Here is a 57671-nt window from a genome sequence, read left to right as displayed (position 1 = left end):
CGGCGGATTGGAACGTGGATGTGTCCACATTGCGTACCGAGGCCGGAGTGGTTCTCGGCGCTGATGGCCGCAAGCTGGGTTATGGCGAACTGGCCGATGCTGCGATGGGACAGCCCGTGCCCTCGCAAGTGAAACTGAAGGATCCGAAGGACTTTCGCATCATCGGCCGCCCCACCGGGCGGCTCGACGCACGCGCCAAGAGCAGCGGACAACAGGACTTCGGGATCGATTTTCGGTTGCCCGGACAACTGACCGCCGTGGTCGTCCGTCCACCGGTCTTCGGCGCTCGCATCGCCTCTTTGGACGACAGCGCTGCGCGCATCGTCAAGGGTGTGAAGGCCGTCCTGCGCGTTCCGCTGGATCGTGGCGCAGAGGGCGTGGCCGTGGTCGCCGACGGCTATTGGCAGGCCACTCAGGGCCGCGATGCCCTTAAGATGGAGTGGGACACATCGACTGTCGAAAAGGTCGACAGCGAACAGCAACTCGCGCAATACCGCGAAATGGCCGCTCGCCCCGGTCCGCGCCAGTTCGATTCCGACATTGCGCCATTGGAAATGGCGCCCCTGAAACTAGAAGCTGAGTTCGTGTTCCCGTATCTCGCCCACGCGGCGATGGAACCGCTGAACTGCACTGTTGCGCTCGCCGAGGGAGGGGCCGAATTGTGGGTTGGCAGCCAGAGCGCAGGATTGGATGCCGGAGCCGCGGCTGGCGTGTTGGGTCTGAAACCCGAGCAGGTTGTCCTGCACGTGCAGATGGCGGGAGGAGGTTTTGGCAGACGCCTCTCAAGCACGAGCGATACCGTGATCGAGGCCTGCGAAATCGCCAAGGCCGCTCGGGCCGTCGGGTTGAATGCGCCGGTGCGCACGCTCTGGAGCCGCGAGGACGATATGAGGGGCGGCTATTACCGTCCTATGTACCTGCACCGCGCTCGCATCGGTTTTGACGAAGAAGGCAATGTGCTGGCTTGGGATCACAGCATCGTCGGCCAGTCCGTACTTGCCGGCTCAGTGTTCGAGCAGCTCCAGGCGAAAAACGGCATCGATCCCACCGTCACCGAGGGCATGCGGGAACCCTATCCGCTCCCAATGCGCCTGGCGGTCCATCACCCCAAGATCAACGTGCCCGTGCTTTGGTGGCGTAGCGTGGGCTCCACTCATACCGCTTTCGTCATGGAGACCTTACTTGACGAGATTGCCCGTAGGACCAACCAAGATCCTATAGCTTACCGCATGCGGCTCTTTGGAGACGACCACCTCCGCCACCGTGATGCATTGCAACTGGCTGTGGACAAGAGCGGCTACGGAAAGACGCAATTGCCTGAGGGACGAGCCTGGGGTGTAGCTGCGCACGAGTCCTTCGGTTCAGTGGTGGCCTATGTGGTCGAAGCCTCCGTCACCGACGGCCGGCCGGTGCTGCACCGGGTCACCGCCGGCGTGCACTGCAATCTCGCGGTGAATCCTCGAACCGTTGAAGCCCAGGTGCAGGGCGCGGCAGTGATGGGCCTGTCAATGTGCCTGTTAGGCTCTGCAATAACGCTCAAGGACGGCGTCGTCGAGCAGAGCAACTTTAGCGACTATACCGTGGCGCGCTTGACGGAGGTGCCGGAGTTCGACATCCACATCGTGCCTAGCGGCGAACCGCCAACAGGCATGGGTGAGCCCGGCCTGCCACCATTGGCGCCGGCATTTGCCAATGCCATCGTGCGGCTCACCGGCAAGCCGCTGCGCCACTTGCCCTTCAATCTGACGTAGTCCTTTTTGCGCCAAATCGCTTGTGCTCGCTGCTGTCGCTTTCCGTTTAATTTGGTTCAGCCTCACTTTGTGTGGCGAGATATCCTGTGAGTGTCGACGAAGAGATCCAGATCTCCAACTTGGAGATGAAGGTCCGGTATCACCTCGACATGATCGCGGAATTCCAGCGTCGCACGATCAACGACGATCTCGCGCTCGTCGGCTATCAGGACTTCATAACCGCCATGCGCGGCGAGTTGGCGGGGAATGGTGAGCCGCAACTCGGATTGGATGATCTCCTTGCAAAGAAGATGAAGCGCAGTCTCCGGGCCGCCGCCGCAGGCGGGGCCGCGGTGAGCGAAGTGCGCCGCCTTCAGGTCATCCTTTAAATTTGCGACTAGCGCCGCGTTGCAGTGCGGGCAGATCAGAGCGCAGGCAAGTCCGCGACGCGCCGTTGAGATGTGGAAGAGCTTCCCGTTTTTGCGATCCCGACCATAGACGAGTCGCGCACTGTCGCTGCCGAACTGGCGCCGAGTTCTCGGAACTATGATGACCCAAATTGATCGACATCGACGGACAATAGCCGTCGCGATATGATGTAGGCTAGTCCTGCCGCGACGACCCCGGCCACCTTGGTTCCCGGTGTCGATCATTGGCTCGGCTGACGCGACCCACTTGAACACCGCCGATCTCGTATGAGCCGAGGGGCAGCGGCGAGCTCCGTGACTACCAGCGGATCACGACGACCTTCTCGGTCCCGTTGGCGAATTCGACAGCTTCGATGCCCATCTGGCTTACGGCTTTGGATTGTGGCACCGTCGATCGCTTCAACGTCGGCAACGTTGACTCCGAAGGCCTTATCGATTTCGGCGGAACAGACCAACGTGTCCGGTGGCAGGTCCTTAACTCAGTCCAGCAGTTCGCGAAGGTTCATGGCTAACCTCCTTGGCCACTCGGAACGATCTTCTTTGAGAAAGGTCCCCCGATGACAACGGTGCAAGTCCCTCAATCCTATTGCCAATGGTCCGCTGGCTAGCACAGACATTTGGCACCGATGAACCAAGATGGCATCACCGCCGGTCGATACGGCGGTGCCGGGACGTGAGCCAATCTGCTCAAGTCACCCCAATTTCGGCGAAATCATCATCACCCTCCCCGCTCGTCAGCCCGGCCGGAATATCGCCCGCCAGCAGCTTGTCCTTCGACAGCAGGCCTGCATCCTCAAGCGCCTCGATGTCGGGGAGATCGCGCAGTGATGTCGAACCCGAACTCGAGCAGGAATTCTTTTGTCGTGACATACGTATATGGCGCGCCCGGCGTCGGGCTGCGCGGACCGGAGGCGATCAGGCCGGCGCCGCGCAGATGGCCGATCAGGTCGCGGCTGATCTCCTTGCCGAAGAACGACGACAGCTCTCCACGCGTGATCGGCTGGAAGTAGGCGATGCACATCAGCACCAGCACGTCCGACTGCGTCAGATCGGCCGCCCGTTCGTTGCCGCCGACGGCCGTGCCAAAGGCACTGCGGATGGCGTCGGCATAGGCCGGCCGGGTCAGATGCCGAAAACCGCCGGCCACCGCGACCAGGTCATAGGGGCGGCCACGCAGTTTCTCGCGGAGGTCGTCAATCAAGAGGTCGATGCTGCAGCCTTTGCCGACGACGCGCGCCAACGTCTCGCGTGTCACCGGTTCGCTGGCGGCAAAAATGGTCGCCTCGACCCGATGCATCCATTCCCGCCAACGCACCTCCGGCGGCAGATGATCCAGCTCGCGGTCGAACAAATGGTCATTTGATCGACCATCGTCTGACCGGCTCCCCCCTCGCTGCGCACTGCCTCGACCATTTTCGTCAGAGCCCGTAGCTGCGGAAGGTCGGGCGGCCGGACAATTCGCGCACGGCGCCGAGCTCGACCAGCCGTTCGAACAGGCGGCGCAGGCCGCGATCGCTCATGCCTGCAATCTTTTCCGAGGCAACGATCGCATCGTCGGACAGGAGCTTTTCGACAACAGTGTCCGCTGCCTTGGCCCTGAGTTTCGGGGCCACGGCAAGCAGCCGGTCCGCGCGGCGGCCGAGGTCGGCCGAGAGCTCGATGGCGTAACGCGGCCCGCGCCTGGGCGGCGAGCAGACTCTTCGCACGGTCGGATTCATCCTCGATGCTGGCTGCCGATAGACGCGGGCGAGCGCTTGTGCTCATGGCCGCTTCGGCGCCCAGCAGCGGCATAGCGTATGCCCAACCCAGCCGTTGCGCCAGCAGGGCGTCGGCGAGCCAGGCTTCAAGGGCGCGCCCCAAGCCATGGCGTTCGGCGGCCATGAACGCACCTATCGCCATGCCGACCATTCCGACGCCGGCGGAAAGCTGACGAAGCTCGTCCGCCAGATCGCTGACCGCCAAGTCGACGCGGGCGTGACCGAGTTCCTCGAGTACCGCGAAAAGGCTTTTATCTGTCAGCTGCTCCTCCGCGGGCCGAGATGCCAACCGGCGCCAGGCGAGGAGCAAAAGACCGGCGGGCCCGACATTGTCGCCCGGTCGTGTGAGCGGCACGGCGTCGCGCAGGCCGCTTCATCCTCGACGCGGCCGGCCTGCTTTGCCGTTGCCGCGGCCGCCGAAAGCGCCAAACGCCGGCGCCAGGCGCCGGCCCACCGCTCGTGTCGGCGGACCACCGCATCGAGCGCGGCGATGGCGGCGCCGGCGGCGAGCGCGACGTCCTCAAACGTCTTTTCTCGCGAGGCTTTGCGCGTCCGGGACTGCCCGGCGCACCCAGGTCGGCACCGTTGCCATCGGCGCGGTCGAAAGGGTACCGGCAAGCGTGGGGTAGTGGCGCGGAGAGGGTTTGGGACGCAGAATCATCCTTGATAGCGTGAATCACGACGCGTTTTAAGCAACAAAAAAAGCGGAAAACCGCCGCGCCTGTCGCCACCGTTTTATGTCCGGTAAGCTTGCCTTATCGCACGTGGAATACAACAGTCCGACCCCATAGCAGCAATCGCCATATCGCTCATGAAAAGCTCATCGGCGGCCGTGCCGGCCTGAGCCATTACCCCCAGAAGTCCCGGCGCGGGGCGACCCAAAGACGGGGAGCACGTCAGCTCTGACTTTGTCACGGCACTCAAGGCAGCAGCAGCGATATGGCTCGCATTTGATCGCGTTGGAGCAAATCTGGGGATTCATTTGTAACCTCATCAAGGTCTGGCGGCTCGGATCCAACTTCCTTGCAACTGTCGAAACGCTCAGCTCTTTGACCAGCTCGGCTAACGCAGCCAGACCGCCAGATCAGAAAGAGCACGCTTGCGAAATACGCCAGCTGAAGGAGCAGCGAACAAGCCAGCGTCGTGACTACTAGTGTGCCGATGGAATGAGAAGCGAAGTAGACGGTCAGAGCGGTGCTGCAAAGGACCATTCCCAGGACGCGACAGAAGATTCTAAAGGGCAATGCCGTTCTCCTGGATTGTCCACCAGATCACGCAGCGACATTGTCGGCCGCAATATGGGTCTGGCAGTTCTTCGGGCAGACGCGGGCGCAGGCTCCGCAGCCAATGCAGCGGCCGGGATGGTTGACGACCATGATCATGCGATTGAGCTCGCCATCGAAATCGTCGTCTTCGCCGTCGCAGGCGCCGAGGATTTCACCCGCGTCATCGACGCCATAAAGATGCATAACCTCGCGCGAGCAGACTTTGAAACAGCGGCCGCAGCCGATGCAGGTCGCGCCGTTTATAGCGGTGAGATATTCCGGCACCCATCCGGAGCCGTCACGGGTGGTGAATGTGCTCGTCATCGTAACTTCTTCATTGAAGCTAGCTCTCTCCTGGCACCATCCAACTCGGCAAAAACGGCCGACGTTTCTTCGGCAACTTCCTCTATCTCCGTCCATTTTCCCGGGAGATCCTCTGCAAGGTCGCGCAATTTCATCTTGGCAAGTGCCGCGCGCAGCTGAAGCTTTCGGACTTTCGTTCCCATCTCATCCAGCTTTGACATAGATCGTTCCTCGAAATCGGTGTCTTCACGCCCGCGCCACGTCGCGATAGGCTTCAATGGCTGCGGGCGCATCGTCGACCAGTTTCGTACCGACCTCCGGGAGTTTCCTGAACGTCTCGAAGCCGAACCGGTGGATGTCACGACAGAGAGACCAACCGCTCGCCGTGAAACAATCGTCCGAGGCCCCCATGGGTTTCATCTCCATCATTGGCGATGTCATCAGGCCGGAGCGCTCCTCGATCCTAAGCCCGACGGCCGTGTAGAACATATCGAGCCTCCACGGCACGTCCGGATCGGGGTATCCCATGCCACGGATCGCCTGGCGCTTTTTTCTGGTGGGAAGTCGGCCAGCAGCGTGGCGTTCGATTTGCCTTCCCATAATCAGTAGGACTCCTGAGCACGGAGAACCGCACCAGGCATTTGACGAACGGGGTGGCAAGGGCCGCCTCGTCCTCGTTGACAGCCGGGCTGACCGCGGCATCAGACATTTCGCCTTCTCCTCATTTCAGTCCTCTTCCTCGAAGGACGATATCTGTTTTCTGGGACGCCTACTTCGGGCACACTTGATCAGCCGACGCCTAGCTCGGCGCCGCTGATTCCACGCAATTGATGTCCCTCGGGCCGACCTTGAACACGTCCTCGACTGCGAAGTCTTCCACGCGAATTCGCATCGAACATCGCTTCCGCCGCAATGCGGGAGGCCATGAAGATTCGAGCCTCGATCCTGCTGCAAACGATCGACCAAGTGCTGCATGGACCTCCTTGCTGCGCTCACGCCAACCACGCGTCCAACTTGGTCCGGGCCTCGACGGCCGTTGGAGCGTCTTCATCAGCCGCGATCCCGACGACCTCAAGTCCGCTGTCCTTGTATTTCTCCTGTAGCGGCATCAGCTCGAGCATCTCCGCCGCACATAGTTCGCACCAAGTTGCCCAAAAATTCGACGATATAGGCTTTGCCGGGCTGGAAGTCCGCAAGGGGCTCGCCACGCAGCCAGTCCTCCAGTTTGATCGAGGGAGCCGGTGACCCCATCCGCAACATCGTCTTGCCCTCCACAGCTGTAGCCAAAGGTTGCGTGACCTCATGCGCAAGCTTGTTCCCCCTTGAGACGGGGACGAGGTTCAAGGAAGGGAGAGCGTCGCTCGTCTTGCGCATCTGCGTCCAGTCAGCCTTCACTCAGTGTTTGCTGAATCTCAATTTCGCAAAGGCCGTGCCAACGCGTTCAGCGTGCGGTAAACGCGTGATTATACTTCAAAAAACTTCCGTGGTGCCCAAGATCGCCGGTTGTATTGGACGCGACATGTTTTCTGCCACTGTCAGGTCTTGGACACGCATCACCCGCTTCCCGTCGGCACAGGGCGTGGCCACGGACGTCTCGACATATAGGGACGAACAGATGCATGACCGCGTTGGGCTACCTCCAGCCTCGTCATCATCGTCCCGCCGCAAGCCTTGCTTCAGCTTCTTGCCGTCTCGGTCGCTCAGGCGGTAGCGCAACCCATTGCGACTGCAGGCGCCGCTCCATCCGAACATCGCCTCTGCCCCACCTCTTCCGCTTTGCGCTTGAATTCCTGGTGGCGACGCAAGAGTTCTTCACGACGAAGCCGGTCATGTCCGGCTGCGGGTCGCGAGTACCGTCATCGCCAGATCATGATCGTGGCGAAGAGGGCCAGGATGAGTGCCGGCCTGTGCCGGGCCGGTGAACTCTCCCGGATTCCTACTTTTGTTGTTCTGTGTCCCTGTGCACAGGCCCTACAGGGACCACCTGGTGCGAATGTGAGCGTTGCCGGAATTGACCGGCCTCAAGCCCGCTCGGTCGCCACGCGGTGGGCTGGGCAGACTGAAAACGCCGAAGCTGCGGCCGCCCTCGCCGCTGACCCGGCTACCATCCCAGGCGATGACACGTGATTGATGCCACCGTTCGCCCCGAGGGCCGGCGAGAGCCCGACCGTCGGACCCGAAGGTCGGTGCCTTGGCCGCTGCACGGTCGTTGCCGTGTTCAGTTCCCGGCCAGTGGTGAGGGAAATCGTGATAACGCCAATACGATGAGGCTACGGTCCGAACGCGGCCTGCCGCGCTGAAACGACTCTCTTTCTCGACCTGACGCCGGCTCGAGTATTGGTGTTTTGAGCGCATTGAGGACGCCTGGGCTTCTGCCCGGCCGTTTGTCTGCGCGTTACGGATTGTCTCGGCTAGCAAACACCGAGCGCGTTAGAGGCGTCCGGGGAATGTTCTTCGCGACGGCGCTTACAAGTTGCTCATAAGCTTCGCGACACCTGCTCGTTTGCGGCGACCTTTCTCCGACTTCGCATCAGGGTAGGTGACCAGGGGAGTAGATCTTGGAACAGCATCGGTGCTACTTCAGAACCCGTCAGCGGGCCAAAAACAGCGGCAATGGCGGCTTGCCAACTATCCATCTTGTCACGCCACCGAAGAGCCGCTCGCGCAGCCGGCGGCTGCCATAAACGCCCATGACGATCAGGTCGGCAGACGTGTCGATTGCCTGCTGCGCTAGCACCATGGCCACCGGTTTGCCGCGGCTCGCCAGTCGGTCGACCGACACCCGAGCACCGTGCCGAGTGAGATAGGCAGCGATGTCGGCTCCCGGCTCGGCGCCGTTTCCGGTGCAGGTCGCCTCCGGATCGACGAGTGCGACACGAACTTCCTCGGCACCGGATAGCAGATCCAGCGCTTCCCGAACCGAACGGGACGCCTCGACTCGCGAATCCCAGCCGACCAGAACGCGCCGTGGAGACAGAGTCGCCTCAGCGCCCTCTGGCACGACAAGAACCGGCTTTCCGGTGTCGAACAGGCTGCCGTTGAAAACAAGCGGACCGAGGTTAACGTCGTTGAGAAATGGGGGGCCGACGATTGTCAGGTCGTTGCAGAGCGCCCTCTGTCGCACCGCGTCACCGATGCTGGCCTGATCGCAGTTGGCAATATCGACATCATAGCACCGCCACGTGGCTCTCAGCAGTTTGTGAATTTCCCTGGATGTTTTTTCCCAACTGGCCGTGTCCTGTGAAAATCTCTCGATTTGGCTGTACCGTTTTGCCAGTGCGGCGTGTGCGCGTTTTCCAGGCCACTCGGGGATACCATCGCCGAGCGGCGGAGGCGACATAACGAGCGGCGGAGGCGACATAATCAGGACGGATAAATATGCGCCGACCTCGGCGCACAACCTCGCAGCTGTTCTGACGTCCCGATCGGAGTGGTCAGCTCCCGCTACACTGAGTAGGCTTTTGAAGGCCATTTGAATGCTTCCCCCCGAGTATGTCGCGCCGGTAGCGCGTTTCGAAGCCGCAAGACTTGCCTTCCAACGAAGATGGAGAGTGGCACACCATCGGTTCGCTATTCAGTCGTCCTGCGTCTCGAGCGAGTAGCCGGCAGACCTGACAGTACGAATGACGCTACCTGGCGAGGCCGCCTTCAGCGCTTTTCTGATCCGGCTGATATGGACGTCGACAGTGCGTTCACCGATATGGATATTGTCCGGCCAGGCCGCATCGATCAGCTCGTCTCGGCTGAAGACCTTGCCGGGAGCCTCAAGAAATTGCCGCAGCAGGTTGAATTCGAGAGGTCCGAGATGGATGTCGTGGCCATTACCTCGAACCCGGTGAGCATCGAGCTTCATCTCAAGGCTGCCGCAACAGAGCCAGCTGCCGTTTTTTATCCCGTTTGAGCCCGGCTGTGGCAACGCCAGCTTCGTGCGGAGACAGTCAAGCAGCTTGGCCGGCGCGAAGGGCCGCACAAAGCTCTCGTCAATACCCGCCTTCAAGAGATCGAGGTGCTGGTTCTCGGCGCCGGGCGCGATCAACGCAATGACGGGCAGGAGGCCAGTCCGGGGCTCCTCCTTGAACCGGGCGCAGATTGTGGAGCCTGTCGCGCTTGCTGGCCCGCAATCCAGGACTACCGCCTGGAGCTCCCGTTGATCGGCAAATGCAAGTGCTTCCTTCACGCCGCCTGCCGGCTCACTCGTGAAGCCGTCCACCCCCAGAATGTGGCTGAGGAACAGATACAACTCCGCATCTTGCGAACAGATCAAGACCAGTGGCTTCATCAGCGCTACCCCAAGAACCACATCGGCCTCGACCGCCTCGATTGAGAGGGCTGGCCATCGCATGTCCTCAAGGCCTGACATGATCCCCTTGCTCGAAAATCGATACCATCAAGCCCGTGCCACCTCGGGATAGGCTTCAATGGCTGCGGTCGCATCGCCGGCCAGTTTCGTGCCCGCCGCGGCGAGTTTCCAGAACGTCTCGAAGCCGAACCGGTGGACGTCGCGCAGGGTCTTTGACAGAACGACCAACCGCCCGGCGGTGAAGAGCACGCGCCCGAAGCCCTCGTGGCTCATCTCCATCATCGGCGATGCCATCAGGCCCGTGCGCTCCTCAATCGCAAGCCCGACGGCGGTGTAGAACTTATCGAGCCTCCACAGCACGTCCGGATCGGGATCGCCGATGATTGGAATTGCACGGCGCTGTTCCCTGGTGATGATGAAGTCGCCCAGCAGCTCGGCGTCCGATTTGCCTTCCCATGACCCGTGGGAATCATTGGCACGGATCAGCCGCACGAGGCATTTGACGAACGAGGTGGCAAGGGCCGCCTCGTCCTCGGTGGCGGCAGGGCTAACCTCGGCATCAGACATTTCGCTCACTCTTCATTTCAGCCCTCGTCCTCGAAGGAGGGTTTCTGTTCAGCGACACCTGCCTGCGCCAGCACCTTGCGCAGCCAAGGGGGAGGACACGTCCTGAGCATCATCTGCGTGCGCAACAGCACCTCTTGGATGGTCTGGGGCTGCGGCACTTTGATCGGATGGATCTTTGCGGAAACAAGTTTGGCTGCCGAAGGTCCGCCGATCGCCAGACAAAATAGCAGATGACAGCCCTTCAGCGCCTCCACCTTCGGGGTGATGCGGTCGTCGCCCTCAGTTCGGTGCTTCCCGCTCTCGTCGGAAACGTCATCGAAGGCCACGGCTTCGACGAGCTTCCACTCCTCGCGCATCACGTCGTAGACAGCAAAGCGCCTGGCCGAGCCGAAATGGGCGTTGATGTTCTTCATGTCGTGCGTGGCGATTCCCACGCGCAATGCGCCGGCTTGGCGTTCCGGCGTCGGTGCGTGAACCTCGTCAGTGACGAGCGAGAGGCGACGGACGGAGCTCATCTGGCATTTCTCGCGTAAGGAGTGGATCAAACGCCTCAGGCGTCGGCGCGCGCCGGTTGGCTTCGAAAATGTCTGCGACCTCGAAGATCAGGTCGCGGGTCCCCTGGTAGAGGATTGTGAGCTTGTGCTGGGCCCCGAGCCGGTCGAAGATCGGGAAGCCGACCCGCATGAGCGGAATGCCGAGGCGCTGCGCCGCCTGGCGGCCGTGGGAATGGGTGACGAGAAGATCAGCGCCGGCGCCAAGAGCTTCCAGATCGCCGAGATCGCCGATTTGAACCGACTGCGCCGGCACTTCCTCCAGAATTTTCGACATGTCGGTCGTGGTGACCGCCGCCGCGATTTCGGAGCCCATTCCGATGAAGAAGCTCGCGAGTTGGTAGAGTTGGTCTGGTTCAGCAGCGATCGCAATTTTCTTGCCTCCAAAGTGGAAATGTCCGTCGAGCAACGCGTCCTGCAACTGCGCCCGGCGACGGCGCACGCCAGCCGGCGCCGCCGCGCCCGAAACCGCGGATAACAGCGAGACGAACCGGTCGGCGTCCTTCAATCCAGTCAGCGACCGGAACTGCACGTAAGGCACGCCGGTCAACCTCTGCAGCAGCTCGGCCGGGCGGCGCATATGCTCCCCGATCGCGACGCATTGCACAGCCGTGCCAAGCTCGCGGATATCCTCGACGCTGGTGCCGCCATAGGTGGTCGTGACCCACCGGTCGGGCACCGTACCGTCGAGCGAGCCGGAGACGTCCGGCAGAATCACCGGCTTCAGTCCAAAGCTTTCAACCATCTCACGCAAATGCTCGATATCAGCCACAGTGAGGTTCCAGCCAGGCAGGATCACGATCTTCTTCGACTGCCGCGCCTGCTCGCCGGGCCGCGTAATCCTTTCGATCATCGCGGTGACAGCCTTGGCCCAGCCCTCTTCGATCGCGCCATCGAAATCCGGTGTGTTGGCTAGCACCACCTCCGTACCCGCGAGTTCTTCCCTGCGCTTCAGCCTGATATTGGCGATATCGCCTGCGCAGTCTTCGCCCCGGGTTTCCACCAGCGCCGTCGTGCAGACCCCGATCAGTGTTGGCCTTGTGCGGGCCTTGAGGTTGAGGATCGCCTCTTCCAGATGGTCTGCCCCGCCGAGGATCGTCGCCACCTCGTCCATCGCCGTTGTCTGCAGGGGGATGGCTTCCTTGAAATGCCGCACGAAGAGCACGAGCGCGAAACTGGTGCAGCCCTGGCTGCCGTGGAACAACGGCATCGCGCCGTCGACGCCAAGAAAGGCCAAGGCGGCACCCAAGGGCTGCGATGACTTCAGCGGATTGACCGCCGCCGCTTTGGTCTGGGGAAGGATGCGGACCATCGGCTCTCCTCAACACTCGCCGAAATCACCGGCCGTCGTGCCGGCGAATTCCCGGACAACATGCAAGGTCGCGGTCTCGCTTTTCGTGCGCGGCAGTTCCTGCCTCACCGCAGGCTGGCAATCCCATGGTGCCGGTTCCCGCACCTGGCGCCAAATCGGGTTATGAATAGCGAGGTCGATCTGGCGTACGAGTTCCACCATGCCGTGATAGCCGGCGTAAGGATGTTGGCGCTCCTGGTTGATATCGAGCCAGGGTGTCTTGGCCTTCAGGGCGATGAACTGCGTGCGCCCGCCCGACAGCATGATATCGGCCTTGTGTTCCGAGAGCATGGCGTGAAGCTCGCGCGGCGCCATCTGCTCGAACATGTGGTTGTCGTTCTTAAGGATCTGCTTGATGCGCTCCTTGTCTTCGACTGTGGATTTCTTAACGGAGGTGCCGACGATCTCGATGCCGATCTCCATCAGTGCATGGACGACCGACCAGGACTTCACACCGCCGGTGTTTAGCAGCACGCGCTTGCCTTCGAGCCTCGGCCGGTAGGCGGCGAGCTTCTTCCAGGCGATCGCCTCTTCCTCTGCAATCAATACCTCGGTGCGGCCGAGGATCTCCGGATCGGCACCCTTCTTCACGAGCAGCTGAGAGATCTGTCGGAGCGCTTCAGAGGTGTCGGTGATGCCGTAGAAGGAGCCCTCGAAAAACGGGATGCCCCAGCGCTTCTCCATCTTGCGGGCGAGATTGATGAGCGCGGTCGAGCACACCATCATAGCCGCCTGGGCGCGGTGCGCGCCGGCAATGTCGACGTAACGTGCGTCACCCGGAATGCAGGCGCGCACCCGGATCCCGAGCCGATCCAGCAGCGGCTTCACCAGCCAGAATTCGCCGGAGAGGTTGAATTCGCCAAGGATGTTGATGTCGTAAGGGCCGGCATCGTCGGGCTCGGCCGTGCCGATGACATGCTCGAGCAACGCCTCGCCGGCAAGCTTGTTGCCAAGATTCTTGGAGCCGACGAAGCCCGGCGCATTGACCGGCACAACGGCCAAGCCGAACTTTTCCGCCGCGCGCTTGCAGACGGCCTCGATGTCGTCGCCGATCAGCGCCGTCACGCAGGTCGGATAGACGAAGATCGCCGGCGGCCCATACGCTTCCTTGATCTCGCGGATCGCTTTGAAAAGCTTCCGCTCGCCCTGCCCCATCACAACATCGAGTTCGGTGAGATCGGTCGTGAAGCTTGTGCGCCACAGGGTTGGCCCGGACGAAGCCGCACCGCGGTTGTCCCAGGAATTGCCCTCGCAGGCGAGCGGCGCATGGACCAAATGCGCAACGTCGGTGATCGGCTGCAGCACGATCTTGGCGCCATCGAAGGCACAGCCGCCGGCCGCCGCCCCGGGGGTCAGTGGCTTCGAACAGCCCTTTTTGCGCGCCTTGGCATTCTTGCCGCGGTTCTTTTCGCAGGCAGGCTCGTTGAAGACATCCTGGATCTTGGCTCTGAGCAAGGACACTGCGTCGGTCTCCAAAGTCCCTCGGAAAGACGACCGGCCAAAGCCGACCGTCACGCTTAGCGGGTGAGGTCATACGAATAGTCCGTCACGCCCGCCTCGCTTGTCTCGCGATCGAGCTTGTCGAAAATCTTGTCGAGGATCGTCGTCAGGACGCGCAACCCGCCTTGGTAGCCCATCAGCGCAAACCGATGGTGATGGTGGCGGTCGAAAATCGGAAACGTCAGCCGGATCAGCGGCGTGCCGGTGTCGCGCTCCAGATACTTTCCATAGGAGTTGCCGATCAGCAGGTCCACCGGCTCGGTGAAGAGCAGCGAGCGCATCGCCCAGAGGTCCTTGCCCGCCCACACTTGAGCATCCTTGCCGAAGGGCGATGATGCAAGCAGTTCCTTCAACTCGGCTTCCCATGCCGAGGTGCCGTTGGTGGCGAGGCAATGGGTCGGCTCGCCGCCCGTTTCCATGATGAAGCGGGCCATGCCGTAGACAAAGTCCGGATCGCCGTAGATGGCGTATTTCTTGCCGTGCAGCCAGGATTGGCTGTCCGCCATGGCGTCAACAAGTCGGCCGCGCTCCAGGCGGATTTCCTCGGGGATTTGCTTGCCTGAGATCGCGGAGACCTCCACCAGGAAGTCGTCGGTCGCCTGGACGCCGAGGGGGTAATGGAACGAGGCCGTCGCCTGCCCCACTCCCTCGCAATACTCCAATGTTTTGCGGGTGTTGTAATGCTGCAGCGACAGCGTCGCCTCGGCGTTGAGTGCCTCCCTCACGTCTTCGATCTTCGTGCCGCCATCATACATGCGGTATTCGCCGTCCGACGGCGTGTCGAACTGGTCAGAGGCGTCTTGGATGAAGGTATAGGACACGCCTATCAGATCAAGCAGGCGCTTGAGTTCCCGGTTGTTTCCAACACAGAAGCCGTCGAAACCTGGAATGACGTTGATGGTCCCCTCGTCTTCCGTTCGCTCCTCGCCTTTCCAGAAATGCTCCAAAATGCCCTTGACCGTAACGTCGTAGCCGTCGACATGGCTGCCGACGAAGGCTGGCGTGTGGGCGAAAGGCACGTCGAAGTCGCGCGGGACCGAGCCTGCGTCCTTGGCATTCTCGATGAAGCTGTGCAGGTCGTCGCCAATGACCTCCGCCATACAAGTGGTCGAGACGGCGATCATCTTCGGGTCGTAGAGTTGGTACGTGTTGGCGAGCCCATCGACCATGTTCTTCAGGCCGCCGAACACTGCCGCGTCCTCGGTCATCGAGGAGGAAACCGCCGAAGCAGGCTCCTTGAAATGGCGCGACAGGTGCGAGCGGTAATAGGCCACGCAGCCCTGGCTGCCGTGGACGAAGGACATCGTTCGCTCGAAGCCCGCGGCCGCGAACACCGCGCCGAGCGGCTGGCAGGCCTTGGCGGGGTTCACGACAAGCGCCTCGCGAGCGAGGTTCTTTTCGCGGTATTCCCACGTCTTGGTGAATTCGCGTTGGTCCGTAACGACCTGGTCCGGATCCGGACATTCGAAATTGAGCCTCTTCTGGGCGAGCATCTGCCTGTATTCCGGCTCGCGGAACAGGCGCGCGTGGTCGAGAACTTTGTCAGCCGACTGCGGCATGGGTGGTTACCTCTTTTCCACCTGGCCCGCCAAACGGCGGTACAGGGACGTCGAAACGTTTCAGGTCTCCCGCGGACGAAGCGCCACAGGCGTTAAACGGCCTCCCGGCTTCCGGGAGGCCGGTTTTCATTCGGCTGCGATCGCCGCCGAGGGCTCGGCTTTTTTCTTCCAGGGGGCGTCGTAGAGGTTCCAGACCGGGTTGTTGATGGCCAGATCCATGTCGCGGGCGAAGATGGCGAAGCCGTCGTAGCCGTGATACGGCCCGGAATAATCCCAGGAATGCATTTGACGGAACGGTATGCCCATCTTCTGGACCGGGTACTTTTCTTTGATGCCGGAGCCAACGAGATCAGGACGGATCCCCTCGATGAACTTCTCCAGCTCGTAACCAGTCACGTCGTCATAGATCAGCGTGCCCTTCTTCACGTAATGGCCGGTACGCTGATAGTCGTCGTTATGGCCAAATTCATAGCCAGTGCCGACGATCACCATGCCCAGATCCTCATATGCCGTGACGACGTGACGGGGGCGCAGCCCGCCGACATAGAGCATCACCGTCCTGCCTTCGAGGCGCGGCCGGTACTTCGCGATGACGGCATCGACCAACGGCCGGTATTTGGCGATGACCGCCTCGGCCTTGGCCTCGATTTCCGGCCCGAAATGCTTGGCTATCTTGCGCAGAGAGGCTTCAGTCTGGGAGGGGCCGAAGAAATTGTACTCCATCCAGGCGATGCCATACTTTTCCTCCATATGCCGGCAGATGTAGTTCATCGACCTGTAGCAATGGATGAGATTGAGCTTGGCCTTCGGCGCACGCTCTATTTCGGCCAGCGTAGCGTCGCCCGACCAGTTGCCGACCACGCGCAGGCCCATCTCCTCGAGCAGGATGCGCGAAGCCCAGGCGTCGCCGCCGATATTATAGTCGCCGATCACATTGACATCGTACGGGCCGGCCTCGAACTCGAGGTCCTTCTTCTCGAAAACCCAGTCGCGGATCGCGTCGTTGGCGATGTGGTGGCCGAGGGATTGCGAGACGCCGCGGAAGCCCTCGCAGCGCACCGGCACGATTGTCTTCTCGTGCTCCTTGGCCTTGTTGCGGGACACAGCTTCGGTGTCGTCGCCAATCAGGCCAATCGGGCATTCGGATTGCACAGTCATGCCCTTGTTCAGTGGAAACAGTTCCTCGATCTCGTCGATGATCCGTTCCAGCTTCTTGTCGCCGCCGAAAACAATGTCCTTCTCCTGGAAATCGGAGGTGAACTGCATCGTGACGAACGTGTCGATGCCCGTCGTGCCGACGTAGTAGTTGCGGCGTTGAGACCAGGAGTATTGCCCGCAGCCGACCGGGCCGTGCGAGATATGGACCATATCCTTGACTGGACCCCACACCACCCCTTTCGAGCCGGCATAGGCGCAGCCGCGAATCGTCATCACGCCGGGGATGGACTTGATGTTCGATTTGACCTCGCATTCGGAAAGGACCTCGCTTTCCTCGCCAGCCTCGTCGCCGCTCTTTGCGACGCTGAGGTGCTTTCTGCGGCGCTTCGCCGACTTGTCAGGATATTGCGACAGCACCTCCTCGATAAGCTTTGCATGGAGGGCACCGTCATTCTCGTATTCCAGGCTCATGGGACCCCTTTCAAGGTTCAGGGTGACGCCTCACCGACGAGGCGCCGTTCTTTGAAAGGCGCACCAGGTCAGGCGGCGCCTCATGTCACAGCGGTCGCTACTGTGCGGCCGCCTTGGCCGCTTCCTTGACTTGAAGCTCGGCAAGCATCTGCTCGTCCGTCTTCATGATGCCGAAGTCGAGCAGCATGTCCTCGAGCTCCTCCATGGTGATCGGGGTCGGGATGGTGCCCTGGCCCGAATTGCCGTGGATCTTCTCGGCCAGCGCCCTGTATTCCGCGGCCTGCTTGGAGTCCGGCGCATACTGGATCACAGACATCTTCCTGAGCTCGGCGTGCTGGACGATGTTGTCGCGCGGCACGAAGTGGATGAGCTTGGAATTGAGCCTGGAAGCCAGCGCTTCGGCCAGGTCGAGCTCGCGATCGGTTTGGCGCTCGTTACAGATCAGGCCGCCGAGCCGCACGCCGCCCGAATGGGCGTATTTCAGGATGCCCTTGGCGATGTTGTTGGCGGCATAGAGCGCCATCATCTCGCCGGACATGACGATATAGATTTCCTGGGCCTTGTTCTCGCGGATCGGCATCGCGAAACCGCCGCACACCACATCCCCGAGCACGTCGTAGGAGACATAGTCGACATCGTCGTAGGCACCGTTCTCCTCGAGGAAGTTGATCGAGGTGATCACGCCGCGGCCGGCGCAGCCGACACCCGGCTCAGGGCCGCCCGACTCCACGCATTTGATGCCTTTGTAGCCGACCTTGAGCACGTCCGCGAGTTCCAGGTCTTCCACCGAACCTTCCTCTGCCGCGAGGTGCAGGACCGTATCTTGCGCCTTCGCGTTCAGGATCAGGCGGGTGGAGTCGGCTTTGGGGTCGCAGCCGACGATGAGGATTCTCTGCCCAAGGTCGACAAGGGCGGCGAGCGTATTTTGGGAGGTGGTGGACTTGCCGATGCCGCCCTTGCCGTAAAAGGCGATCTGACGCAAACCTGACATGTAGCTTTCCTTCCTTCGTTCCATTCATCGCGGCTGCCGCGACATGAATGCCGGTCGGGCAGCTCTAGCCGCCTCGCACCCAAGGATCTCAAGACTCGTGCCAATTTGGCTGATCGAACTGAAGAATTATTTCATGGTTGCTTTTCAGGGGTTTAGCTTGAGTTCCAAGAAAGGATCGTCGGAACAGCCCGTGTAGCGGACGCGACATTGGCGACACAAAGCGTCGGATCGCGATCCTCAGTCACCGCATTCGGTTGAACCGCATCGTTGTATTGAGGTGGACGAACAGCATCTCGACCCTCTGCGGGATGCTGCGAACTCTTCTGTGCCCGCGAGCTGACGTGCTTGCTCAACGCGTGTCCAAGTGGACACTCCGCCGGCTTTGCGCGCGATCCTAGCATACCACCGATCCACGGCCACTAATCCGGGGCACGGGCGAATAGTTCCGCTATATCAACCCGAGGGACTCGGTTTACTTCTCGGCGCAGGAGTTCAGTATCGGCGTCATCGCCTTCACATGTCCGTCGATCCGCTCGAGCACTTTCGCTGCGACAAGGTCGCGCTCAGGCAGATGCCACCAGTACTCGTTGACGAGTTTGACCGTCTCGACCACTGCCTTCAGGACTGCCGGCTCCGGAAGCCGTGCACGGTTCGCAAATGCTTTCCATCGCGATGCTGCTAGCGCCTTGAACGAGCGCTCTCCTCCAAGCGACAGCGCCATAGCGTCGGCGGGAATATATGGCACGGTGGACAGGACGTCGTAGATTGGCGCAAGCGCCGGCTTGTCGCCGTTACCGGAATAGATCAAAGACCAGTTCTTCAGGTGCATGTCGCCATTGCCGGTGATGACGGTCAGTGCCAGGCGGCGGACGAATTCGAGAGCCGCCGTAGGCGAGACGGCCGCGCCAAGGGCCAAGGCTATGTCGTGATAAGCGGCCCCCTCATATTTGCGCGAGGGATAGACGCCGAAGACCTGAGCGAAATCCTCGATGTGTATCCTCTCGCCACCGGCGCCGCGATCGAAGCGTTTGACGAGGAGGACCTTGCCGTCAGACAGGGTGTTGAATTCTTGGGGAATATCCTCGAAATCGGACTTCTCCACCAGTTCGCATTCAGGAACCTCCATGCCGATTGCTGCTGCCAGCGCCAGGTTGGCGAATTCGTTCTCGGAAACGCCCGGAAAAGCCGTCGAAGGGAACTTGGCAATGTACCGGCCCTGCTCGTCGTCCATTGGCAAGGTAAGGCCGCCACCTTTTCCAATGTTCTTCATGACCGACAGCTTCATCTGCACGCCGGCAAGCGAGAACCGCGCCTTGCGCTGATCCTTTGAAGCGTCCTGCGAAACCGCTATCGCGCCGTCACTGGGTAATGCCCGTACGGCTCCCGGCAGATCGTTGCCCAGCGCCGCTAAAAGGTCGAAATCATTGCCTGGCCGCACATTGCCTTCGTGGTGCCTTTCCATCGCCTCGCGCAATTTCTCCTCCGGCAGGAGGTTCGCGAAGAAAGCGGGCAAGGCGCTTGGCACAGGCTTCGGATCTTTCCGCAATCCTCCCGTCGCTGCACGGAACGACAGGCTGAGAACCGGAAAGCCGCCCGTCGCGCGGTACGCCTCATCGAAGTTGAATGCATTGAAATCGCCCGGCGTCCTGACGATTGTGCCGATCTTCACTGCGTTCAAGAGCACGTCCAGCGACGTGATCGTCTTAGGTGCGCGAAAGACTGGAGGCATGATCGTCATCATCAGGTTGAGAAACAAAGGCGGGTCGATCGTCATAATCATACGGACGCAATAGAGCCTGGACAGCCGGCACCATGACTTGCGGAACCAGCATCATTTCCAGACCGAGCGCTCGAGCGATATTCATGAGCGTTGTTGCACGCGCGGCTGAGGCTCCCTTTTCGACGTCGCGATATCGGGGACGGGATATACCCGCCAAATCAGCAACCTGCTCCTGCGTCATCGCAGCGGCCAGCCTCGCCTGCCTGAAAAGCCCACCGATTTCCCGCAGAATTTCCGATTCAGAGTCCATCATGATACCTATTCGATCCATTCTAATGCGCGATGATACACAAGGGTATCTCATCCAACGAGCAAGTCAAAGCTTTTATGATCTGTTTGGGTATCATATTAGAACATAATGATATGCAAAGGTATCAATCCCCTCGTTCGGGGATCTCCCTGCCTTTGCGCCGCGCGGCGCACGGCATTCCTTGGAGAACAGCTGACCCGGTGCGTACGCCGCTGCGAAAACGGCCAACGAAAGAATATCCAGCGAACGGCTATTTTGACCTCGGCGCCGATGCGCCCGACGGTGGCCCTATGAACGCGAAAGAGACGAGCGATTCCAGCTGCCGGACGGCCTTCATTTAACATGTCGATGATTTCGGAGCGCTGATCGAAGCCCAGCCCGGAAACGGTTGGAAGCGCTTAAAAGGGGCCGGATCGGGATCGCACGATGTGATCGGCGATCTGCTGCATGGGCTGGATCTTCATGGCAATATTAAACCAGTCGATGATGTGGGTCGTCGTTTTGGGCGGCGCGGGCAGCCGCTAAAGGATTTGGCCCCGTCCGAGAACACCGTCACATCCCCAAAGCCGCTATATCCTTCCTGGAGAGAGTGAAGAGCACGATCGCGGATTGCCTGCTGGTCGGTACTGCCGGTAACGAAATAGAGACCGCCCCTTTGCACCCCGTCCCCCGCGGCCGCATCTGGCCACGACGAGCTCGAAAATTCGCGCCGAATGTTGATCAGCGCTACGAACGTGCACCGTATCAATGCTGATGACGAACTCTTTGCGACGATCTCCGGGAAGCTGCATCCCAAGCTGGCATCGGTCATCCGTTTGGGACCTCGCGCGCCAAGTTTCCTGCATGACCTATCGTCGAGCCGCTTGCCGATCCTGATGGTGCGCTTCCGCACGGTCCCATGCGTCTCAGTCGGTTCAGTGGGCAGAAATCGGCCAGCACCTTCTCCGCCTGCCGGTAGGGCAGCATGCTTCCTAGTCGCGCCGTCAGTTCCACTAGCTTGCGCGCCAGTTCGGCCTTGATCCGTTCGTCTTCGAGGTCGCTGGCGCGGATCTGGTAGGGCGCGCCGCGCATGACCTGCTCGGCGGGTGAGAGGCCATCCCTGATGAACCGGCGGATTTTGACGTGCGACACGCCGAGCTTCGCGGCCGCATCCGACATAGTGAGCCACTCGCCATTCTTGTCGGACGAGCGATAGCCGCTGATCTTGTGCACCGTGCGCAGCGATTGGACGCGACGCGCGGTCCAGGTCTTTCCCTGACCGGTCTGCATGCCCATGCGGTTGAGTGTGGCAGCGATTTCGGCATCCGACCACCGGGTTGCCATGGATCGCATGATCGCCAGAGCCTCCTCAGGCGTACGCTGGCCATGCTCTCCGGATTTGGGCTTGCGAACCCGCACTGACCTGCGAGTGCTGGCCTCCATGCCAGTGGATGGTCAAGATCACGTCGCGCGCATCGTCATCGACATCCGCCACGATGTCCTTGATGAGCGCGCGCAGCAGTTGCTGACGACAGCGCATGTCGACACCCGGCGCATTCCAGGTGGCCTTGAGATCCTGGGCGAGGCCCGTGAAGTCCGGAACCGCGTCGACAGGCTCCACACGCTGGACTTCGCTGAGCCGGGCCTCGCAGGTCTCCACGCGCCTGAGCGTGGCTTCCCAACTCCTCTCGAGCTGGGCCGCAATAAGCCGGTTCTCCGGGTCGCAGGCCGCATAGCGGCGCTCGGCGAGCGATGCCTCGTAGCGCGCCTGCTGCAGGTCCAGCTCGATCATCTGCCGGCGCCTGGCCTCGCTCTCCAGCTGCATCCGTTCAGCCTCCAACGCCGCTTCGATCGCCATCGGCGCAACCGCCTCCAGCGCTTCGCGGGTCACCGCCGCGTCGGTACGAAAGCCGTTGAACGACTTGCATCGCGCCTGTGCCATCATGAGGTTGCCGCGCTCGCAGCGATATACCGGATAACCTTGGCCGCGTCCGGCATACATGACAACCAGTCTTCGCCCGCATGCCATCAGGCCCCATGTAGTCGACGTCCTTGAGCCGCTGGGCACCCCCTGGGTCTCCAACTCGGCATAGGCGTTCGCACTAGGCTCTGTCCGGCAAACCGTGCGGCGCTTCTCCTCCTCCTTGGCTTGCCCGTAGTGAGCTGGGCCTTGCTGCGTTTCGAGCTTTCGGGGTACTCGGCCGGCCTTGGCATCGGTAAGCCACTCGTTGCCCTTGGTCCTCTGGATCGCCTTGACCTGTTCCTCGGCAAGAGGACCGTACATTGCGTCCTCATCGAGCTTAGTTCGGGCGGTAAAGCTCTTGGCGTTCGCGGCCTGCTGCTGCTCCGTCTCGGCACGGGATATGAGGCCGAGACCCTTGTCCGTGTAGCCGGAGATGTCAAGCAGGGGGCCGATGCCGCCGCGCTTGTTGTTGAGAATGGGCGAGGCGGGTGAGGGGATCGCGCGGCCACAACTATCGAGTTAGGCCGCTCGGATTTTTCCGCCCAATTGAGGCGGTCGCATCTTCATTGTCGGGCAATGCGTCCCGGCGGGATAGTTCGACCATCGAGCCGGCGACGGGAGGGACAGTTAAGTCAGGGCTAAAGAACATTGCCTCGTTCCCTGCCCTCTGTTTCTCGCGCTGTAGCCGATTGAATAGAAAAGCGCCCTCTCGTGGCGGTAGAGGCCCCGGATCGGCTCCACATCGTCATAGGACACAATCCAGTGAATGCCGTGCAGCAATGAACGTACCAACTTCGACACGTCATCGTGGTCTCCCGGCCCGTAGGAGTTGAAATAGAGTTGGCCTCCTTTGAGGAAATATGGCGGGTCGAGATAGACCAGCGTCTTGTCATTCCAGCTCTCGGCGCGAGTGCCCAAAAATTCCACGGCATCCAAGTTGGTCAACCGTATGCGGGACCGCAGGAGGGCTATCCGCTGGATACGCTCTATCAGCTCGGCCTTATTGAACCGGGCATCGATCTTCCAAGGGCCGGTCTGGTCCCTGCCGCCGATGATGCCGCCATTAAGGATGCCGGATCGGTTAGTACGATTGAGGAAGAAAGTTGCAAATCCAAGTTCAATAAGTTCGTCCAGATTTGCCCGATGAAACGCTGATTTGCACCGATCCCACGTGTCAATGTCGATGGTGCAATCACGGATCAGGCGGCAAAGGGCCTCCGTCTCATTGACAACGCAGGACCAGAAGGCAAAAATCGGCCTGCTGATGTCGTTTATCTCAACTCGCCGGACGAGCCCCGTCAGAAGCAACTCCCACGCGACGGAAGCGCCTCCGGCATACGGTTCGACGTAGCGGCCGTCCACTAGTCCGTTGTCTCTGACAATCGCCGCGACAAACGAGGCTAGTTTTCCTTTGCCTCCTGGATAGCGCAGCGGTGAAAACCGGCCGGTCGGGACCAATGAGCCGCCCTCCCTCATTTTGCAGGCCCGTAGACCGCTATGAAAAGGGGTTCGGCAACGTCCCAAACGTTTCGCAGCGTGTCGACAGAAGGCACGTGATATTTCCCATGTACGTAGTCGTTAAGAGCCTGGATTGACGCAGGATCGGTTGAATTGGTTAGAATTCGTGTAATGCTCCGAAGATCGTCCTTTTTCGCAGCCCTCTTTGCCACCAAATCATCCATCACGATTTGTGATCGCTGTTTCAGGTCGTAGCGTTGGTTCTTGGCCGAGTTCCAGTCGGAAAGCCTCTTATCTGCGATGTAGCCGTCTATCGTATTTTCGATAAAGGCTCGGAGTACATAAGCACACGCCAGCGGCGTGATCTTCAAATTTATCTTTGAAGCTTCAAAAAGGAGGCGCTCCGCCTTCTCGGATGGGGGCACCGCAAAACGATGGCTGCGAGGTGCAAGGGTTATGCGAGGCGGTTTTGCCTTGGACCGCTTTACCGGCTGTGGGATTGCGGTTGGTTTCGCCTTTTGTCGTGGCCGAGTTCCCCCGCCGGAAACGGTTGCATCCCTGAACCGAACCTTTTTGCTTCCCGGTTTGCTATTCTTCAGGTCGTCGGGAAGGTCGGCGACATACTCCTCAAAGTTCTCCTTCCTATTGTGCGTTCGGGTAGTCACAGTGCCGTCAGCCACGTCAGACACAATTGCACTCAAGACTTTAATGGCTGTCACCGGCTTGGCGGAGAACTCGGGTACGGTCTCATCGCCAGATTCGCTGACCGTTAAGCCGAGCAATTCACGAATGGGCTTCGCCTCCAGAAACCGCCGGAGGACGCTGGCCTTATCCGTCAGCTTCTCCTCGATCCGCGCCCATCATCACCAAAGGTCGAGTTCTTTTTGACAAATTCGATGACATCTAAGACGCTGCGGTCTCTCTGAAAGCGCTGTATCTCAAGCGGCCCCCAATATGTGCGGGCCTCACCTTCCATTCCGCGACCATGCCGCCGTAGTATCCATTCGTCGGCGGCCGCCCGCTCATCGAACAAAACGGCATCCACTTCCTCATTTGACGCCGGGTCATACCCGTTCGATACCGCTGCCAACTTCTGCCGCAAGTTTGCAGAAATCGGGATACCCTGTAATAGGGACGGCTGGCGTAGCGCCATAAGGGCCGCGAGCCTCCGGTTTCCGTCCACGACAATAAATTCGTCCGGATCGGTCTCACTAGCGATAACGTAGAACGCATCTCCCGGATCAAGGCCATGGTCCTTGATACTCCCCATCATGGTTTTGAAGTGGCGCGGATCGAACTCGATCATCGAGCGCAATGCATCAGGTTGCGTGTCGGCGCTCACAATTCGGGGATTGTCAAGGTCCAACAGAAGTTGGCTGACGTTTACTTGGATTTTTTCCATGACTTCCCCCTATCGCTCCGCGAGCGAAGTTATGACCAGTGCAATCGGCGGGGGCAAGAGTTTTGACTGGTGCCTTACGGTTCATCAACCAGAAATGATCCGCTGCCCGTGGGCGGTAATATCGATTGCCTAAGTGTCTGAATCGGAATGACCGCCATGTTTTCAGGTCCTTGCGAGGCGTCGGGTGGAGCATGCGGATGTTTGCGATGAAGACCCAGGCCTGTGCGGATTCGATGGATCGCTCGAAGTCCTTGGCCAGCCTTCGGCATCTGCCCAGCCATGCGAAGGTCCGCTCGACGACAGAAGAATGGGTGGAACAATCTGTCGAGCGCCTTGATTGCCGATGATGGGGCAATCGAGCCAAGCCAATCCACGAACTCACCTCATCCTCGTCCCGCGAAGGACAGCTTTTCCACCGGTGGGTGGAACTGGTGTCGTCCCGTCGGGGGGGCGACGTTTATCAATTGTTCAGCCGGCGACCGGCATCATTTCCGTCCTGGTCCAGCGGAACTGTGTGCCGTCGCTCCAGATGCGATGCATGATCACCGCCAGCCGGCGGGCGAGCGCAACGATGGCTTTCTGCTGGCCGCGCCGCTTGGTGACGTCCATCGCTCAGGCCTTCAGCCAGGACCATTTCGTCACCCGCGTGAGCAGGGTCTGCGCGGCCTCGTAGAGCAACGTTCGCATCATGCCGTCGCCGCATAACGAGATCCCGCCCACCCGACGGCTTTCGCCCGATTCGTGGAGCGCCGGCGTCAGGCCCAAAATCGGACCGACCGCCTTGGAGTTGCGGAAGCGGGCGGGGATATCGATTGTCGCGGTGTAGGCCAGCGACACGACGGGGCCGACACCGGGGATCGACATCAGCCGGCGGCAAACCTCATCATCCCGGACGATCGCCAGAAGCTTGCGGTGCAGGGCGGCATAATTCTGGCGCAGCTTGCGGCGCGCGTCGAGCAACGGTTCGACGATCTCGGCCAGATCGGGCATGCCTTCGGTGAGCTCGCGGATCCGCTCCTCAAACTTGACCGCACCGACCTTGCCAACCTTGAGACCGAAGTTGCGCAACAGCCCGCGGATGTCGTTCTCGATGGCAATCGCCTTGTCCTTTAAGAGCTTGCGCGCCGTCAGCAGCGCCCGGCGCTTCTGACTCGTCAGGGTCTTGACATGCACCGGACGGAACAGATTGACCCGCATTATCTGCGCGATCCCGCGCGCATCATTGCGGTCGGTCTTGTTCGGCTGCGCCTTCAGGAATGCCTTGGTGTGACGCGTCTCAATGCAAACCACTGGCAAGCCGGCTTTGGCAAGCCCCTTGAACAGCCATTGCGACAAAGGTCCGGCCTCAAGCCCGACGCGTTTCCACGTCTCGGTGAAAGAGACCGCAATTTGCATCGTCGACGAAACGGGCACGGTGTGCCGCGAGGTGATCGCATGAGGTCCACAACATCGGAATTTGGTCTCTGCGAGGACCGCTCGCAGGCAGGCCGCGCCTGCCGCGATGCCTTCCTCGGCCTCAGGCACCAGCCTAAGCCCCGGTAATCAAAACGATAGATGGGACATTCTCGGCGGTTCGATTTGGTGCCCTAAGCCGCCTCATGATTCACGACCGCGTTCTGCAGCGCTGCCATGATCTTCTTGCTATCGCGATCGACAAGCCGATGTCGCCGTGGAACACGGCTCTCCCAGCTCACGTCTATGCGGACCTCCTTCCGGCATGTGTCGCCAAATCGCTCCGGCCCTCGCGTAACCGTCCATTCCACCGCCATCGCTTTGTCTCAAGACGATGCTGATGGACTGCTCGAGCTTAACAACCCATGTTTGACCCCAGAGCATTACCGGTCTCCGCAAGACCGACCGCGCATGACTCGGGGTCAATGTGGATCGCTACTCCTTCATTGCAATGGATTTGCACCATCTGCTCCTGCCGGTCTCCCGGCGCACCTGGTGTTCCGACGCTTTCAGGGGCTCAGCTCGCTCGGCGTGACCGATCACACTGATCAAGCATCGACATAGCCGTCGAATACCGCTTTACTCTCGGCTGCCGTTCGGGCATGGTGGGGCGCCTCCCTGATCACGAAGCAGCACCCGAACAAGCCCGCGACCAGCGGAATCCCCCGCTTCCGAGACTTTCTCACTCAGGTCACTAGGCGCCCGCCGCCACGTGCGGGCGACGCCGGCATCAACCGGTGGGCAGATGCGCCGAGGGCAACAAGCGCGCCTGACGCAACGCCGCCAGATCAGCCGAGCCGGTGCAGAAGCAGGCGACGGCCAACTGGCGGATGACGATCTCGAAATGCGCGACAACTGCCTCGGTGGATACCGTAGCCGCGCGCAGCACGCCGGCCGCCTGCCCGGCGATGTCCGCGCCCAGGCGGATAGCCTTGGCCACGTCGACGCCGTCGCTGATCCCGCCCGACGCGATCAGCTTCACCGCAGGCAGCGCCCGACGGACCGCCTGCACGCAGGCCGGGGTCGCAATCCCCCAATCCGCGAACGCCACCGCCACTGCGCGGTCGGCGGCATCGCGGGCGCGCTCGCTTTCCACCGCGGCCCAACTGGTGCCGCCGGCGCCGGCGACATCGATCACCGCCACGCCCGCCTCGACGAGCGCACAGGCCACCGAGGCGGACAGGCCCGACCCCACTTCCTTGGCCACGATCGGCACGCCCACGCTGCGTGCGGCGCGAGCGATCTGCGCCAGGACGCCGCGCCAGTCGCGGTCGCCCTCCGGCTGTACCGCTTCCTGCAGCGGATTGAGATGGACGATGAGTCCATCGGCCTCCAGTGCATCCACCGCCCGGCGTGCAAGGTCCAGGCCGTCGGCCTGGCGCAGTTGCGCGGCGCCGATATTGGCCAGCAAGGGAACGTCTGGGGCGAGGCGGCGCAGCGCGCGCGTTAGCCCCTGGGAGTTGCGGGATTGCAGGCTTACGCGCTGCGAACCGACGCACATGGCGATCCCCAAGGCTTGCGCTGCCTCGCTCAGATGGCGGTTAACGGCCTCGGCGCGTGGCATGCCGCCGGTCATGGAGCTGATCAGCAGAGGCGCGCGCATGGTCTTGCCCAGCAGCGAGGCGCTGAGGTCGATCTGCGTCAGGTCCAACTCGGGCAATGCGCAGTGTTCGAAACGAATGTACTCCCAGCCGGCAGCGGCCTTGGCCCGCGCCGTTCGCCGATCCAGCACGATGTCCAGGTGGTCGTCCTTGCGCCGGCTCAGCTTGGTGTCGCTGATGCTCGCTCCATCAGCGGCATCGGGCGACGGCGTAGAGTCGGATCGGACCGACGGCAGCGCGCGAACGCCGCCGTTTTCCGCGCGTTCAGGCCGGGGCACGCTGGCCTCCGCCCGCAGCGTCGCTGCGGTAGCGGCTGGTCGAGGTCTCGTAGTACTGCGCGCGGATGGCCGCCATGGCTTCGATCAACGGTCCCCACGGCGGGGGAAAGCGTTCTTCCGCCATCACCCGGTGCAGCATGCGCGTATGGCCGGCCAGCTCGTCGTTGAGGAACTCCACCACAGGCGTGGCCGGATAGCGCTGCAGCAGCAGGATCGCCGCGTTGTCGGCCTCGCCGGCCGACCTATCCTTTTCGCGTCCATGCAGATCGTTCTGCAAGCGCCCTATCGCGGAGATGAGCCGCAGGACCTGGCGAAACGCCGGGCGCGCGCGCAAGGTCGCCATGTCCAGCCCCCATAGCAAGGACAGGCAACAGAACACGTTCGTGTAGGCGATCGAATCGATGCCGTTGTGCAGGTACTCGGCGTAGGACCAGCGTTCCGCCCCTGCCGCCTGCGCGTGTCCGGCGCGCAGCGCCGCGCAGTAGCACCGGGTATCGTCGAGAAGCTGAGCATAGTCGCGACGATCGTAGGCGAGCGCGGCGAGCGAAGCGCGCAGCACAGCACAGCCCTCGAACCCGGGGAGCACGCACGGCACGCCCTGCCCCAGCGCCTGCTCCACCGCGGCCAGCTGCTCCGGCGCGATCAGGCCAAGGTCGTTGCAGTCGTCGAGCCAGAAGAGCAGCGCCAGTTCGCGATAGAACGCCACGATCAGCGTTTCATCCTGCAGATCGCGGCCGGTGCGGGCGCTGGTGTCGCGCAGACTCGGATGGATGCGCTGCAGGATGTACTGGCCGCCCCTGACTGCTTCCACAGCATGCTCGTCGGCGAACCCCGTCAGGGAACGCCCCCACTCCAGCACCTGCTGCAGCGCGCGATCGGTCGGGATCATGCTGCTCCTGTTCCCTCAGCCGAGACGCGCCGCCCCCAACGAAGCGCTAGCCACAGCCCGGCGAGTTCGGCCACGCGCACCACCCGCGTGGGGCAATACAGTTCCTTGCCGATCCACAGCGGCGTCTGGGGCAATGCATGCGCCGCATGGCGGGCGAGCATCCACTCCAGCGTGCGCGCGACCGCCTGCGCGATGCGCCGTCGCCCTGCCGGCTCTTCGGTCCCGTCTATGTGCAACGCGAACAGCGCATAGGCGGTTTCCTCGAATGTGGACGCGCGACCGGCGCCCCAGCCGCCGTCGTCGCGCTGCGCCTGCAGCAGCGCCGCCAGCGCGCGCTCGTCGCGCCACTGGGGCTTGCCTTCCGCCAGCGCAGCGACCGCATGCGCGGTTGGATACAGCCACGAAACGTGCCATTTTTCGTTGTCCCATACACCGTGGGCGTTGCGATTGGCCTCCACGTAGGCGCTGGTGCAAACGGCGGGCTTTCCCAACATTCGCAACGCATGCAGGGCATGGATGTTGGTCGACACCGAGGCATTGCGCTCGCCGGGGAAGGTGACGAAGCGCTCGCCGGTTGCGAAATGGCGCAATGCATCGACCGCCGGGTCGCGGCCTGCAAGGCGAAGGACGCACAACGCAACGGCGGTGTCGTCCGCATCGGCCGCGAAGTGCAAGGCCGGCCCCAGACCGCGCACTCCGAGGCGGGCGTCGAGCTGCGCGACGATCACTTGCACCGCCTCGGCGAGCGCGGGATGCGCCAACAGACCCGCCAGATGCAGGGTGTATAGCGACCAGCATGGCTCGAACACATTGATGGGCCAGACGTTGGGAACGACACCTTCGATGCCGGTGCGCGTCGCCCGCGAGGCCGCCTGCAGATACGCGTCGGCGCGCCCGACCTGCGGCGTGCTCCCCTGTGTCACGGCGAGCGCGCGCCACGCGGCGGTGGCCGCCGGACTGATGCCGATGCTGCCGTCGTCGTCCGGGCATGCGGTGGTCGGCGACGTCCCCCAGGCTTCCCAGGAGTGCAGCAACGGATGGCCGCTCGGCAACGTCGCAACCGCCCCCAGCTTGTCCAGGCATGCTTGGCGCAACGGCAACAGCGCCGGGTGGCGCGGAAATGCCACGCCGCCCTGTAAGGATGCGGCCTCGCCGCACAACTGCGGCAGGATCAGCTCCGCGCCGATCGGCGCGTCTTCCGGCACCGCATGCGCGTAAGGATCGGGCTGGCGCTCGATGAACCGGGTTGCAGCCTGGACTGCGTCGGCAGCGCCGGGAAGAGGATCGGCATGCTGCAATGCCAGCAACGCCGCCCACGTGGGCGCATGGCGAAACAGCGGGAAGTCCGCACTTCCCCATCCGCCATCGGCCTGTTGCTGCGCGATGAGCCACGCGTATGCGTCCTGCCGACCGGTGACGTTGCCGTGGAACTGCAGAGCTCGCGCCGTGTCGTAGACGGACGGACCGATGCTGCCGCCGTCGCTCATCTCGCTCAGCAGGTGGCGCAATTCGGAAAGGATCTGTTCGGACAGCGCGTTCACGCGGGATGTTCCTTCTGCAGAGGGCTAACGAGAACAGAAACGGGCAGACGCCGCGCACGTCGCCGCCGACACGGACACAGTGCAGCATGCAGCGCCCGCCGGCCGATCGCAGCAGCACAGGGGCGAGTTCATACCGGACAGGCGCGCTCACGCGTATGGCGCGGACAGATACACGTTGGCCCGCTGCAGCATCTGCGCCAACCCTTCCGCACGCGGCCCCAGAGGGGCGATGGCCTCCCCGGCGTCGTGCAACAAGAACAGCGCGAACTGGCGCGCTGCCTGCAGCCCCATGATCGACGCGCAGGTCGGCTTCTGCGCCGCCGCGTCCTTACCGGGGGTCTTGCCAAGAGTCGCGGTATCCGCCGACGCGTCGAGAATGTCGTCGGCCACCTGCAACGCCAGGCCGAAACAGGCGCTGTAGCGATCGAGCGCACAGTACAGCGCATCGTGCGCGGCATCCTCCGCGATGGAGTATAGCGCGCCCATGCGAACCGACGCGCGTACTAGCGCTCCGCTCTTCATCCGGTGCATCGCCAGGATCCTGTCCAACCCGGCGTGCTTTCCGACCAGGGACAGATCCATCGCCTGCCCGCCTGCGGCACCCTCGGCGGACACCGCCTGCGCCAGTTCGCGCACGAGCGCGATACGGTTGTCGCCCGGCGCATCCAGGCTCGCCAGGGTTAGGAAGGCGTGGGCCTGCAGCGCATCGCCGACCAGGATCGCAGTGGCTTCGCCGAACTTTACGTGCACGGTCGGAAGGCCGCGGCGAAGCACGTCGTCGTCCATCGCGGGCAGGTCGTCGTGGACCAGGGTACAGGCGTGCATCATCTCGATGGCGGCGCCAACGTCGTCGAGCATGTGCGCCGGCGTGCCCGCCAGTGCGCCGGCAGCCAGACAGAGCAAGGCGCGGGTGCGCTTCCCGCCATGCAAGGTGGCGTAGCGCATGGCCGCCATCAGCTCTGTCTCACCGTCGTCTTCGGCGCAGAGCAGACGCGCCAGCGCCTGTTCGACCCGCTTTGCGCCGTCCTGCATCCAGATCTGCGGGAGCAGGCCGCCAGATGCGCCGCGCGCCTGCGCGCCCAATCCGCCGGATGCGGAAACGCCGATTCGGTCGCGTGGAGTGGAACCGGTCTGCATGTTTTCATGTCCTTGTAGCTGAGACGGCCACGGCGAGCGCAAGCCGTCACGGTGTTGCCGGCGTCACGAGTGCGTGCGCTGTGTGCAGCAATGCCGCGCCCCGCCGGCGCCGCTGCCTTGCCACACAGGGCATGCGATGCCAGCTCATGAGAAGCCTATGCGGATTGCCATGGACGGATGTGCGGTCGGGTAATAGCGCCGGCCCTTTTCGACGTCGCTCAGCAACTGCGGCCGCACCCCGTCCTTGTGCATGGTCAGCGCCAAGGCGATGCAGAACTGCACCATTTCCAGCCATACCAGGTGGTAGCCGATGCAGACGTGTGGGCCGGTACCGAACTGCAGCATGTCAACCGGCCGGATCGGCTCTGTGCGTAGCAGCCACCGCGCCAGGCGGAACTGATCAGGCGCCTCGTGCAGCAGCGCCGAGGTCGAGAAATGCAGCAGCGGGATGCATAGATGGGTGCCCGCGGGAATGCGCCGTTGGCCGAGTTGCAATTCCTGCAGCGCGCGACGCGGCAGGAGCGTGGTCGCCGGATGCAGGCGCAGTGTCTCGCGAAACAGCGCCTCGGCGACCGGACACTGCGCCAGGTCCGCGTGCAGGGTCGGCACCGCGCCCACGCGTTGCGCCTCCTCGACCAGGGCGTCCCACAGCACAGGCTGCCGCGCCAACTCGATCACAATCCAGGCCATCGTCGAGGCAGTGGTGTCGTGACCGGCAAGCAGCAGCAAGCGAATATTCGCGATCAGGACGTCATCGGAGAGCGGACCGTCGCTGCGGTCGAAGGCGCTCACCATGTCGTTGATCAACCCGGTGCGCGCGGCATGCGCGCGCGCATCGCGGACGAACCGGCGCAACAGCGCGTCGCTCCAGTCGCGGGCGGCACGGCCGCGCCGCACGGGCAGTCCGGGCAGGGCGCCCGGGGGGGCGACGATCCATTGCACCAATTGCCGGTACTTGCGATGCCATCCCGGCAGATCCTGCGCGGGGATTCCCATGAGGCTGAAGATGAGCTTCAGCATCAGGTCCCCGGTTTCGCGCAGGATGGTTACCTCGCCGCGGGCGCGCCACGCCTGCACCCGCGCCTGGATGACGGGCGCGAACAGGTCGCCGATCCCGGCCTGGGTCAGTCCCTTGGGCAAGAACGCTGCCTTGATGGCATCGCGCGCCTGCCGGTGCGCGCCGCCGTCCAGGGCAACCAACGTTCCGCCAAGCAATTCGGGCGCGATCTCTTCGATCAGCGCCGAGGACACGTCCTTGTGCTTGAGCAGTGAGAAAGCGTCCGGATCCACACAGGTCATCAGATGTCCGGCAGGGCCGAAATCCAGCCAGAAGTGGCTGCCCAGCGTCCGTTGCGCGCGCTCCAGCAGGCGCGGCAGGTCGCAGACAATGGCGGGAAGATGCCCGACCAGGGGGAAAGCGCCAGGCATTACCGGCATGTCGCATCGCAGCCGGTGCCGACGGTTGAGTGGGTTGAGCAGCATGTCCATCAGCAGCGCGCCGCCGCCGCCGATTCGGTATCGCCGGCAGGGCGCGCGGCGCAGCTGTTGCCACCGTCGGCGTATGTCGGCACATGCGCCAGCATGCCGCCGTCGATGCACACGACCTGGCCGGTGATGAACGCAGCATCGTCGGAGAGCAGGAACGCCACGAGTGCGGCAACGTCCTCGGGACGGCCGACGCGCGGCAGGAGCTGGTGCCGGCGCAGATGCCGTTGCATGCACTCGTCCAGCTTGGCGAGGAGACGCTCGGTCATGATAAGACCCGGCGCAACCGCGTTGCAGCGGATCTGAGAGTGACCGTACTGGGTGGCGAGCGAGGCCGACAGCATGTTCATCGCCGCCTTCGACGCGGCGTAGGACGTCTGCGCCGTGTCACCGCTGAGCCCCTGGCACGACGACATGTTGACGATCGCGCCACCGCCGCGGGCGATCATCCGTGGGATGGCCTGCCGGCAGCAGAGCAGCGTGCCGCGCAGATTGGTCGCCATGGTCTGATCCCATACCGCCAGGTCCAGGTCGAGGATGGCGCGGTCGCGCGGGGTCAGATGCATGGCGCTCGCATTGTTCACCAGCAGGTCGACCCCCCCGAAGTGCCGCTCCGCCGTCTCGAACAGCGCTGCCACCGCCTGCTCATCAGCGATATCCATGGCTATGGGCAGCGCGTGGCCTGCTTCGGCCGCGATCTGCGCGGTGCAGGCGATGGCCGCCGAGCCATCAATGTCGGCCACCACCACTCTGCCGCCCCCGCGCGCGATGGCGAGAGCGCATGCCTTGCCGATGCCGGCGCCGGCGCCGGTCACCACGGCCACCTTGCCTTCAAACCGTCCCATCGTGTCTCCTGAATTGCACTGGTCTTTCGCAGCATGCCGCTCGGCCTCCACCGGAGAAGGCGCAGGGTCGGCGCTGGCGCGCTCGTCATGGCCAGCGTCGCTCTCGATGACACGAATGGCGGCGACCGGGCACTGGTTGGCCGCAAGCCGCACGGCGGCGTGCAGCGCCTGCGGGACCGTCGCCACGCACACTTCGGCCACGCCGTCCGGTTCGCGCTGGCGAAAGGTGCCCGGCAGCGTCAGCACGCACTGCCCGGTCGTTCCGCACAGATCCTGATCGACCACGACGCGCATCTCAGCCCTCCTGCCCATGCAGCCGTACCGGCAGCGCGCGGAATGTCCTAAGGAACGCGGAGGGCTCCCGGGTCGGCTGCTCGGCCAATGCCAGCGTGGGGAAGCGCGCCTGGATCCGCGGCAGGCTTTCGGCCAACTGCACCCGGGCCAGTTGGGCACCAAGGCAGAAGTGGATGCCGTGGCCGAAGGTCAGCATGATCTTCCCGTCGATCGACATGCCAGGACTGGTGCCGTAGAACCGCACGGGATCGAAGCGATCGGGATCGGCGAAGGCGTCCGGGTCGCGATTGCCGGCCGCGATGAGCACGCGCACGTCCGCGTTCTTCGGGATCACCACGCGGCCCAGTTCGATGTCGCACTGGGCGATACGCGGAATGGAGCTGAACATGGCGGGCGCGTCGTAGCGCAGGGCTTCTTCGACGAATGCCTTCACCCCCACGGCATCTCCCTTCAGCCAATGCCGCTGTTCGGGATACGCCAGCATCGCCAGGACCGCATGGCCGATGGCCGCGGCAGTGGTGGCGAAGCCGCCCAGCAGCATGCCCCAGAGCATGCTGATCAATTCCGCATCCGACAGCATGTCGGAATCGTCGTCGTGTGCGCCGACCAGCATTGACACGATGTCGTGGCGGGAATCTGTACGCTTGCGCTGTATGAGGTCGCCGAAGTAGGCCTGCACCCTGGCGCTGGCCGCGTCCCCCGCGGCGAGCTGCGGATCGCTGGCGTGCGGGCTCAGGCCTTCCAGAATGGCGCTGATGCCGCCGACGAGCCCCAACATGTCGTCCGGGGGCATGCCGAACAGTTCGCCGAAAACCAGCATGGGCAAGGCCAGCGCGAATTCCCGATGCAGGTCCACCGCCTCCCCGCGTTCCAGCGCGGGCGCCATGCCGTCCAGGCGCGCTGCGACGATGCGAGCAATGGTCGGCCTCAGCTTGTCGATCTGGCTCATGGTGAAATCGCGCGAGATCAGCCGGCGCAGACGCGTATGCGTTGGTGGTTCCTTCATCGCTAAAGTGGACGCCAGCAAACTTAGCGACAGGCTGGTCGCCGCCCGCGGGAAATAGCGCGCCAGTTCGCCTGGCGCCGGCCCCCGAAAAGCATCGCCCGTGGCCTTGAGCGCCCAGCAGATGTCGGCGTGGCGGCTCAACAGAAAGAGGCCCGACGCCGCGCGATGTACCGGATCGTGCTCGCGCAACCACCGCATGAATGGGTACGGGTCCTGAATGCACGCTGGCGACGCCAGTTCGGCGAAGGCGTCCCGGCATGCTACCGTGGTATCTTGCACGTCCATCTTGGTCACCTGTTGGCTGGCTGATCTGATCGGCGCGCGGCAGGCGCGCCGGCAACTCGAGAACGTCGCGATTCCTGGTGGCGTCCCCGCATCACCAGAGCACCGGGAACTCCTCGAACCCGCCAGTGATGATCTCCTTGCGCAACTTCAGTTCTTCGGGCGCCACGGCCAGGCGTAGCGCGGGAAAGCGCTGGAAGATTGAACCGAACACCGCCTTGAGTTCCAGCCTGACCAGCGCCAAGCCGACGCAGTTGTGCGGCCCATAGGAGAACGCCAGGTGCGGGTTTTCGTCACGTCCGATGTCGAAGATTTCCGGGTCGTCGAAATGGCGCGGATCGAAGGACGTCGCCGGCAGGCCGACCAGCACCTTGCTCTCCGCGGGAACATGCACGCCCGCAATGGTCACGTCGGTCCTCGGATAGCGCATGATGCCGTCCCAGCCCGCGCCCGGCGGGTACATGCGCAGGATTTCCTCCACCGCCTTGTCCACCAGGGATGGATCGCCGACCAGGCGTTCGCGCTGTTGCGGATGGCGGAACATGGCCAGCAGGCCGAATTCGATCTGCGCGACGGTGCTCTCGTGACCCGCCACGAGCATGCCCGCGGCCAGGCCGATCGCCTCTTCCTCGGTCGCCTTGCCCTGGTCGACCGCCGCGAGCAGATCCGTCAGCAGGTTGTCGCCCGGATCCTGGCGCTTGTCCCGCATCTTGCCGCGAATGTAGGCGCGGAGTTCTTCCCAGGCCAAGCGCGACGCGCTTCGCGGGCCGCTTTCATGCTGGTGCGTCATCACCTCGTCGGACAGCCCGGCGAAAAAGGCGTGATCCTCGTAGAGCACGCCCATCAGCGCGCTGATGACCATGGCCGGAAGCGGAAAGGAGAGGTGGCGCCGCAGATCGGCGGGCTGGGGCTGGGCCGCCAGCGTGTCGAACAACTGCGCGGCGATCGCCTCGACCTGCTGCGCGAGCAGCTTCACCCTGCCGTTGCTGAAGGCCGGCGCCACGATCGTGCGTAACCGCGTATGCTCGCCCCCCTCGTGCGAGACCAGCCATCCTGGCGAACCGAGAATCACCGAATCCGGGGTGAATGCCGCCGGCGGCATTCCCGCGGGCCGGAACGCCGCGTCGGACAACACCGCCTTGGCCTCGTCATAGCCTGTCACCCACCAGCCTTCGTGCCCGGACGGGAAGCGCACGCGGTGGATCGGACCGTTGGCCCGTAGCGCCAACATCTCGGGCGAGGGCTCAATGTGATCGACGCGCCACATCGGCAGCGTCGGCAAAGGTTGTTCGGACATGCTGGCACTTCACTCTATAGCGATGGGAAGGGCGGAAGGTGACCGGCGGGTGCTGCGGCAGCGAAGACCTAAGACGGCATGTAGACGACGTCGTCCGAAAGCAGACCGATTATCAAGATCGGCCAACGTGTAACTGTCTAGGCACACCGCGCGGCGAGATGCAGAACTTTATCCTGCACCATCGATTTCAGGATAAGGTCGGTGTGGTGGGCCTTTGAGCCGCCGCCGGCCAAGATTTCCTGCGCAAGGGTCGACAAGGGCGGCGAGCTGTTGGGTAAGGGCGGTTTCGCCGAGGACCCCCTGCCCATAGACGCTATCCGACGCGGATTTGACATTTTGCTTTTCTTTCTTCGTTCCATTCGTGCCATCCACGAAATGAAAGTCGGTCGGCGGGTCCCGGCCCGCAACGAAGGTGCTTCAAAACTCGTGCCAATTTGGCCGACCGAAGAAAAAAATTTGTGATGCTTTCAGCGGCTTAGCCTGAGGCCGGAGAAGAGCTCGGCGAAATAGGCCGGCGTCGCGGACGAAACGAAGGCGACAGAACGTGTCGGATAGTACGCGCTGGTCGACCTTTCGGTCGGGCTTGCGACATTCTGGTCCAGTTTCGAACATAAGAGGGCGGCAAACAGACACGATTGGGGAATTCGATCCTCACGGGGCCAAGGCGCTTGCCCAAGAGCGCGCGCTCATGGTTGCCGCGACAGGCGCATGTTCGCGATAGGCGTGCCTGCGCACCCAAGAACGCTAGCGGCACACGCTACGCAATGACTGGAGTGCCCGCCAGCCTCAGGTAGTGCATCGGCTCGGCTTCCGGTTCGTCTTTGCCCAGCTAGGGCTGAAGCGCCAAATATCCGCACCATACAGCATCGTTGTTGCCTATGACACGAGGCGGCATAGCGCGCCCCCGATCTTCTAAGACACGGCCTCCGAGAAGAAGGGGCGGTCCGACAGCACCTCTATTTGAAATGGCACGCCGCTTGCTGCTCCTGGTTAGAGCACTGTCAAAAACGATGAAAGCGACTTGCACCATGCCCGACACGCGAAGCTCTAGACCGTGGCCTGAGGAGACGGTGCCCGCGCCCGTTGAACATCGGGACATCGTCTCCTCCGGAGGTCCTTGCTGGGTAGCCGCTTTGCGCATGGCTGGTCCGATGCCGGCACGCCAACACGGGGCGCTGGCGCAATTGCCGTTTCCCGGTTCTGTTCAGCATGTGAGTGCCGAAGAGTCCTCAAAGGGTCACCCAAGCCAAGGTCGGCGGGTCACTGCCACATATCGACAACACGCTGTACCAGTCCAGTAACGCGGGTCTGTTGCGTAATACATTCGAGGCCTGCACATGCTTGCGATATTGGCTACTTCCGGCCGCTATCACTTTTCCCCGGGAACGAGCGCGAGTGATCGATCCCGCTTGCGGCGCCATAGCCGTGGAAAGCATGCGGCTCGACGGTCTCCAGCTCGCTCAGATCGATTGCGTTCGGGTGGCAAAGACCAGCAGCCAAGACGTTCCCCGGCATGGAAAAGGAGGCTGCTAACCGCGAGGTCCTCACTCCGTGCCCGGCATACGAGCCTTAGCTCGGTATTGCGCCAGCCTCTGCCAGAATTCAGCGCGCCAGTTTCTACTTTTGCAGGAGCAAATTAATGACAGTTCAAAAGAAAGTTCCCTTCGTCACCTTTCTCACGCGTGTTCACGATAAGTCAGTCCAGGGGCCAAATCCATATCGCTGGGAAGAAAAGACATCTGACGACTACTTTGCCGGCAAGCGGGTCATCCTGTTCTCGCTGCCTGGCGCCTTCACCCCGACCTGCTCGACCTACCAATTGCCCAAGTTCGAAGAGCTCTATGATGAGTTTGCGAAGCAGGGAATTGACGCGATTTACTGCGTCTCAGTCAACGATGCCTTCGTCATGAATGCGTGGGGGAAGTCCTTGGGCCTGAAGCAGGTCGAGCTCATCCCCGATGGCTCAGGCGAGTTCACACGCAAAATGGGCATGCTGGTCGCCAAGGACAATCTCGGCTTCGGGATGCGCTCCTGGCGCTACGCCGCCCTGATCAACAATGGCGTGGTGGAGCAGTGGTTTGAGGAGGAAGGTTTCTCCGACAACTGCGAGGCCGACCCGTATGGCGTCTCATCCCCGCAAAACGTTCTCGAAACGCTGAAAGCCGCCGCATGACCTAGCAAACGTCCCATTGGTGCCATTGCCGGCCCCAAGGGGCTCCTCGACAGGATTATCCCGCTCACCATGCAATCCTCAGCAAGCCTGCTTCAGCGCCAGAAGCAATCCATGGTCGCATCGCCTCAACTGATTGAGTCGATTCGCTTGCTGCAACTGGCGCATCCTGAACTGCATCAGTTCGTGGAGCGGGAAATCGAGAAGAACCCGCTCTTGGAATCTGCATCAAACGATGGCGGGCCTTTTGACGACGTTTCGATTTCGGGAGCGGATCAGCCTGTCGGCCCTTTCGCAAACGCCGTTGAAGGACCGACCGGGGCAGGTTCGCCTGAACGGCTCGGGCAATGGAAATCCCTTCGCAACACGACCAACAACCCGCCGGGCAATGGGCCTTCCCTCGACGAGTTTGCCACCCTCGCCGAAACATTGCACGACCATGTCGCTCGTCAGATCGCCCTCACTGCGTTCACACCACAGGAGCGGCTGATCGCTGGCCAGCTTGCCGCCGATCTGGAAGACACTGGCTATCTTCGGGCAAACCTTCTGGAGCTGGCCGAGAGCCTGAATGTCCGTGAGGCTGTTGTGGAACGGGTTCTCGGGACGTTGCAGCAATTTGATCCACCGGGAGTTTTTGCGCGAAATCTCAGAGAATGCCTCGAGATCCAGTTGCGCCAGCGAAACCGGCTCGACCCAGCAATGGCAGCTTTGGTTGCCAATCTTGAAATGCTCGCGCGACGCGATTTTGAGGCGCTGAAGCAGCATTGCGGCGTCGATGAAGAAGACCTTCTCGACATGATGCATGAGATTCGGGCGCTCGATCCCAAGCCTGGGAACAGATTCCAATCCGGTGCGTCTGAATCAATCATACCCGACGTCTGGGTCACGCCCTCGCCGCAAGGCGGGTGGCAGATCGAACTTGATCCCGCCACGCTGCCGAAGCTGCTGATCAACCAAACCTACTATGCCGAAGTCACGCGTCAAACTGCCCAAAATTCGAAAGACCAAGCATTTCTCGACGAATGCTTGCAAAATGCGAACTGGCTAATCCGCAGCCTCGATCAGCGCGCCAAGACCATTGTTAAGGTTGCGGCTGAAATCGTGCGTCAGCAGGATGCCTTTTTGGAACATGGCGTCGCCCACCTGCGGCCTCTCAATCTTAGAACAGTCGCTGATGCGATCGGCGTGCACGAGTCAACGGTAAGCCGGGTGACCTCGAACAAATACATGCTTACCCCGCGTGGAGTCTTTGAGCTGAAGTATTTTTTCACCGTCGCGATCGCGTCCTGCGAAGGCGGCGATGCGCACTCCGCCGAAGCTGTCCGGCATCGGATCAAAGCGATGATTGCCGCAGAATCTCCCGGCGACGTGCTTTCCGACGAAGACATCGCTGTCCGGCTGAAGGAAACCGGCATCGATGTTGCGCGCCGCACCGTCACAAAATATCGCGAAGCAATGAACATCCCCTCCTCCGTGCAACGCCGCCGGGAAATGCGCTTGTGTTTTTAGATTTGGGTCAAGGCAGCCAACATCACGTTGCATTGCATCAAAGTGGAGACTTCGTTCATGACCCGATCCGCAGCAGGCGTCATGGACGCTGTTCTGCACGACCCAGAAAAGCCCGTCCCACCGTCTGGTCCCGCATGGGGTGCCGTCATTTCGCTTTCCTTGGGCACCTTCGGGCTGGTCACGGCAGAGTTTCTGCCTGTCAGCCTGCTCACGCCCCTCGCGCATGATCTCGGTACCAGCGAGGGAGCGGCTGGACAGGCGATGACGGCGACAGCTATCGTCGGGGCGATCTCGGCGCCGACTGTGGCCATTATCACAAAGCGCCTGGACCGCAGGACCGTCATGTGGACCATGACGCTGCTGCTGATCCTGTCGGACGTTCTGGCGGCCGGCGCGTGGTCGCTGGCGGCTCTCCTGACTGCACGCGTCGTGCTCGGCATAGCGCTCGGAGGCTTCTGGTCGATGTCGGCAGCACTGGCGATGCGGCTCGTTCCAAGCTACCTGCTGCCGCGCGCCATGTCGATCATCCTCACCGGCGTTTCCGTAGCTACCGTCTGCGCAGCTCCAATCGGCGCTTATGTCGGCGATATTTGGGGATGGCGAAGCGCCTTTATGCTCGCCGCAGCCGGCGGCGCCGCTACACTGCTCGTGCAACTCATAACCATTCCGAGACTGCCTCCGATTGGAGTGGCTAGCTTCCGCAGCCTGCTGGATGTGGCCAAGATTCCGATGGTCAAGGTTGCGCTTTTGGTTGTCCTGCTAGTCGCTTCCGGCCACTTCGCCGGAATCACCTATATCCGCGCCTTCCTTGAGAAGATTCCCGCGCTGGATGTCGAGACGATCTCGCTTGTGTTGCTGGCTTTTGGCATCGGCGGATTCTTCGGCAATTTGGCCGGCGGGCTTCTGGCCGAGTACAGTCTCAAGGCAGTCGCGGCCCTTGCACCGCTGCTCATAGCGATAGCCGCTGTTTCGCTGCTGACGGCGGGAGCATCGGCCTTGGCCTCGGCGATTGCTGTTGCCGCGTGGGGGTTTGCCTTCGGCGCGGTGCCAGTGGGATTGCAGACGTGGATGGTACGGAGGGCCGCTCCCGAGCAGGCCCAAAGCGCCGGTGTGCTGCTGGTCACAGTATTCCAAGTGGCAATCGCAGCCGGCGCGATTTTCGGCGGACTATTGGTGGAGAATGCGGGGATTACCAGCGCCATTGCCTACAGTGCTGTTGCCACGTTCGTCGCTGCCCTCATAGTGTTACTGCTCGGCCCGAAGCGCGAAACCTAGACCGCCTTGACGTTGCCCCTTTGGCTTAATCCGGTTTGAAGTTCGCTCTGGCCCAACGCGAGGACCAGAGAATGAAGCGCAGCCGTTTCAGTGAAGAGCAGATCATCGGGATTTTGAAGGAGCACGAGGCCGGAGTTTCGGTGGCCGATCTGTGCCGCAAGCACGGGGTCAGCGACGCCAGCATCTACAAATGGAAGGCGAAGTATGGAGGCATGGACGTGTCGGAAGCGAAGCGGCTGAAGACGCTGGAGGATGAGAACGCTCGCCTGAAGCGACTCCTGGCGGACGCCATGCTCGACAATGCCGCTTTGAAAGATCTTCTCGGAAAGAATGTATGGTCCGCCCCGTCCGTGCAAGGGTTCGCGACATCGTCGATGACGATTCCAGTTGCATAAATGTATCCGGCCTCTCGCGAGCGGGCTGCTGTTGCAGCCAGGCCATTGTGAGATCCGCGCACACCGTTCCCAATAAACGGTTCGGGCACGAAGCCCGCTTTTTTGCACAGGGCTTACGGCATGCTGATCCACTGTTTCGTCATCACTATTCCCGAGCCTTGCAATCGAGCCGCAAGCGTCAGGCGAATGCAGGATCCCTGCGTTCGTAGAGCGCTCCCGGCTTGGTCAGAACAACCCAGACAATACGTGCCATCTTGGCGGCGAGTGCGACAACGGCCTTGTTCGGATGCATTCGGCTCTGCAGCCCGTCGAGCCAGCTTCCAAGGCGATCCCGGGTTCGATCCAGATGTCTGAAGCAGGATCGCGCGCCATGAACGAGGAGCTTGCGGACGTAGCGGTTCCCGCGCTTGCTGATGCCGAGGAGCTTCTGCTTGCCCCCGGTCGAGTGTGCCCGCGGGACAAGGCCCAGCCATGCAGCCAGATCGCGGGCCTTTTGGAACTGGCGTCCGTTGCCGACTGCCGCAAGAAGGGCGGTGGCGTCCAGTGCTCCGATGCCGGGGATCGTCATGAGCCGGCGGGCAACATCTTCTCGATCTGCAATCGCAGCTATCTCCCTTGTCACGTCCTGAATGCGCTGCTCTAGCTGGTGGAGGTCGGCGAACAGATCCGTGAGCAGTTTGCGCATCGCCGGCGATAGGTCGTTCGACGCATCGTTGAGAACCAGCGGCAGGTCGAGCTTGAACAGGCCTGCCCCCTGGCGTAGGGCGATCCCGTATTCGAGGCAGAAGGCTCTCATCTGATTGATCAGACGCGTTCTCGTTCCGATCATCTGGTCCCGCACCCGGTGCAAAGCCTGAAGATCGGCTTGTTCCTCGCTCTTGAGTGCAGCAAACCGCATTGTTGGCCGCATGGCCGCCTCAGCGATCGCCTCCGCATCGATGATGTCGGTCTTGTTCGACTTGACGTAGGGCTTCACGAACTGCGCGGGGATCAAGCGCACCGTATGTCCGAGCGCCTGTATCTTCCTCGCAATCCATTGAGATCCGGCGCACGATTCCATGCCAACGATGGCCGGCGCGGCTCCCTCGAAGAATTGTAGCAGCGTGTCACGTCGGAAACGAACCTTTTGAACTGGCACGCCGTCGCTTCCGAGGCCAACGACGTGGAATATGTTCTTACCGATATCGATTCCGTAGACTGCGGCAGGACGCGGCACATTACGTTGTGGCATTGCAACCTCCTTCGACTTGACAGCCTCATGATGCGGCAGGAGGACGAGGCGGACCATCCCATTAATGGTGACGCCCGCTGCCGAGCGAGAGGCCGTCGCGCATCTTCGCACGGCCTTCGAGCTGAGCGAGCGGCGGGCGTGCAGGACCATCGGCTGCTGCCGGATGACGGTTCGCCACAAGGCGAGCCGTGGCGACGATGGTGACCTGCGGGAGCGGATGAAGGCGATCGCGCATGAGCGCCGGCGCTTCGGCTATCGCCGCCTGCATGTGCTGCTGCGGCGGGAAGGTTATGTGGTCAATCACAAGCGTCTGTTCCGGCTCTATCGCGAGGAGAAGCTTGCCGTTCGGCGCCGTGGCGGTCGCAAGCGAGCCATTGGAACGCGGGCACCGATGATGGTCCCCGTTGCACCCAACGACCGTTGGTCACTGGACTTCGTGTCGGATCAGCTGACCGATGGCCGTCGCTTCCGGATATTGACCGTCGTCGACGACTGCACGCGCGAGTGCCTGGGGTTGGTCGCGGATACGTCTCTGTCCGGCGTGAGGGTTGCCCGCGAACTCGATCGGCTCATGATCGAACGCGGCAAGCCGAAGATGGTGGTCAGTGACAATGGCAGCGAACTGACCAGCAATGCGATCCTTGCCTGGGCCGATGCAAGCCGCGTGGACTGGCATTATATCGCGCCGGGCAAGCCAATGCAGAACGGCTTCATCGAGAGCTTCAACGGTCGCCTCCGTGACGAACTGCTGAACGAGATGCTGTTCACCTCATTGGCACAGGCTCGCGCGGTCTCGGCCAGTTGGCGGGCAGACTACAACTTCAATCGCCCACATTCGCGGCTCGGATGGCAGACCCCCTTCGAGTTCGCCCACACCTTCACCCCGCGACGGGACACAGCGCTGCGCACGATGATCAGCTCCGCGCCGGTGCCCGTCGCTCAAACCGCCCAACAGGGCAACATTGATCGCCGGAGCGAACTCAGGATTGGATAAAACTTGGGGGCAACGTCAAGGTCGCTGCGACGCCCCATTACACTTCGGCTAATTTCTCGCTCGTGGAGTCGCCGACCACCAATAAGCCGTCTTGGGACCGTAACAATCCCTTGGCAACTGAATCGACGACCGCGGCCGAAATCAGCTGCTTCAATTGTGCGCTTGTGGCTTTGAAGCCCAGCATCCTCGCAACGCCTGTGGCAATTTCTTCCTCTGTCGCACCGAGATTGGATTTCACGACTTCCATAGCGCCTTGGGCGACCTCGTCCTGCGCAATCATTTCGGGCTTACGCAATCCAGGGGACACGACCGCACTGCGATCTCTAAGACGAACAGGAGCACCCGGCTTGAAGCAGAAGTTGCCTCGAAGGGCTACTGCACCACCTCTCTGTGCTATGCCTACACCTCGCTCGATTGCATCCTGAATCCTGCCCCCGGCCCGCTGCAGACCCCACGCGTCCCGAATACGCGAAACTATTTCGTCGACATGGATTGGTGTTTCTGTAGCTACGACCTGCTCGACCAGCCCGGCCATGATTCCGCTGGGCGTCTGGTGGAGTTCGAACGATCCCGGTCGCCTTAGCTGAGTCTCCTCGTAGGCTCGATTGGGAGCCTCGGATCCGTTTGTGCTCTCGAGACCGATTTCCGTCACGTTGCCCCGGTCGATCATAACAACCTGAACGGCTACAGCACGATTTCTCTGAACCCCCAATTCGGCCCGCTCATCAAGTTCCTTTTTGGCAGCCTCAATCGCTAGTATGGTTCGCTCCAGCTGCTCATGAGGTCGTTGGAACCAATCAGCGCTCCAGATCCGATGAATAATCCAACCATGATCCTCAAGGACGGATTGCCGTAGCCGGTCTCGATCTCTGGCCGAGCGCGACGAATGATATTCTGCACCATCGCATTCAATGCCAAGAATATAGCGGCCTGGCCTCTCCGGATCAGCAACCGCGAGATCGATGAAGAAGCCTGCAATGCCAACCTGAGCATGAACCTGGTAACCCTTTCCGATCAGCGCGTTGGCTACCTGCTCTTCAAAGATTGAATCCATTTCGCGAACCGTGGCCTGGGCAAGCGAAATGCGCCCTGTTCTCGCGTAGTGCAAGAAGAGCTTGAAGGCGAAGATGCCTTTCCCTTTGCCACGCTCCAGGTCGATGTCCTCGTCTGTGATGGACGCGAATACTTCGCAGCTGCGCTTGGCGCGGCTTATGAGGACGTTGAGCCGACGCTCGCCGCCTTCCGCACCAAGAGGGCCGAAACGCATGGCCATGTACCCCTGCGCATTCTTGGCATACCCCACTGAGATCATGATCACGTCGCGCTCATCGCCTTGAACATTTTCAAGGTTCTTGACGAAGAATGGCTCGCTGGGGTGCGCGTGAAAGAACTCCTCCGTATCGGGATTTAGTCGCCGCAGCCATTCGAGTTCATCCTGGATCGCGCGGCGTTGGCTAACCGAAAATGTTGCAACGCCTAGACTCTCTCGCGGGTTCACCTTCGCATGACGGATGATCGCTTCGGCTACTGCTCTCGCCTCTACCGGATTGGTTCCTGTGCCACCGGACTCGAAGACCCCCTCTGGCACATGATGAAACCGCAAACCCATGCCTGCCTCTTGGGTATAGGGGCTCGGCACGATGAAAAGCCGGTTCTCATAGAACTGGCTGTTCGATACGGCGATCAGAGATTGGTGACGGCTACGGTAGTGCCAGCGGAGCATACGCTGCGGCAAGCCGCGGGCCGTGAACAGGCCGAGGATGCTTTCGATGTCGGCGACCTGCGCGTCCTCACCCTCGTCATCTTCAGACTGCGAGCCTGTCACCTTCGCGAAGAATGTCGTGGGTGGCAGTTGGCGTTCGTCGCCAACAACGACCACCTGATTGGCCCTGGCGATCGAGCCAAGCGCGTCCACAGGTTGTATCTGAGACGCCTCGTCCATCACAAGAAGATCGAAGGACATCCTGCCGGGCGACAGGAATTGGGCCACCGAAAGCGGGCTCATCATGAACACTGGCTTGAGTGCCTGGATGGCAGGCCCTGCCTTCTGCATCAACTGCCGGATAGGCATGTGGCCCCGTCTGCGCGCCATCTCAGAACGAAGCAGTCCGACTGGTCCAGCTCCGCCGTCTCTTGAAGGAATTTTTCGGTGATGAGCCGTCACAACTTCAATGGCACCGGCCTTGATCCTCTGTCGGTCCAGATCCGCGAAGTCACGTACAGCCCTGGAATGCAGTTCCCCGTCGAACCTTGCCAGCTCCGGCTCATCGGTCGCCATCGCTAGAAACATTCGTTCGTAGTAGGCCATATCGAAGACTGATCGCGCCGATCCTGTTGTAATCTGGCCGTCGGCCAGGCCGTCTATCAACTGTCCCAGTCCAGCCTTTCGGGCTGTTTCGGATCGCTCTTCATAGGCAACCCACTTCGAGAGCTGTTCCTGATGATCGAGCCACCCCTCCAGTCGAGAAACAACCTCGACTATCGCGACGTCTGGAAAATCGTCTACTCCAAACAAGGAGGGAGCATCGGCTTTCAAATCCCCTGCAAGCGCCTTCAATTCCCGCGCTGCCGCTTGGGCCGCTTCACGCGCTGAACGTGCCAAGTTTGCGATCTCTTTTCTTTCAGGCAACCGCGCAGCCAAATGCCGGATTGAGCCATTTTCTCTCAGCCAAAGTTCGGCTTGCGCGAGAGCGGCCCAATCGGATCCTCGTCCGAGCCACGACGAGCCGAATGCGAACTTGCCAAGGCTTTCCCCGTCCTCGATCTCTTGATCAAGCGCTTGTAGTCTGCCTAGTCGGCGCAGTATCTCCACCCGCTCACTGATCAGATCTGGAACGTCAGTCAGAACCTGTCGTGACGCGTCATCGGCTTGAGCTACAGTGCTTGCCTTCGCTTCCATCAGTTGCAGCGAGGCCCGCTCGGCGGAAGCCACGTCACCTTGCATGGATGACGCAAGGTGGCCTAAATCGTTCCAAAACCCCTCGATAATCGGCTGACCGATGTCGATCACCTTACGAACTCGGACCGCACGCGCGCCCGCTTCAGAGCGCTCCGCCATCCGCCCGGCTATAATTCGCGGTTCCGAGCCAAGTCCCCTCAGCGTGCGCATCCACTCCACTAAGGCCTGGAGTGGTGCCGAAGACGATCTCTCACCGCGCCAATCGGCTCCGAAGGCGGAACGGCCAAAGGCGTCGCCTTCGCGCACTTTTGCTGCGGCCGCTTGGCCCTTCATTAGAATGTCGAGGAGACCCACTATCTCCGCCGCAGGCACGCTAGGGGCCACCAAAATAGTCCGCACAAGTGCAGTGGCACGACGGTAGTCGCCATTCAATGCTTTCAATATTCCCGTGTGCTCGGCGAGCGCTTGCCGCGCCGCGGCCACGTTGGTACTCCACGCGGCATCAACAACTTTGCCCTGAAGCTCGGCTCTAGCAGTCTCTAGCGTTGCTACGCTGTCGGCAAGGTCACCAGCCTGTTCCAGCCCGGAGTCCCAAACTGTGGCTGCGAATGCCTCAGGGCTCGCATCGGGGGCTGCCGCAACTCTCTCGCCGGTCATCACTAACCTGAGGAGTCCTGCAAGCGTGTCCGGTAAAACCGTAGACCCCAGTTCTTGATTTAGCCGCTCAGCTTCTTCTCTTAAGCGTGGGAGCAACACGGTTAGCTGGCGCGCACGAACGAAACCATCTTTCGGAAAGTCTGAAGGAAGCATAGCAAGCTCTGTCTCGAGACCTTCAATTGGCGTGTCGATAGCCGTCGCCACCAACTGCTCCGACAGTTCCTTGGATTTGCGGTTGAAATCTGTTCCTGTCCAGAGAAGCGATGCAATGTCCTTTGGACGCTCATCCCAAACCGGCGAGACTAGCGCCTCGGCAGGAAGTCCAGGTGCGGACGCGAGAAGCTCAGCACGATCTTCTACCTCGCCGCTATCGCTGAGGATTTGCGGAGGCTTCGCCTCGATCCGCTCAGCAATATCGGCCAGTTTGGCGTGCAGAGCCTTTGCTTGATCCAGCGACGACGCAATGCGTGGGACGAGCCTCTCAATGGTCGTTGGTAGAACGACATCCAGGCCAACTCCCCGCCATGGGTGGTGGATCGGCAAGCCGATCTCGTTGATCCGCTGAGACACCTCATCGAGAAGTTTGCGACGTTGCGAGACACCGTGATTCGTCCAAGCTGTGGCATCCTCAAGTTCAATATCAACTGGCTTTTGCCCGTTCTGCCTTAGTCGGGTTAGCTGGCCAAGAACCTGGTATGGAGTGAGTTCGGACGTTCCAAATGGAACATGCATCCTTGTAGCATGTGCATTGAGTTTATCCCTAGCCTCCAGCAGGCGTTCAGTAAGGGAAGAAGCAAGCTGTCCGCGAGGCGATCCGAGTTGCCAGGTGCGCCGCAACTCCTCCAGCATCATGCGCTTGTTTGCCTTGTTGCTATGGAGTTCAAGGCAGGCGTCCCCCACCCCCGCAGTGTCAAGCCGTCGCTTCACGACCTCAAGTGCGGCCATTTTTTCCGCAACGAACAGCACGGTCTTTCCATCGGCAACGGCCGACCCGATAATGTTTGCGATCGTCTGCGATTTTCCTGTCCCGGGAGGACCTTGGATAACGAGGTCGCGACCCTTTCTTGCATCATGGATCGCCAGCGTCTGAGAACTGTCACTGTCGACGATATGCAACATTTCGGCAGGCCCGATATGCGGATCAATCGCAATGTCGTCCGACATCAGCGGTTCGCGTGTTTCGAAACCATCTGAAAGAAGCGAGCGGATCTTCGGTTGTTCGATAATCTTTGCGCCATCCGGCCAGAGATCCGGATCCAGGTCACGGTACATCAAGAACTTAGCGAACGAGAAGAAGCCGAGCACGATATCATCGGCAAGCACCTGCCAACCCTCTTTGGTCGACACTGCTTCGGCAACGGCATCGAGATAGGCCGAGACGTCGAAGTCGTCTCCTACTTCAAAACGCGGCAGGGCGAGCTTGTGAATGCGGTCGAGATAGAGTTCCAAGGAGAGGTTTGCGGTAAGATCTTCCGTACGAGCTCGCAGCCGAAACTTTTCTCCAGCGGCCCCTCGCTCCAGCCGTACCGGCACCAAAATGAGAGGAGCCTGACGGATGTTTTCTTTGTTGTTCGGGTCAATCCACTTCAGCATGCCAAGGGCCAGAAAGAGGATATTGACGCCCTGCTCTTCCTCAAGTGTGCGGGCATCGTGGTAGAGATCAAGGAGCCGGCGCTGCAGCCCCGTTGGGGTCATCCTCGTCTGAAGCTTGGTGTCAGAATGTCGCGCAGATACCCCTCTATCGTCGAATCCTTCGTCCTCAGGCTGAGCAAGAGCAACGGGGGAATAGTCGATTTCCTCGTCCGGAGGGCTGCTTTCAACCTGGCCTGCCTTCGGCCGATCCGGCTTGCCGGCCAGGAAGGTAAAAGCCTTTCCTTCGCTCACCAGCAATCGATAGATCTCAGACGACCTCTCGTCGACAATATCGATCGTCTTCGCGCTCTTTGAAAACCGTGGCACATTCAAAAGTCGGTTGCGAGCAGAAAGGTCGAGCAATTCCATCCTGGCTCGCTCGAGCTTTTCCTTTAAAGGCAGATCGCTTTGGAAGACCGATTTTTCAACTTCCGACACTCACACCCCCCTGATAGGCTGGACACATAGAGCCTAGACAAGGGCTGTCCGCAACATAAAATGCTGGTTTTTCAACCTCGAATGGCTGCCACCAACACTTCAATCGTTTAGTATTGTGAGCACTGCGGCTTGGTGGAAAAATTGCGGATGTTTGTTTAATGTTCCGGACACTTCGCATCCCCACCTTAATCTCAAGGTTCCCTTTCGGACAAAATGCCATCATACGTGTGGACGAGGTGTTGGCAGCTCTGGCATCCGCCTCGCCGGCCACGACCAACTGGCGCACAAGCCGACTTCTTTTTGAATCGGCCTCCTAATTTCATTCCGAGAAAACTTGTAGGCTCCAGCGCGGAAAGATGGTCGTGTTTACGGAAAAGGTGACTGCAAAGTCGTGACTTCGGGCTGATCTGCGAAGGCACCATGGTGTTCAAAGCGCCGAACTACAAGGCAAAAAGGCGCCTACGAATGGTGCAGAGGCACGTTACAAATCATGCAGCTTGCGTTTCGCAAAGGATCGGAAATTGAATAACAATCGCTATTCTCATCGTCGCCGCGCGCGACCAAGGCGCGGCGCGGAACCAATCGTCCGCAGACGTTTCTCTCCAGATGTGCGCTTGCCTCTGATCCTGGTGATCGTGGTGGCCTTGGCTGCTTACGCGACCCACTATTTTACAGGCTCGGGCGACCAGTTACGTGGTCTGGATATAGCAAACTCGACCGGGTCGAGACGGGCGCCGATTGTAGGCATAGCATCGGTGATTGATGGAGACACGATAGAGATCCACGGGCAGCGCGTCCGCTTCAACGGCATCGATGCACCCGAAAGCCGCCAATACTGCAATGACGCTAGCGCACATCAATACCCCTGCGGGCGCCAGGCGGCCGAAGCATTGGCGAATTTCCTTGCGGCTTCGCAGCCTGTCCAATGCACATTTGTTTCATGGGATCGGTACCGTCGCTTCGTCGGTGATTGTCGGCGCGCGGACGGTGTCAGCGTCGCGTCCTGGATGGTCGAACATGGCCAAGCCTTGGACTGGCCCCGCTATAGCCACGGCGCCTATGCGCAACAGCAAACTAATGCTGAAACCGCAAAGGTTGGAATCTGGATTGGGACGTTTGACAACCCTTGGGATTGGCGCCAACGACATGCCGAATCTGCGAGCAAAAGCCCCCTTGGGCTTGTCAGCCGTCGCCAAGTAGCACAGAGCTACTCATGCCAACCTCGCCGCTTGTGCACGCAGATTTCATCTTGCGAAGAAGCGCGTTGGTATCTCGCCAACTGCTCATGGGGGAGCAAGTTGGATCGAGATAGCGATGGGATTCCGTGCGAAGGCGTTTGCTGACCTGGGCTCACGCTTTGAGCCCATCCCCAACCATCACTCCCTAGTGTGCGCATTTAGCATTATGGATTGGCGGTCGGAGCTTCGATGCAATTGCGCGAGTGCCGATAGAGCCTGGCAAAAGGGCTGGCTGACGTTTGTCTTGGAAAATTCCACCAGCTCGTTAAGTCCGGACGGGCTAGAAAACCGCAACGCTTCGTAGCGGCATACAGGGATCTGCCGATTGTCTTTGAAGCGCTTGTCAGGCCCGCCGTTTTTGTTTGGGTGAGCCCAGGTGTAGCTCACGATCTCCGCATCAGATGGAACTTTGCCGGTCTCGATAAAATTACTCGGGGCGAATTGGGTCTGCAGATCGGCATATCCGACTGCGCCGTATCGGTTTCCGTCCTTCACCAGCACTAGGTCAGGCATGAAGAAGAGCACCTGCCGACCCACATGGATTGAAGGCGGAGTAACGTTGCTGCGTACAACCTTCGGCAAGGAGCTTGTAAGTGTCGTGGGCTTTTTGTCGACCAGCATGCTGGCCCCGGCATTTCGCTTCCAAGCAGTCAGATCCTCTATCTTGCCGCCGGCAGCGACATGCCATCTCCCTGCGCAGCCGGTGAGAGTTTCGAACGCGCCGACAAGTCGCCCGTAGGCGGCCTCCGCGTCTTTTTCCAGATCGTAATAGAGCACGCTCACCCGGCGGTAACTGTCAAACCATTTGCCAATGAGCATACCTGGCACAAAGGCACCGATGCCCAGCACCGGTGCGGCACCTCCGAGCTTGGTCCCCACAAGGAAACCTGCAATCCCGAACAAAACCGCGAGTGCTACAGACAGCCGCGTCTGCGATTGCCTGGCATTGATTTCATCGAGCACATTGGCGAATGTCTCGTCACGTATTTCCACCACATCGCGGGACTCGATTTCTCTCATCACGATGCCGTCAGAGACGTATTCCGGGGGCGAAGATTGTGGACGGGGTTGCGGCGCAGACGGGGTTTGAGAGAGCTGAACTACCTTCTTCGCGCTGGCCTTGCCTAAAGTGCCACGATAGTAGAGCCCACCGACGCCGGCGTGGATGTAGTGACCTCTTGGCCCAGTGCCGATGCGGAGGCCCTTCACGCCAACGGAAGCGCCAACCCCACCGGGCGAAAAGTTAAAGCGGAATGGTCCCGCACTGATCGATTTTCGAACGTAAAACCCCATAGCCCAATCCCCCCAACTCAACTGCCGTACCGGCTAAGGCGCCAGTGTTTTGTCCGCCATTCATGGTTTGGCGCCACCAACCGGCGCCAATTTTGATCGCTGCCTCACCCTTATCTCAATGCGTCTTCGAGCCCTCACATCGCCCATCTGCGCTCCGTCGGTGAGATGATCGCCGGGCAGGATGAGCTGACCACCTGACATCGGCAAAATCGTAAACCCCTTTAATGCGGGCATGTCACGGAGCACACTCGTAACTGAAATCGCGCGCGCCAGCCCAAGGCCGGCATTGTCGGCGGGATGGAGTGAGCCGATTTCCACTTTCCCTGACAAGACCGGTTGAAGCCCCTTGTCCATGTTGGAGGATTCGCCCGCCATCGCTTGTTCGTCCGTGTGTCCAATCACCTCAATCACGTCGACACCGTACGAGGTCGCAGTGCCGGCGATTGTCTTCGCAAGATCGCGCAACTTTGTTTTGAACGGAACCGAGAGCTCTGCGCTTCCGGTATCGAAATTATAGCCATCCAGTTCGCTGAGACTAATGATCGGCGGCCAATCGTGAGGTTTTGCTACTTGCGCCGGCTCTGCAGCCTTCTTGAGCGCATCAGTCAGATCCTGCAGCCCTTTGTCGGTGCCGATGTAACCAAATTCTTTCAAGACCTTCGCCGCATCGATCATGGCCTTGGCCTGGTCAACGCTTATGTTTTTGTCCGCAAGGACCTTCGCGACAGGAGCATTTCGCACGACTTCCTCCAGGGAAATACCTGCTTCCTTGACCGACCTAACAGCATCCTTGGCCAGGACCAGCTCGCGCCATTCTTCGTCGGGAAGGGTTCCTCGGATCGAGGGCTGAAACACCGCTTTTATCTGAGCCAGAAGCCGCTTGTTTTCGGCTTCGAGCTTCTGGACGTTCTCCTTGTTTGATTGACCGGCTCGCAGTGCCTCATCGGTTTCTTTCTGCTTTTTCGTGATGATAGCACCGGCAGCAAGCAGCAGGCAGAACACCAAAAGCAGCATCGTCTCGGCCATGGTCAGGCCCAGTATCAAACCGCGGCCGTAACCCTTGCGCTCGAAGGCGACCGAAGTCCCGCCAGCCTCACTCACCGGCCCCACCAACTGTTTCGCTTAGGCGGTTCCGTTCGTTCTGCGGGAGACTCGTTTCCCAGAGATTGGAAAGCGTCTGGTTGGGGCTCAGGCTCGACCCTAATCGGTGCGCTCTCGACGGTGTCATTTGCGGCCAGACCTGCCAGTGGCTGTTCGATCGCGATAGGAGCGTTGATAGGGGGAGCAGGCCTCGGCGCGTGGAGTGTTCTTCCTGCCAAGGTCACGACAAGGTCTCCGGTGTCCTTGCTTTGCTTTTGCATCACTTCAGCAAGCGCCTGGTTCAAGCGCTGTTGCGCTTGGACGCTCTCCGCTGTTTGCTCTGCGGCTGCCACAGCCCTTTCCACACCTGCGGCCACTTTAGCCACAGCATCAACGATGCCCGCCATGCGGGCTTGCTGTTCCTGCGAAGCCGTCTCTGTTTTGACAGCATACTGAGCGACCGCGCTGCCAAGGAGTTTCACCATCGGCGCCAGATCGTTCTTAAGGACCTCATCAGGGACGACAACCTTCTCCAACTTGGTGGCTACGCTGTCGGCCTGTTCACCCAGTCTGCCAACTGACGAGGACATTGAGCTGTTGGCTTTGTCGAGCAAATCGGCTGCCGCCTCGACGCGCTGTGCGATCGACGAGAACTGACTTTCGATCTGCCCAAAATTATCGCTCAAAGCGTTGCTGAGCTTTCCCGAGGCCTCCTGAACCGGTTTGATCGATTCCATGGCGATTTTATCCAGCGCTGATCTTATGTGCTCTCCGTTCCGCTCCGCTTGAACGGCAATTTCGGCAAAACCCTCCTCCAACATCTGATTGCTGACGCGGCGAAAGTCAGCGAATTCCCTGGTTACACTTTCCATCTCAGCTCTTACACGACGCGTCATATCCGCGAGTTCGTGCCTGGCCGTCCGTTCGATGTCGGCAGGATCGCGGCGCATCTGATTGTAAAAGATCCGCAGAGCAATGCCCGTGATCGTCGACGTTACCGCGATACCAAAGTTCCTCACGATTATGTCGGTGGATCCTTCGGAACCAAACTGAAACAGCGATACGCCGAGACTCGTGAGCGTAAACAGGAAACCCATATAGTAGAGATTGTCGCCAGTCTGCTCATCGTGGAGCCGCAGCTTGCCGGTGAAGACGGACGCGGCAAGATAGATGAGCATCAGGCATACAGGTGCGCTCGCCGCCATTATCGGGTCTACGCCCGACAGCTTGGCTATTGCGATGAACACGCAGCCACCCAGGGTTAGCGTCGCAAAGACGACAAGGGGCAGGCTCGGATGTCCTAAGAAAGACTCCCCTCGCTTCTTGGCCATCAGTTTAACCCCTCCAACCCTACCAGCTTCTGAAACTCGCCATGATGGTTTTGAACCCACCGGGTCCAGAACTCTGCATGCTCGAAAGAGCCAAATGGCTTCTTCGCCCTATCGACGTAGAGTATCGTGACCCCAACGCCATCAAGCGATGTCCCGTAGGTCCTGTCAGCCGCGCTATCAAGGTACTTCTGATAATCGAGACCCGAACGATATTGTGAGTACAGCGCCGTATGTTCAATCATATCTGACGCGACTATTATTCGTTTTTCGATCTTCTCTTTCGCCAAACCGCTATCGAATAGCGACAGTTTGATCTTCTGAATTCCGGCCATGATCGGAGATTGGCTCGCCGATTCTCCATTGGGAATCTGGTCGGGAAGCTTGGTCAGAGGATCCTCGAATGCATCTTCCCATTTCTTCTGCCGCCGAGACGGATTGTTCGTCCAGCTGTCGACGGTCGAGCCATCGCCCGGATTGCATCCATCAAACATCACAGTAAGGTCGCCGGGCGTCGCGCCCAGCGCCAATATCTTTAGATAGCCGCCAGGCTCGACGCGCCCAATGGCCTTACGGAATTCATTCTTCAGATCCGCCATGGTTATCGGCGAAATCGGGTCGGTGGCGTCGATCAAGACCGCTGTTAGACTTACAGGTCCGTTCAGTGGGCAATTCGTGCCGGCGTCGATTTGGTCCTTCCCGGATTTCGACCACATCCAAACAAAACCGGCCAGCATCACAGCCGACAGCACGGCCAATCCGGCTGCTGCCACAATTGTGCCGCCACTGCCTTTCTTTCTTCTGCGACCCCGCCTAGCCATTCACGCTGTCCGGATGAAGCTTGTCGAGATCACGGTACTGTTCGATCCCGCGCTCGCATTCCAGCCCGATGAGCCGCACCTGAGCGTTTAGTTCTTCCTGCGCAACACGAATTGACGCGCCCAGGTCCTTCTCGCTCCATTCATCGTCGGACGATATTTGGGATTTTATGCGCTCGAGTTTGTAGGGTGTTGCAAAATGTTTTGGCGCTGGCTCTGTGCGGGCCTGGGTATTGGCCTCCCTATACTTTGCGAGAAGCTGGTTACAGGCTCGCTCCAGCTGGTCTTGATGCTGCGCAAAGAGCGTCAGCAGCCTCGACCGATGATCGATGATCGCCCGATGCTCCCTGCGTCTGCTCCCTAGCCGCTTGACGATATCCTCCACCTTCTCGTTGTGCTCGTCGCGCACCTCTTGCAGAGCCTCGATCAACTCGCTCTTGCGCTCGATGTAGTCCTCCCTGCGAGCGACCAATCTGTTTTCAACACCCGCATAACCCGGGTATGGGTCCAGAACGAACCAGCCGTCGATAAATGCAAAGATTGAAAACATGAGGCCGATCGCGAAGAGAAGCCAGGATTTCACGTCCATAAGGCCGGCGGGATTGGCGAGCATGCTGCGCACGACCTCGACGCCGGCTCCGTCTACAAAGGATCCGCTGACTTCGCGGTAATGCGCAAGCGCTAGGTTTATGGTCAACGCCAAACCAACATAGGCCACTATCGACAGCGCGCCGATCAACTTCACAAAAGCCGATCTGTGAGTCACCAGGCGTGCACAGAATATTGCGAACAGCAGTGCGGCGCCGATGTTCAAAAACGAGAACGCGGCGGCTTCGAGGATCCCGCCAAAGAATCCCTGTTCATTTCCCTTAGCAAGGAAATTTCCGTTCATCGCGGTTTCAATCAGAAACAGGAAAATCAGCAAGGAAATTCGGAAAACGTGGGCTGCTCCGTGCTGAGTCCTAACGGCGCGGACAAGCCCGTGCTTCTGTTTGAACCAGGCGTGCTCCTTCTCCGCGTCGTTGAGCGATTTTCGCAATCCGTGAAGTTCGTCCAGGCCTACCGCGATCGAGGCCTTGAAATCAGAAACACTGGCGGCGTTCGCCTGACGGATCAGACCGAATTGCTCTTCAAAGTCGAGGCCCGCCAAACGTCCGGAGAGAAGCTGCAGGCTGTCCTCGAGGGTGTGGTGTGCCGCCTTTTTTTCGTCCTCGACCCTCTCGATAACTGCATGCTCAACGTCGTCGAAATTCTTGGCCGCCTTCGAAGGTTGGTTCGCCTCGCCCCGCTGCTTTCCGCGATCTCCAAGATCCATTTCGCGATCAATTTTCGCGACATCCAAGCTATTGAACAATTGGGTGCTGGCGCGGAAATCGTGATTTGCCTCTAGCAGAGACTCTCGCAGTTTATTCAGCTTTTCGAATTTTATTCCCACAGCACCGCACCCAGTTTTTGTACTCTGCCCGCACAAATGGCTTCTATGCACAGTAGAAGCAAAGGGCAACTGCGTCTTCGCAACTTTGCGGTCCACTGCTCACGAGACGATCGTCTGATGTAAAAATGACAACGATAGCTGCCGTGGCAAGCGGACTTGGGCCAATGAATAGGCCAGGCAGCATACTCTTCTCCGCCGGGCTTTGTGGCGAAGGAACTGAAGATCACGCCAATGAGCTGCTAAAAATCGACTCCAGAGGCGTTTGCGCAGTAGCAGAAGCGGGGGGCCCCGGCGGGCCCCCCCCCCCCCCCCACAAGCCCGGGGATAAGCCCCCCCGCCGCAGCGGGGGGGTTGGTGGGTTGTGGGGGCCGGGGGGGGGGGGGCGGGGGGGGGCGCGCGAAAGGGGGGG

The 57671-nt window shown here is 60.9% G+C and carries 41 protein-coding genes and 9 pseudogenes (1 of these 50 running past the window's edge); 9 read left to right on the top strand and 41 right to left on the bottom strand.

What is annotated here, in order from left to right:
- Together NKJ06_RS15890 and NKJ06_RS15885 are read left to right on the top strand one after the other, a co-directional pair.
- On the top strand, positions 1-1751 hold the 3' portion of the coding sequence (locus NKJ06_RS15890; RefSeq protein ID WP_352810181.1) for a xanthine dehydrogenase family protein molybdopterin-binding subunit. Its footprint begins 448 nt before the window's first position; the window shows 1751 of its 2199 coding nt (coding positions 449-2199); its start codon lies beyond the left edge, outside the window; its stop codon occupies positions 1749-1751.
- Positions 1752-1837: 86 nt separating this feature from the next.
- Positions 1838-2119 (top strand): hypothetical protein, encoded by a 282-nt coding sequence (locus NKJ06_RS15885; RefSeq protein ID WP_352810170.1) that lies wholly within the window; start codon positions 1838-1840, stop codon positions 2117-2119.
- A gap of 726 nt (positions 2120-2845) precedes the next feature.
- On the opposite strand, the pseudogene scpB reads toward NKJ06_RS15885, so the two are convergent.
- From scpB to NKJ06_RS15720, 34 genes and pseudogenes are all read right to left on the bottom strand, one after another.
- Positions 2846-3455, bottom strand: a pseudogene (gene scpB / locus NKJ06_RS15880) (SMC-Scp complex subunit ScpB).
- 121 nt (positions 3456-3576) lie between these two features.
- Positions 3577-4576: pseudogene (locus NKJ06_RS15875) on the bottom strand (DUF1403 family protein).
- 259 nt (positions 4577-4835) lie between these two features.
- A complete protein-coding gene (locus NKJ06_RS15870; protein WP_352810180.1) occupies positions 4836-5126 on the bottom strand; it encodes an exopolysaccharide production repressor protein in 291 nt (96 codons plus the stop codon).
- Between the two features lie 60 nt (positions 5127-5186).
- On the bottom strand, positions 5187-5504 hold the full coding sequence (gene fdxB, locus NKJ06_RS15865; protein ID WP_352810169.1) for a ferredoxin III, nif-specific: 318 nt from the start codon (positions 5502-5504) through the stop codon (positions 5187-5189).
- A complete protein-coding gene (locus NKJ06_RS15860; RefSeq protein WP_023775263.1) occupies positions 5501-5704 on the bottom strand; it encodes a CCE_0567 family metalloprotein in 204 nt (67 codons plus the stop codon). Before NKJ06_RS15860 ends, fdxB begins: the two co-directional genes overlap by 4 nt.
- A gap of 25 nt (positions 5705-5729) precedes the next feature.
- Positions 5730-6192: pseudogene (locus NKJ06_RS35815) on the bottom strand (DUF269 domain-containing protein).
- Between the two features lie 289 nt (positions 6193-6481).
- Positions 6482-6743: pseudogene (locus tag NKJ06_RS15850) on the bottom strand (TlpA disulfide reductase family protein); the annotation flags it as partial.
- Between the two features lie 1330 nt (positions 6744-8073).
- Positions 8074-8955 carry a universal stress protein gene (locus tag NKJ06_RS15845; RefSeq protein WP_352810167.1) on the bottom strand — a complete coding sequence of 294 codons (882 nt, stop codon included), beginning with the start codon at positions 8953-8955 and terminating at the stop codon, positions 8074-8076.
- Between the two features lie 102 nt (positions 8956-9057).
- Entirely contained in the window at positions 9058-9843 is a 786-nt protein-coding gene (locus NKJ06_RS15840; protein WP_352810166.1) for a winged helix-turn-helix transcriptional regulator, read from the bottom strand.
- 27 nt (positions 9844-9870) lie between these two features.
- Complete coding sequence (locus NKJ06_RS15835) at positions 9871-10350, bottom strand: NifX-associated nitrogen fixation protein (protein WP_352810165.1); 480 nt, start codon at positions 10348-10350, stop codon at positions 9871-9873.
- 17 nt (positions 10351-10367) lie between these two features.
- Positions 10368-10865 (bottom strand): nitrogen fixation protein NifX, encoded by a 498-nt coding sequence (nifX, locus tag NKJ06_RS15830; RefSeq protein ID WP_352810164.1) that lies wholly within the window; start codon positions 10863-10865, stop codon positions 10368-10370.
- A complete protein-coding gene (gene nifN, locus NKJ06_RS15825; RefSeq protein ID WP_352810162.1) occupies positions 10831-12213 on the bottom strand; it encodes a nitrogenase iron-molybdenum cofactor biosynthesis protein NifN in 1383 nt (460 codons plus the stop codon). Before nifN ends, nifX begins: the two co-directional genes overlap by 35 nt.
- 9 nt (positions 12214-12222) lie before the next feature.
- The gene (nifE, locus tag NKJ06_RS15820; RefSeq protein WP_352810161.1) at positions 12223-13713 is read right to left on the bottom strand and encodes a nitrogenase iron-molybdenum cofactor biosynthesis protein NifE; all 1491 of its coding nucleotides are present in this window, start codon (positions 13711-13713) and stop codon (positions 12223-12225) included.
- A 56-nt stretch (positions 13714-13769) separates the two neighbouring features.
- Positions 13770-15311: a nitrogenase molybdenum-iron protein subunit beta gene (gene nifK / locus NKJ06_RS15815; RefSeq protein WP_352810160.1), complete on the bottom strand. Its 1542-nt coding sequence runs from the start codon at positions 15309-15311 to the stop codon at positions 13770-13772.
- A gap of 126 nt (positions 15312-15437) precedes the next feature.
- Positions 15438-16940, bottom strand: a complete 1503-nt coding sequence (nifD, locus tag NKJ06_RS15810) for a nitrogenase molybdenum-iron protein alpha chain (protein WP_352810159.1) — start codon at positions 16938-16940, stop codon at positions 15438-15440.
- A gap of 97 nt (positions 16941-17037) precedes the next feature.
- Entirely contained in the window at positions 17038-17931 is an 894-nt protein-coding gene (gene nifH / locus NKJ06_RS15805; RefSeq protein WP_352810158.1) for a nitrogenase iron protein, read from the bottom strand.
- A gap of 472 nt (positions 17932-18403) precedes the next feature.
- On the bottom strand, positions 18404-19660 hold the full coding sequence (locus NKJ06_RS15800) for a type II toxin-antitoxin system HipA family toxin (protein ID WP_352810157.1): 1257 nt from the start codon (positions 19658-19660) through the stop codon (positions 18404-18406).
- On the bottom strand, positions 19635-19961 hold the full coding sequence (locus NKJ06_RS15795; protein ID WP_352810178.1) for a helix-turn-helix domain-containing protein: 327 nt from the start codon (positions 19959-19961) through the stop codon (positions 19635-19637). The genes NKJ06_RS15800 and NKJ06_RS15795 overlap by 26 nt, the downstream gene beginning before the upstream one ends.
- Positions 19962-20768: 807 nt before the next feature.
- On the bottom strand, positions 20769-21293 hold the full coding sequence (locus NKJ06_RS35810; protein WP_502905624.1) for a helix-turn-helix domain-containing protein: 525 nt from the start codon (positions 21291-21293) through the stop codon (positions 20769-20771).
- 16 nt (positions 21294-21309) lie between these two features.
- Positions 21310-22224 carry a hypothetical protein gene (locus NKJ06_RS15790; RefSeq protein WP_502905623.1) on the bottom strand — a complete coding sequence of 305 codons (915 nt, stop codon included), beginning with the start codon at positions 22222-22224 and terminating at the stop codon, positions 21310-21312.
- Positions 22225-22530: 306 nt separating this feature from the next.
- On the bottom strand, positions 22531-23361 hold the full coding sequence (locus NKJ06_RS15785; protein WP_352810156.1) for a DNA adenine methylase: 831 nt from the start codon (positions 23359-23361) through the stop codon (positions 22531-22533).
- A 14-nt stretch (positions 23362-23375) separates the two neighbouring features.
- The gene (locus tag NKJ06_RS15780; RefSeq protein ID WP_352810155.1) at positions 23376-24143 is read right to left on the bottom strand and encodes a hypothetical protein; all 768 of its coding nucleotides are present in this window, start codon (positions 24141-24143) and stop codon (positions 23376-23378) included.
- A 53-nt stretch (positions 24144-24196) separates the two neighbouring features.
- Positions 24197-24763: a ParB/RepB/Spo0J family partition protein gene (locus NKJ06_RS15775; RefSeq protein ID WP_352810154.1), complete on the bottom strand. Its 567-nt coding sequence runs from the start codon at positions 24761-24763 to the stop codon at positions 24197-24199.
- A 162-nt stretch (positions 24764-24925) separates the two neighbouring features.
- Positions 24926-25064: pseudogene (locus tag NKJ06_RS15770) on the bottom strand (IS5/IS1182 family transposase); the annotation flags it as partial.
- Between the two features lie 167 nt (positions 25065-25231).
- Positions 25232-26266 (bottom strand): annotated as a pseudogene (locus tag NKJ06_RS15765) (IS110 family RNA-guided transposase).
- A gap of 679 nt (positions 26267-26945) precedes the next feature.
- Positions 26946-28052: a type 2 isopentenyl-diphosphate Delta-isomerase gene (gene fni, locus NKJ06_RS15760; protein ID WP_502905625.1), complete on the bottom strand. Its 1107-nt coding sequence runs from the start codon at positions 28050-28052 to the stop codon at positions 26946-26948.
- Between the two features lie 28 nt (positions 28053-28080).
- A complete protein-coding gene (locus NKJ06_RS15755) occupies positions 28081-28983 on the bottom strand; it encodes a terpene synthase family protein (protein ID WP_352810153.1) in 903 nt (300 codons plus the stop codon).
- Positions 28980-30524, bottom strand: coding sequence for a hypothetical protein (locus NKJ06_RS15750; protein ID WP_352810152.1), 1545 nt, complete (start codon positions 30522-30524; stop codon positions 28980-28982). Before NKJ06_RS15750 ends, NKJ06_RS15755 begins: the two co-directional genes overlap by 4 nt.
- 147 nt (positions 30525-30671) lie before the next feature.
- On the bottom strand, positions 30672-31661 hold the full coding sequence (locus tag NKJ06_RS15745) for a polyprenyl synthetase family protein (protein ID WP_352810151.1): 990 nt from the start codon (positions 31659-31661) through the stop codon (positions 30672-30674).
- A 144-nt stretch (positions 31662-31805) separates the two neighbouring features.
- Positions 31806-33149, bottom strand: a complete 1344-nt coding sequence (locus NKJ06_RS15740; RefSeq protein ID WP_352810150.1) for a cytochrome P450 — start codon at positions 33147-33149, stop codon at positions 31806-31808.
- Complete coding sequence (locus tag NKJ06_RS15735) at positions 33149-33991, bottom strand: SDR family oxidoreductase (protein ID WP_352792614.1); 843 nt, start codon at positions 33989-33991, stop codon at positions 33149-33151. The genes NKJ06_RS15740 and NKJ06_RS15735 overlap by 1 nt, the downstream gene beginning before the upstream one ends.
- 168 nt (positions 33992-34159) lie before the next feature.
- A pseudogene (locus NKJ06_RS15730) lies at positions 34160-34285 on the bottom strand (ferredoxin); the annotation flags it as partial.
- A 1-nt stretch (position 34286) separates the two neighbouring features.
- Complete coding sequence (locus NKJ06_RS15725) at positions 34287-35576, bottom strand: cytochrome P450 (protein ID WP_352810149.1); 1290 nt, start codon at positions 35574-35576, stop codon at positions 34287-34289.
- A gap of 91 nt (positions 35577-35667) precedes the next feature.
- Positions 35668-36870: a cytochrome P450 gene (locus NKJ06_RS15720; RefSeq protein ID WP_352798783.1), complete on the bottom strand. Its 1203-nt coding sequence runs from the start codon at positions 36868-36870 to the stop codon at positions 35668-35670.
- A gap of 201 nt (positions 36871-37071) precedes the next feature.
- Here NKJ06_RS15720 and NKJ06_RS15715 point away from each other — a divergent pair, with 201 nt between their 5' ends.
- The 5 genes and pseudogenes from NKJ06_RS15715 to NKJ06_RS15695 all read left to right on the top strand — a co-directional run.
- Positions 37072-37332: a hypothetical protein gene (locus NKJ06_RS15715; RefSeq protein WP_352441406.1), complete on the top strand. Its 261-nt coding sequence runs from the start codon at positions 37072-37074 to the stop codon at positions 37330-37332.
- 1177 nt (positions 37333-38509) lie between these two features.
- Positions 38510-39043 carry a peroxiredoxin gene (locus tag NKJ06_RS15710; RefSeq protein ID WP_352810148.1) on the top strand — a complete coding sequence of 178 codons (534 nt, stop codon included), beginning with the start codon at positions 38510-38512 and terminating at the stop codon, positions 39041-39043.
- A gap of 69 nt (positions 39044-39112) precedes the next feature.
- A complete protein-coding gene (gene rpoN, locus NKJ06_RS15705; RefSeq protein ID WP_352441408.1) occupies positions 39113-40549 on the top strand; it encodes an RNA polymerase factor sigma-54 in 1437 nt (478 codons plus the stop codon).
- Positions 40550-40606: 57 nt separating this feature from the next.
- Positions 40607-41824: an MFS transporter gene (locus NKJ06_RS15700; protein WP_352810147.1), complete on the top strand. Its 1218-nt coding sequence runs from the start codon at positions 40607-40609 to the stop codon at positions 41822-41824.
- A gap of 71 nt (positions 41825-41895) precedes the next feature.
- Positions 41896-42159 (top strand): annotated as a pseudogene (locus NKJ06_RS15695) (transposase); the annotation flags it as partial.
- A gap of 238 nt (positions 42160-42397) precedes the next feature.
- Here NKJ06_RS15695 and NKJ06_RS15690 read toward each other — a convergent pair.
- Positions 42398-43450, bottom strand: coding sequence for an IS110 family RNA-guided transposase (locus NKJ06_RS15690; protein WP_352810146.1), 1053 nt, complete (start codon positions 43448-43450; stop codon positions 42398-42400).
- A gap of 64 nt (positions 43451-43514) precedes the next feature.
- Here NKJ06_RS15690 and NKJ06_RS15685 point away from each other — a divergent pair.
- A pseudogene (locus tag NKJ06_RS15685) lies at positions 43515-44444 on the top strand (IS3 family transposase); the annotation flags it as partial.
- 37 nt (positions 44445-44481) lie between these two features.
- Here NKJ06_RS15685 and NKJ06_RS15680 read toward each other — a convergent pair.
- On the bottom strand, positions 44482-50070 hold the full coding sequence (locus tag NKJ06_RS15680) for a DUF3320 domain-containing protein (RefSeq protein WP_352810145.1): 5589 nt from the start codon (positions 50068-50070) through the stop codon (positions 44482-44484).
- A gap of 608 nt (positions 50071-50678) precedes the next feature.
- Here NKJ06_RS15680 and NKJ06_RS15675 point away from each other — a divergent pair.
- Positions 50679-51413: a thermonuclease family protein gene (locus tag NKJ06_RS15675; RefSeq protein WP_352810176.1), complete on the top strand. Its 735-nt coding sequence runs from the start codon at positions 50679-50681 to the stop codon at positions 51411-51413.
- Positions 51414-51446: 33 nt separating this feature from the next.
- Here the strand turns inward: NKJ06_RS15675 and NKJ06_RS15670 are convergent, their stop codons facing one another.
- The 5 genes from NKJ06_RS15670 to NKJ06_RS15650 are packed head-to-tail and all read right to left on the bottom strand — an operon-like array spanning position 51447 to position 57256.
- Positions 51447-52601, bottom strand: coding sequence for a DUF4236 domain-containing protein (locus tag NKJ06_RS15670; RefSeq protein WP_352810144.1), 1155 nt, complete (start codon positions 52599-52601; stop codon positions 51447-51449).
- A gap of 60 nt (positions 52602-52661) precedes the next feature.
- Positions 52662-53702, bottom strand: a complete 1041-nt coding sequence (locus NKJ06_RS15665; protein WP_352810143.1) for an OmpA family protein — start codon at positions 53700-53702, stop codon at positions 52662-52664.
- Complete coding sequence (locus tag NKJ06_RS15660) at positions 53699-55012, bottom strand: methyl-accepting chemotaxis protein (RefSeq protein WP_352810142.1); 1314 nt, start codon at positions 55010-55012, stop codon at positions 53699-53701. The genes NKJ06_RS15665 and NKJ06_RS15660 overlap by 4 nt, the downstream gene beginning before the upstream one ends.
- Positions 55012-55782, bottom strand: a complete 771-nt coding sequence (locus NKJ06_RS15655; protein ID WP_352810141.1) for a hypothetical protein — start codon at positions 55780-55782, stop codon at positions 55012-55014. The genes NKJ06_RS15660 and NKJ06_RS15655 overlap by 1 nt, the downstream gene beginning before the upstream one ends.
- 40 nt (positions 55783-55822) lie before the next feature.
- Positions 55823-57256, bottom strand: coding sequence for a hypothetical protein (locus NKJ06_RS15650; RefSeq protein WP_352810175.1), 1434 nt, complete (start codon positions 57254-57256; stop codon positions 55823-55825).
- Positions 57257-57671: the final 415 nt, after the last annotated feature.

Origin of the sequence: Mesorhizobium sp. M0293, assembly GCF_040321735.1 — a bacterium.
Taxonomy (GTDB): Bacteria; Pseudomonadota; Alphaproteobacteria; order Rhizobiales; family Rhizobiaceae; genus Mesorhizobium.
Note: the sequence above shows the minus strand (reverse complement) of the source record. Positions and strands in the feature narration are given on the sequence as shown.

Coding starts and splice junctions, on each gene's coding strand:
- nifH (WP_352810158.1), bottom strand. CDS start 17,931: ATGTCAGGTTTGCGTCAGATCGCCTTTTACGGCAAGGGCGGCATCGGC.
- NKJ06_RS15740 (WP_352810150.1), bottom strand. CDS start 33,149: ATGGACATGCTGCTCAACCCACTCAACCGTCGGCACCGGCTGCGATGC.
- NKJ06_RS15735 (WP_352792614.1), bottom strand. CDS start 33,991: ATGGGACGGTTTGAAGGCAAGGTGGCCGTGGTGACCGGCGCCGGCGCC.
- NKJ06_RS15700 (WP_352810147.1), top strand. CDS start 40,607: ATGACCCGATCCGCAGCAGGCGTCATGGACGCTGTTCTGCACGACCCA.
- NKJ06_RS15845 (WP_352810167.1), bottom strand. CDS start 8,955: ATGGCCTTCAAAAGCCTACTCAGTGTAGCGGGAGCTGACCACTCCGAT.
- rpoN (WP_352441408.1), top strand. CDS start 39,113: ATGCAATCCTCAGCAAGCCTGCTTCAGCGCCAGAAGCAATCCATGGTC.
- NKJ06_RS15790 (WP_502905623.1), bottom strand. CDS start 22,224: ATGTACGGTCCTCTTGCCGAGGAACAGGTCAAGGCGATCCAGAGGACC.
- NKJ06_RS15775 (WP_352810154.1), bottom strand. CDS start 24,763: ATGGAAAAAATCCAAGTAAACGTCAGCCAACTTCTGTTGGACCTTGAC.
- NKJ06_RS15755 (WP_352810153.1), bottom strand. CDS start 28,983: ATGATCCCGACCGATCGCGCGCTGCAGCAGGTGCTGGAGTGGGGGCGT.
- NKJ06_RS15710 (WP_352810148.1), top strand. CDS start 38,510: ATGACAGTTCAAAAGAAAGTTCCCTTCGTCACCTTTCTCACGCGTGTT.
- NKJ06_RS15860 (WP_023775263.1), bottom strand. CDS start 5,704: ATGTCAAAGCTGGATGAGATGGGAACGAAAGTCCGAAAGCTTCAGCTG.
- NKJ06_RS35810 (WP_502905624.1), bottom strand. CDS start 21,293: ATGCGATCCATGGCAACCCGGTGGTCGGATGCCGAAATCGCTGCCACA.
- fdxB (WP_352810169.1), bottom strand. CDS start 5,504: ATGACGAGCACATTCACCACCCGTGACGGCTCCGGATGGGTGCCGGAA.
- nifK (WP_352810160.1), bottom strand. CDS start 15,311: ATGCCGCAGTCGGCTGACAAAGTTCTCGACCACGCGCGCCTGTTCCGC.
- nifD (WP_352810159.1), bottom strand. CDS start 16,940: ATGAGCCTGGAATACGAGAATGACGGTGCCCTCCATGCAAAGCTTATC.
- NKJ06_RS15720 (WP_352798783.1), bottom strand. CDS start 36,870: ATGTCCGAACAACCTTTGCCGACGCTGCCGATGTGGCGCGTCGATCAC.
- nifN (WP_352810162.1), bottom strand. CDS start 12,213: ATGGTCCGCATCCTTCCCCAGACCAAAGCGGCGGCGGTCAATCCGCTG.
- NKJ06_RS15725 (WP_352810149.1), bottom strand. CDS start 35,576: ATGGACGTGCAAGATACCACGGTAGCATGCCGGGACGCCTTCGCCGAA.
- NKJ06_RS15670 (WP_352810144.1), bottom strand. CDS start 52,601: ATGGGGTTTTACGTTCGAAAATCGATCAGTGCGGGACCATTCCGCTTT.
- NKJ06_RS15745 (WP_352810151.1), bottom strand. CDS start 31,661: ATGCAGACCGGTTCCACTCCACGCGACCGAATCGGCGTTTCCGCATCC.
- NKJ06_RS15870 (WP_352810180.1), bottom strand. CDS start 5,126: ATGGTCCTTTGCAGCACCGCTCTGACCGTCTACTTCGCTTCTCATTCC.
- NKJ06_RS15840 (WP_352810166.1), bottom strand. CDS start 9,843: ATGTCAGGCCTTGAGGACATGCGATGGCCAGCCCTCTCAATCGAGGCG.
- nifX (WP_352810164.1), bottom strand. CDS start 10,865: ATGAGCTCCGTCCGTCGCCTCTCGCTCGTCACTGACGAGGTTCACGCA.
- NKJ06_RS15690 (WP_352810146.1), bottom strand. CDS start 43,450: ATGCCACAACGTAATGTGCCGCGTCCTGCCGCAGTCTACGGAATCGAT.
- NKJ06_RS15660 (WP_352810142.1), bottom strand. CDS start 55,012: ATGGCCAAGAAGCGAGGGGAGTCTTTCTTAGGACATCCGAGCCTGCCC.
- NKJ06_RS15795 (WP_352810178.1), bottom strand. CDS start 19,961: ATGGACTCTGAATCGGAAATTCTGCGGGAAATCGGTGGGCTTTTCAGG.
- NKJ06_RS15835 (WP_352810165.1), bottom strand. CDS start 10,350: ATGTCTGATGCCGAGGTTAGCCCTGCCGCCACCGAGGACGAGGCGGCC.
- NKJ06_RS15800 (WP_352810157.1), bottom strand. CDS start 19,660: ATGCCTCCAGTCTTTCGCGCACCTAAGACGATCACGTCGCTGGACGTG.